50 protein-coding genes and 7 pseudogenes (1 of these 57 only partly in view) are annotated in these 57671 nt (G+C 55.8%); 30 read left to right on the top strand and 27 right to left on the bottom strand.

The window, feature by feature from the left end; translation table 11 throughout:
* Nucleotides 1-115: 115 nt before the first annotated feature.
* The 4 genes from ACP7E6_RS24100 to ACP7E6_RS24085 all read right to left on the bottom strand — a co-directional run bounded on the left by ACP7E6_RS24100 (nt 116) and on the right by ACP7E6_RS24085 (nt 4386).
* Nucleotides 116-1423, bottom strand: a complete 1308-nt coding sequence (locus ACP7E6_RS24100; RefSeq protein WP_426232218.1) for a GGDEF domain-containing protein — start codon at nt 1421-1423, stop codon at nt 116-118.
* 910 nt (nt 1424-2333) lie between these two features.
* Nucleotides 2334-2603, bottom strand: a complete 270-nt coding sequence (locus tag ACP7E6_RS24095) for a DUF6894 family protein (protein ID WP_426232217.1) — start codon at nt 2601-2603, stop codon at nt 2334-2336.
* Nucleotides 2604-2849: 246 nt separating this feature from the next.
* On the bottom strand, nt 2850-3149 hold the full coding sequence (locus ACP7E6_RS24090) for a hypothetical protein (RefSeq protein ID WP_426232216.1): 300 nt from the start codon (nt 3147-3149) through the stop codon (nt 2850-2852).
* 985 nt (nt 3150-4134) lie between these two features.
* The gene (locus tag ACP7E6_RS24085) at nt 4135-4386 is read right to left on the bottom strand and encodes a hypothetical protein (protein WP_426232215.1); all 252 of its coding nucleotides are present in this window, start codon (nt 4384-4386) and stop codon (nt 4135-4137) included.
* 311 nt (nt 4387-4697) lie between these two features.
* On the opposite strand from ACP7E6_RS24085, the gene ACP7E6_RS24080 reads away from it, so the two are divergent.
* The 4 genes from ACP7E6_RS24080 to ACP7E6_RS24065 all read left to right on the top strand — a co-directional run bounded on the left by ACP7E6_RS24080 (nt 4698) and on the right by ACP7E6_RS24065 (nt 6879).
* The gene (locus ACP7E6_RS24080) at nt 4698-4877 is read left to right on the top strand and encodes a hypothetical protein (RefSeq protein WP_426232214.1); all 180 of its coding nucleotides are present in this window, start codon (nt 4698-4700) and stop codon (nt 4875-4877) included.
* A gap of 198 nt (nt 4878-5075) precedes the next feature.
* On the top strand, nt 5076-5303 hold the full coding sequence (locus ACP7E6_RS24075) for a hypothetical protein (protein ID WP_426232213.1): 228 nt from the start codon (nt 5076-5078) through the stop codon (nt 5301-5303).
* A gap of 33 nt (nt 5304-5336) precedes the next feature.
* The gene (locus ACP7E6_RS24070) at nt 5337-6002 is read left to right on the top strand and encodes an HAD family hydrolase (protein WP_426232212.1); all 666 of its coding nucleotides are present in this window, start codon (nt 5337-5339) and stop codon (nt 6000-6002) included.
* Nucleotides 6003-6030: 28 nt separating this feature from the next.
* Nucleotides 6031-6879: a formate/nitrite transporter family protein gene (locus ACP7E6_RS24065; RefSeq protein ID WP_426232211.1), complete on the top strand. Its 849-nt coding sequence runs from the start codon at nt 6031-6033 to the stop codon at nt 6877-6879.
* 91 nt (nt 6880-6970) lie between these two features.
* On the opposite strand, the pseudogene ACP7E6_RS24060 reads toward ACP7E6_RS24065, so the two are convergent.
* Nucleotides 6971-7093 (bottom strand): annotated as a pseudogene (locus ACP7E6_RS24060) (BA14K family protein); the annotation flags it as partial.
* A gap of 307 nt (nt 7094-7400) precedes the next feature.
* Here ACP7E6_RS24060 and ACP7E6_RS24055 point away from each other — a divergent pair.
* Nucleotides 7401-8096 carry a hypothetical protein gene (locus ACP7E6_RS24055; protein ID WP_426232210.1) on the top strand — a complete coding sequence of 232 codons (696 nt, stop codon included), beginning with the start codon at nt 7401-7403 and terminating at the stop codon, nt 8094-8096.
* A gap of 120 nt (nt 8097-8216) precedes the next feature.
* Here the strand turns inward: ACP7E6_RS24055 and ACP7E6_RS24050 are convergent, their stop codons facing one another.
* Nucleotides 8217-8678: an NUDIX hydrolase gene (locus tag ACP7E6_RS24050; RefSeq protein ID WP_426232209.1), complete on the bottom strand. Its 462-nt coding sequence runs from the start codon at nt 8676-8678 to the stop codon at nt 8217-8219.
* 798 nt (nt 8679-9476) lie between these two features.
* Between ACP7E6_RS24050 and ACP7E6_RS24045 the strand changes: the two genes are divergently transcribed.
* The 3 genes from ACP7E6_RS24045 to ACP7E6_RS24035 all read left to right on the top strand — a co-directional run bounded on the left by ACP7E6_RS24045 (nt 9477) and on the right by ACP7E6_RS24035 (nt 12851).
* A complete protein-coding gene (locus tag ACP7E6_RS24045; protein ID WP_426232208.1) occupies nt 9477-11846 on the top strand; it encodes a sensor domain-containing phosphodiesterase in 2370 nt (789 codons plus the stop codon).
* 12 nt (nt 11847-11858) lie between these two features.
* On the top strand, nt 11859-12023 hold the full coding sequence (locus tag ACP7E6_RS24040) for a hypothetical protein (protein WP_426232207.1): 165 nt from the start codon (nt 11859-11861) through the stop codon (nt 12021-12023).
* A 135-nt stretch (nt 12024-12158) separates the two neighbouring features.
* A complete protein-coding gene (locus ACP7E6_RS24035; protein ID WP_426232206.1) occupies nt 12159-12851 on the top strand; it encodes a response regulator in 693 nt (230 codons plus the stop codon).
* A gap of 8 nt (nt 12852-12859) precedes the next feature.
* Here ACP7E6_RS24035 and ACP7E6_RS24030 read toward each other — a convergent pair whose 3' ends face one another.
* Entirely contained in the window at nt 12860-15286 is a 2427-nt protein-coding gene (locus ACP7E6_RS24030; protein ID WP_426232205.1) for an ATP-binding protein, read from the bottom strand.
* A 1084-nt stretch (nt 15287-16370) separates the two neighbouring features.
* Here ACP7E6_RS24030 and ACP7E6_RS24025 point away from each other — a divergent pair.
* The 5 genes and pseudogenes from ACP7E6_RS24025 (at nt 16371) to ACP7E6_RS24005 (ending at nt 19804) form a co-directional block, all read left to right on the top strand.
* On the top strand, nt 16371-16652 hold the full coding sequence (locus ACP7E6_RS24025; RefSeq protein WP_426232204.1) for a DUF982 domain-containing protein: 282 nt from the start codon (nt 16371-16373) through the stop codon (nt 16650-16652).
* Nucleotides 16653-17187: 535 nt separating this feature from the next.
* Complete coding sequence (locus tag ACP7E6_RS24020) at nt 17188-17712, top strand: hypothetical protein (RefSeq protein ID WP_426232203.1); 525 nt, start codon at nt 17188-17190, stop codon at nt 17710-17712.
* On the top strand, nt 17709-17978 hold the full coding sequence (locus ACP7E6_RS24015) for a hypothetical protein (protein ID WP_426232202.1): 270 nt from the start codon (nt 17709-17711) through the stop codon (nt 17976-17978). Before ACP7E6_RS24020 ends, ACP7E6_RS24015 begins: the two co-directional genes overlap by 4 nt.
* Nucleotides 17979-18117: 139 nt before the next feature.
* Nucleotides 18118-18319: pseudogene (locus ACP7E6_RS24010) on the top strand (L,D-transpeptidase); the annotation flags it as partial.
* Between the two features lie 210 nt (nt 18320-18529).
* A complete protein-coding gene (locus ACP7E6_RS24005) occupies nt 18530-19804 on the top strand; it encodes a cation:proton antiporter (RefSeq protein WP_426232201.1) in 1275 nt (424 codons plus the stop codon).
* Between the two features lie 418 nt (nt 19805-20222).
* On the opposite strand, the gene ACP7E6_RS24000 is transcribed toward ACP7E6_RS24005, so the two are convergent.
* On the bottom strand, nt 20223-21233 hold the full coding sequence (locus tag ACP7E6_RS24000; RefSeq protein WP_426232200.1) for a sensor histidine kinase: 1011 nt from the start codon (nt 21231-21233) through the stop codon (nt 20223-20225).
* A gap of 477 nt (nt 21234-21710) precedes the next feature.
* Between ACP7E6_RS24000 and ACP7E6_RS23995 the strand changes: the two genes are divergently transcribed.
* From ACP7E6_RS23995 to ACP7E6_RS23985, 3 genes are all read left to right on the top strand, one after another.
* Nucleotides 21711-22088 carry a response regulator gene (locus tag ACP7E6_RS23995; protein ID WP_426232199.1) on the top strand — a complete coding sequence of 126 codons (378 nt, stop codon included), beginning with the start codon at nt 21711-21713 and terminating at the stop codon, nt 22086-22088.
* 543 nt (nt 22089-22631) lie between these two features.
* Nucleotides 22632-23372, top strand: a complete 741-nt coding sequence (locus tag ACP7E6_RS23990) for a chemotaxis protein CheB (protein WP_426232266.1) — start codon at nt 22632-22634, stop codon at nt 23370-23372.
* A gap of 250 nt (nt 23373-23622) precedes the next feature.
* A complete protein-coding gene (locus ACP7E6_RS23985; protein ID WP_426232198.1) occupies nt 23623-24300 on the top strand; it encodes a sensor histidine kinase in 678 nt (225 codons plus the stop codon).
* 638 nt (nt 24301-24938) lie between these two features.
* Here ACP7E6_RS23985 and ACP7E6_RS23980 read toward each other — a convergent pair.
* Nucleotides 24939-25121, bottom strand: coding sequence for a chemotaxis protein CheB (locus ACP7E6_RS23980; RefSeq protein WP_426232197.1), 183 nt, complete (start codon nt 25119-25121; stop codon nt 24939-24941).
* Nucleotides 25122-25885: 764 nt separating this feature from the next.
* On the opposite strand from ACP7E6_RS23980, the gene ACP7E6_RS23975 reads away from it, so the two are divergent.
* Together ACP7E6_RS23975 and ACP7E6_RS23970 are read left to right on the top strand one after the other, a co-directional pair.
* Nucleotides 25886-26197, top strand: coding sequence for a DUF982 domain-containing protein (locus ACP7E6_RS23975; RefSeq protein ID WP_426232196.1), 312 nt, complete (start codon nt 25886-25888; stop codon nt 26195-26197).
* Nucleotides 26198-26689: 492 nt separating this feature from the next.
* A pseudogene (locus ACP7E6_RS23970) lies at nt 26690-27177 on the top strand (FdhF/YdeP family oxidoreductase); the annotation flags it as partial.
* Nucleotides 27178-27188: 11 nt separating this feature from the next.
* Here ACP7E6_RS23970 and ACP7E6_RS23965 read toward each other — a convergent pair.
* The 5 genes and pseudogenes from ACP7E6_RS23965 to ACP7E6_RS23945 all read right to left on the bottom strand — a co-directional run bounded on the left by ACP7E6_RS23965 (nt 27189) and on the right by ACP7E6_RS23945 (nt 30197).
* On the bottom strand, nt 27189-27479 hold the full coding sequence (locus ACP7E6_RS23965; protein ID WP_426232195.1) for a hypothetical protein: 291 nt from the start codon (nt 27477-27479) through the stop codon (nt 27189-27191).
* A gap of 29 nt (nt 27480-27508) precedes the next feature.
* Nucleotides 27509-28120: a plasmid pRiA4b ORF-3 family protein gene (locus tag ACP7E6_RS23960; protein ID WP_426232194.1), complete on the bottom strand. Its 612-nt coding sequence runs from the start codon at nt 28118-28120 to the stop codon at nt 27509-27511.
* Between the two features lie 28 nt (nt 28121-28148).
* Nucleotides 28149-28545: pseudogene (locus ACP7E6_RS23955) on the bottom strand (transposase domain-containing protein); the annotation flags it as partial.
* A gap of 5 nt (nt 28546-28550) precedes the next feature.
* Entirely contained in the window at nt 28551-28760 is a 210-nt protein-coding gene (locus ACP7E6_RS23950; RefSeq protein ID WP_426232265.1) for a hypothetical protein, read from the bottom strand.
* A 1296-nt stretch (nt 28761-30056) separates the two neighbouring features.
* Nucleotides 30057-30197 carry a transposase gene (locus tag ACP7E6_RS23945; protein WP_426232264.1) on the bottom strand — a complete coding sequence of 47 codons (141 nt, stop codon included), beginning with the start codon at nt 30195-30197 and terminating at the stop codon, nt 30057-30059.
* A 169-nt stretch (nt 30198-30366) separates the two neighbouring features.
* Between ACP7E6_RS23945 and ACP7E6_RS23940 the strand changes: the two are divergent.
* From ACP7E6_RS23940 to ACP7E6_RS23925, 4 genes and pseudogenes are all read left to right on the top strand, one after another.
* A pseudogene (locus tag ACP7E6_RS23940) lies at nt 30367-30486 on the top strand (IS630 family transposase); the annotation flags it as partial.
* Nucleotides 30487-31289: 803 nt separating this feature from the next.
* Nucleotides 31290-32093 (top strand): glycosyl hydrolase 53 family protein, encoded by an 804-nt coding sequence (locus ACP7E6_RS23935; RefSeq protein WP_426232193.1) that lies wholly within the window; start codon nt 31290-31292, stop codon nt 32091-32093.
* A gap of 515 nt (nt 32094-32608) precedes the next feature.
* Entirely contained in the window at nt 32609-34414 is a 1806-nt protein-coding gene (locus ACP7E6_RS23930) for a YbhB/YbcL family Raf kinase inhibitor-like protein (protein WP_426232192.1), read from the top strand.
* Nucleotides 34415-34979: 565 nt separating this feature from the next.
* Nucleotides 34980-36557 (top strand): GMC oxidoreductase, encoded by a 1578-nt coding sequence (locus ACP7E6_RS23925; RefSeq protein WP_426232191.1) that lies wholly within the window; start codon nt 34980-34982, stop codon nt 36555-36557.
* Nucleotides 36558-37179: 622 nt separating this feature from the next.
* On the opposite strand, the gene ACP7E6_RS23920 is transcribed toward ACP7E6_RS23925, so the two are convergent.
* The 4 genes from ACP7E6_RS23920 to ACP7E6_RS23905 all read right to left on the bottom strand — a co-directional run bounded on the left by ACP7E6_RS23920 (nt 37180) and on the right by ACP7E6_RS23905 (nt 38911).
* Complete coding sequence (locus tag ACP7E6_RS23920) at nt 37180-37353, bottom strand: helix-turn-helix domain-containing protein (RefSeq protein ID WP_426232263.1); 174 nt, start codon at nt 37351-37353, stop codon at nt 37180-37182.
* A complete protein-coding gene (locus tag ACP7E6_RS23915; RefSeq protein WP_426232271.1) occupies nt 37305-37463 on the bottom strand; it encodes a hypothetical protein in 159 nt (52 codons plus the stop codon). The genes ACP7E6_RS23920 and ACP7E6_RS23915 overlap by 49 nt, the downstream gene beginning before the upstream one ends.
* A gap of 392 nt (nt 37464-37855) precedes the next feature.
* Nucleotides 37856-38041, bottom strand: a complete 186-nt coding sequence (locus tag ACP7E6_RS23910; protein ID WP_426232190.1) for a hypothetical protein — start codon at nt 38039-38041, stop codon at nt 37856-37858.
* 312 nt (nt 38042-38353) lie between these two features.
* Nucleotides 38354-38911 carry a DUF4142 domain-containing protein gene (locus ACP7E6_RS23905; protein WP_426232189.1) on the bottom strand — a complete coding sequence of 186 codons (558 nt, stop codon included), beginning with the start codon at nt 38909-38911 and terminating at the stop codon, nt 38354-38356.
* Nucleotides 38912-39328: 417 nt separating this feature from the next.
* Here ACP7E6_RS23905 and ACP7E6_RS23900 point away from each other — a divergent pair, with 417 nt between their 5' ends.
* The 4 genes and pseudogenes from ACP7E6_RS23900 to ACP7E6_RS23885 all read left to right on the top strand — a co-directional run bounded on the left by ACP7E6_RS23900 (nt 39329) and on the right by ACP7E6_RS23885 (nt 42953).
* Nucleotides 39329-39772, top strand: coding sequence for a CBS domain-containing protein (locus ACP7E6_RS23900; protein ID WP_426232188.1), 444 nt, complete (start codon nt 39329-39331; stop codon nt 39770-39772).
* Complete coding sequence (locus ACP7E6_RS23895; protein ID WP_426232187.1) at nt 39765-40646, top strand: DUF72 domain-containing protein; 882 nt, start codon at nt 39765-39767, stop codon at nt 40644-40646. The genes ACP7E6_RS23900 and ACP7E6_RS23895 overlap by 8 nt, the downstream gene beginning before the upstream one ends.
* Before the next feature lie 275 nt (nt 40647-40921).
* Nucleotides 40922-41782, top strand: coding sequence for a site-specific integrase (locus ACP7E6_RS23890; RefSeq protein ID WP_426232186.1), 861 nt, complete (start codon nt 40922-40924; stop codon nt 41780-41782).
* A 13-nt stretch (nt 41783-41795) separates the two neighbouring features.
* Nucleotides 41796-42953, top strand: a pseudogene (locus ACP7E6_RS23885) (IS91 family transposase).
* 306 nt (nt 42954-43259) lie between these two features.
* Here ACP7E6_RS23885 and ACP7E6_RS23880 read toward each other — a convergent pair.
* The 8 genes and pseudogenes from ACP7E6_RS23880 to ACP7E6_RS23845 form a co-directional block, all read right to left on the bottom strand.
* A pseudogene (locus ACP7E6_RS23880) lies at nt 43260-43785 on the bottom strand (exodeoxyribonuclease III); the annotation flags it as partial.
* Nucleotides 43785-43961, bottom strand: a complete 177-nt coding sequence (locus ACP7E6_RS23875; RefSeq protein ID WP_426232185.1) for a hypothetical protein — start codon at nt 43959-43961, stop codon at nt 43785-43787. The pseudogene ACP7E6_RS23880 and the gene ACP7E6_RS23875, both read right to left, overlap by 1 nt.
* A gap of 66 nt (nt 43962-44027) precedes the next feature.
* Nucleotides 44028-44207 (bottom strand): hypothetical protein, encoded by a 180-nt coding sequence (locus tag ACP7E6_RS23870; protein WP_426232184.1) that lies wholly within the window; start codon nt 44205-44207, stop codon nt 44028-44030.
* A 347-nt stretch (nt 44208-44554) separates the two neighbouring features.
* Nucleotides 44555-47323, bottom strand: coding sequence for a glycoside hydrolase family 2 protein (locus ACP7E6_RS23865; protein ID WP_426232183.1), 2769 nt, complete (start codon nt 47321-47323; stop codon nt 44555-44557).
* Between the two features lie 98 nt (nt 47324-47421).
* Nucleotides 47422-48750 carry an extracellular solute-binding protein gene (locus ACP7E6_RS23860; RefSeq protein WP_426232182.1) on the bottom strand — a complete coding sequence of 443 codons (1329 nt, stop codon included), beginning with the start codon at nt 48748-48750 and terminating at the stop codon, nt 47422-47424.
* A 64-nt stretch (nt 48751-48814) separates the two neighbouring features.
* On the bottom strand, nt 48815-49660 hold the full coding sequence (locus ACP7E6_RS23855; RefSeq protein WP_426232181.1) for a carbohydrate ABC transporter permease: 846 nt from the start codon (nt 49658-49660) through the stop codon (nt 48815-48817).
* Entirely contained in the window at nt 49660-50550 is an 891-nt protein-coding gene (locus ACP7E6_RS23850; RefSeq protein ID WP_426232180.1) for a carbohydrate ABC transporter permease, read from the bottom strand. Before ACP7E6_RS23850 ends, ACP7E6_RS23855 begins: the two co-directional genes overlap by 1 nt.
* Nucleotides 50547-51659 carry an ABC transporter ATP-binding protein gene (locus ACP7E6_RS23845; protein WP_426232179.1) on the bottom strand — a complete coding sequence of 371 codons (1113 nt, stop codon included), beginning with the start codon at nt 51657-51659 and terminating at the stop codon, nt 50547-50549. Before ACP7E6_RS23845 ends, ACP7E6_RS23850 begins: the two co-directional genes overlap by 4 nt.
* A 149-nt stretch (nt 51660-51808) precedes the next feature.
* On the opposite strand from ACP7E6_RS23845, the gene ACP7E6_RS23840 reads away from it, so the two are divergent.
* Nucleotides 51809-52870, top strand: a complete 1062-nt coding sequence (locus ACP7E6_RS23840) for a LacI family DNA-binding transcriptional regulator (protein WP_426232178.1) — start codon at nt 51809-51811, stop codon at nt 52868-52870.
* Between the two features lie 171 nt (nt 52871-53041).
* Nucleotides 53042-54211 (top strand): zinc-dependent alcohol dehydrogenase, encoded by a 1170-nt coding sequence (locus ACP7E6_RS23835; protein WP_426232262.1) that lies wholly within the window; start codon nt 53042-53044, stop codon nt 54209-54211.
* Nucleotides 54212-55195: 984 nt separating this feature from the next.
* Here ACP7E6_RS23835 and ACP7E6_RS23830 read toward each other — a convergent pair.
* Complete coding sequence (locus ACP7E6_RS23830; RefSeq protein WP_426232177.1) at nt 55196-55699, bottom strand: ferritin-like domain-containing protein; 504 nt, start codon at nt 55697-55699, stop codon at nt 55196-55198.
* Between the two features lie 753 nt (nt 55700-56452).
* Between ACP7E6_RS23830 and ACP7E6_RS23825 the strand changes: the two genes are divergently transcribed.
* Both ACP7E6_RS23825 and ACP7E6_RS23820 read left to right on the top strand, forming a co-directional pair.
* Nucleotides 56453-57256, top strand: coding sequence for a DUF4142 domain-containing protein (locus ACP7E6_RS23825; RefSeq protein WP_426232176.1), 804 nt, complete (start codon nt 56453-56455; stop codon nt 57254-57256).
* Between the two features lie 188 nt (nt 57257-57444).
* Nucleotides 57445-57671 carry the 5' end (the start) of a hypothetical protein gene (locus ACP7E6_RS23820; RefSeq protein ID WP_426232175.1) on the top strand. 241 nt of this gene lie beyond the right edge of the window, so the window shows 227 of its 468 coding nt (coding positions 1-227); its start codon is at nt 57445-57447; its stop codon lies beyond the right edge, outside the window.

Here is a 57671-nt window from a genome sequence, read left to right as displayed (position 1 = left end):
GTTTTCTTAATGGACACATATCGCGCGAATTTGTTGAGTGGGCGGTCGTATAAGGATACTTATCGGGCCATTACAGTCAGCGCCTCGGACTGTTAGTCGACCACCTCGTCGCTGGTCATTCGGTCTCTGCAGTGGCAACGACCTGGTTCCGCCCCTGACTCTTGGCAAAGTACAGTGCGTGATCTGCTTGGCTCTGGAGGCGTTCAGCGGAAATGCGTCCACACTGTATAGTCATCGCCACGCCGATGCTGACCGTCACAATTGGCATCACGCGAGACAGAGGGTTGGGGAGGGACGCGGCCTCGACCCGTTTACGGATGGTTTCAGCTACCGCACAAGCAGCATGTTTGTCAGCGCCCGGGAGCAGGACCAGAAACTCTTCGCCTCCATAGCGGGCCACCTGATCATGATCATCTCTCAGGCTGCTCTGGATTATTCCGGCAACCTTCACCAGGCTGCGGTCGCCCTCCGCATGCCCAAGGCTATCATTCAGGCACTTGAAATCGTCAATGTCGCACATCAAAATCGCAGCGCCCCCTGAATTTTCTGCTGCTTTCCAACATTTTTTAAGCCGCTCCATCATCGAGCGTCTGTTAGCGACCCCCGTCAACGGATCCGTTCGCGCAAGCAGTTCGAGCCGGGCATTAGCATCAGAAAGATCGGCGAGGCGACTGCGGTCGCGCAACTCCAGCAGGAATGTTTTGTGCGCGAAAATCGTTGCTGTTCGGCGCGCCACCAAGGTTGCACCAATGCCGCTCGCGAAGAACAGGGTTCCTGCCACTGCACTTCCGGGCTGGATGTCCGGGTTTCCGAGCTGAAACACGAGGTAAAGACCGACAGCATACGCGCCGATCACCATAGCCCAGCGGAGCGGAATCGGAAAAATGACGATAGCGGTCACAGCGACGAAAAGCATGATCGTCAAATGCCGCTCGTAAAACTCACCACCCGTAGCAATCCCCACCAAAGCAACGGACAACAGAATAAAGAAAACGCCAACTAGCAGGACTGTTGCCTGCAGCCGCACAGCCCTTCGCTCGCGAAAAAAAATCGCGACCGTTACGGCGGCGGGTGGGAGGATCGCGGCCGGCAGAAGCATCGACACGACAATCTCGGCAGGTAGCAAGAATGCGTTGAGACATAGCGTGAGGACGTCGAGAACAATAACCCAGATCATCCATGCCCTTATGATCTTAGACGTCTGAGGCCAGGAGCGCTCTTGGAAAAAACGCGAGAGCTCGCTGTTTAGATGGATGTCTCGGGTTCGGCCGCCAAGTTGGCGCGCCACCTCGTCTCCGATGACCGCAGTGGGCCGTTCGAGAGCGTCGTACGGCGGTGCGCCCTTGGGTTCTCCAGAAGCTCTGATCGGTTGCTCTTCCATCTCAACACGGTTTGCTAAACCTAAACGAAAAATTGGATGCATCGGTTAGCCTCGCACAGCCCGACATTCAATGCATGATCTCACCGGCACCGCGCATTTGACGGTCAGATTTCCTTAGGGCGCTGTGTGTCAGGGCGAGGCTCACGCCCACTCCGCCGGTGGGCGACGGGCCCTCATTAAACCACAGATGCTTGCGCACTCTCCAGCCAAAAGAAAGATGCCAAATTATCAATCTGAATCTCCCCCCGCTTGCTGACGAGACTTACGCGGCAAATCTCCCATCACAGCATAGTTTTCGCCTGAGTGTCGCCAGTGGAGCCGGCCGGGACAATCGTTGACCCGAATCACCCGAAGGGAAGCTCATCGATGGTTCTGATGAAGTCTGATAACTATGCTCCCATGTTCTCGATGAGACGCCAAGAAGCTATTGATCTCCGTTCTCACTACGCCTAACCGATTGATATGTCGGGCTTGTTGAACACTAAAACCGGGTTTTCTTGCGAGTGCCTCAAGCGAGTAGATATTCGAATCATTCAACATCCCAGACATTTGCGGCTCCTTTCACAGCGTGAACTCGCAAGAGCGACGGTATGTTCCGAATTTTCACCAAGCTGCGGGCTGCGTGGCAGCGGGTTTTCTCGGCTTGGATGCGGCGAGGTCGTTCTCAAGCGCACGTTTAATGGGCGCGCACTTTCGGTGAAGTGGTTGGGGTGTTCGTACGCAGGGATGCGGTTGATCTGTCCAACCTCCATTCGATCAGCCGCTTATGGATGCCATTGGCCGCATGGGCAGGTACACATATGCCTGCACCCGCGATGAGTTTGAATCGAGACGTTTAAACCGCAGGAATGGGAGCCGGAAGACCTCGAAGGCTGCCACGGAATGACCGGTGCCAGACATTTTACTGACATCAGCGGCCAGCCGTTCCAGAAGCTCTTAGGCAAGGCTTGAGCTAGTGCATCCGTGTCAACGAACTGTCCGAGGACAGATTGTTCGTAGGGGTGCCGAGGCTAATCGAAAAGTGGTCTCGGCTGTGCAAAAGGTCTCGGAAAGCCAGTCTGAAGAAGATGAAGCCTTCTTCGTCGGTGGCTTCAAAAGCTTGGTCGCCGACCTGCACGCCGAAGGAAATCTGTTCAGCTACAATTTCTCGGGCGGCAATGATTGCTTCACTTCGTGCAATTTCCACATTTCGCCTGTTGCAACCATGTTTTGGCACCCGCATTCCCGTTCTTTGGTTCCGTCCATGAAACCTTTGACCCGTCGGCGAAATGTTGCATGGCTAATGAACCAATCACACCAGAAGTGGTAAACAACGGATACGCAATCATTGATTAGACGCGAATGATTCGCTGATCGTTTTCGTAAGTAATGAAGCGCGGCTTCACTTGAGCCATTTGTTCCTTCCCACGGCAGACTGGTCACATCCCCTACCAGTCTGCCGGTTCTTTTTTCCGTGCGGCTTTATGGCTTAGGGTTTGTTCGCGAAATTTGCTTTGGCGTCTTCAGCAAGCTTAATCTGCAGTTCACACTGCCGGATGGCTTCTAAGCCTTCCCGCTCTAATTCCTGCCCTTCGTCTGTATTGCCCGTTGCGATTGCATCGGAGAGTAGTTGTATCGCTATATCCGCTTCCTCAATGGCTTGTTCTGCTAACATTTTTTCTTCAGCGCCAACTGCATTAGCCGAGGTTTCTTTTGCGATGTCCAAGAATTTCTTGGCATAGTTCAAGTTGAATTCGCTTCTTTCTTTGAACCAGTCAAATGCAGGCATGTCAAAAACCTTCCTTTTAATTCGATTGATAAATTAATAACAAAATTACTGTCCACTAAATTACTGTCTACTAATATGTCGCTTCAGATGTGAGTGTGCAACGAAGCTTAGCGAAATCTCTTTGCATCACCCGCTTTTGCATTTTCCGAATGGGCAAGGCTTTGTCTGTAAATTGCTGCACCATCATCACAACTCATCAACAGCTGGTCTGGAAACACTTGAACCCACTTCACACCATCAGGCGAGCGCTAAGGCACGTTAAGCTTGGCGGTCTACGCGATAAGACAATAAAGCGGAAGGATGCAGCCAAAACCACGGTAGCCGTCGATCCGGTCATCAACGGCACGCCGCAATACCTGGCCTATCCCTCCCAGCTTTATGCTCGCCCGGCAGACGACCTCAACAAGCGGGGTCTTCGGCGGCGATAATTCCGGCGGCGAATCGAAGTCCAGCAACGAGAACCTCGGCGGCTCTTGCCCCGTGTCGACCAAGCGTTTCCGCTCGGCACTTAATGCTCCCTGTAATGCTCCGGCACGGGGCGTGCGCGTCGACGTCGATCTGACCAACGGCCAGACCGCGTGCTATGCCGGTTTCGCGACGGTTGCCTCCAACAAGGCGGGGGCTCTCCCTGGCGGTCCGGATCAACGACGATGACGTGGGATGTTGTATCAACAGATCCGACTGGTGAATGCTGTTCACGTCAATGAGTTCAGCAGAGCCACCACAGTTGGTCCTGGCGATGCGTGTCCGTCGCTGCTTGAGCAGAGGTTAAAGTTATTGTTGTGTCGGGGTTGGGATCGGAGGCGCCTGCATCCGAGGCCGATCGGCGAGAGCCCAACGTTGATGTCGCCCTGGTCTCGGCGGTCGATTTCTCAGCTTCGACCGATACCGCCACCGCTGACCTGCAGCGGACTGGTCATGCCGCCTCGCTCTGATCCATGCCGTGCGGTTCGGTATACCCCCCTGGGAGCAAGGCTCGCCCTGGTCACAATTCTCTGCGGTCCTTGTTTGGTTCTGGCGGTCTCCGGCTGTTGAACGACGAGAGCCGGGAGGCGTTCGAAGCTCTGCTTGCTGCGATCGATAGGCACTGGCCGGGAAGGCCATAGAGACGCAATTCGATGTTGCCAAGTTTTTCCGGTTCGGCGTCAGCCACAAAATTGGGGATTGCCATGACGCTTCCAGCAATGAATGTGAGAGAAAGCGTGACGCCCAGGAAAGGCAGGATGGGGTATGTCATCGTTGGCTCCTGCGTTTTCAAAACCCAGACCGCACAAACCCCACGGCGGGCATATGGAACGGTTTCTCATTGGGCTTTAGCGAGAATTCCTGACCAGAACCGCTTCCCCATCCGGGAGATGGTGGCTGCAGCGTAGGCGTGCCACGAACTGCCAGTCCTGACGCGTTTTAAAAGCTCGCTCGCTTCGGACACGATCTTTGGCGGGTAAATCGCTTCCGCTCCATGGGGCTTACGGACATGATGGCATTGGTGGCAAAACTGTACGGGAACTTTGTTCAATACTGCGGGTTTGTCGGGCTAAGGAGATCGCAATGACCGAAGAAAATGAACGTCCGGAACAAGACCCAGCAGAGGGGTCGCGCGAAACGATCGAGAAAGATCTGAAGCGGCAGGAGAAGTCCAGCCAGCCCAATGAGGAAACAAATGGCAACGGAAAGGCAACGCCCGTTCCTTCTCCGGGGGCAGAGGCAGCCGAACCATCGCCCGAATGACGGAAGTAAGGGGCATAGAACGGGCCGGCTCGTGTTGCCTCTTTTAAATGCGGGCGCCCCATTCTTCGCGTTTGCCAAGTCCGTCGTGCCAGCCGGTGATCCTGCATTAAATGCGATGGGCTGTGAACATTTGAGCCCGACAGTGGTTGATTGGGTAAAACAGCTCCCCGGTGACCCTGGGTTCAAAGGAGACTTGCGATGCAGACCATCGATGATTGGCTTGATGACAGAGTGCAAGACGTCATCGGCGTTCCCGGACTTCACTACGAAAAGGCAGATTTCCAGCCCCAGGCGAAGCAGCTTTGGATCCAGGCGCAAGCAGCTGGATACAGCGCGACGCAACTGAAGGACGCTTGCGGGGGAGACGTCGAGCAATACCTGGTCGAACAGCAAAACGCCATGACTGACGTGGCTCGACAACGATAATGCACTGGATAATCGTCACTTTAGGACCCCATTATGCAGATCAAAGCAATCCTTTTTGATATCGACGGCACCCTGGTTGATAGCAACGACATGCACGTCGATGCTTGGAAAGAAGCTTTTTCCCGCATCGGAGTAACGATTGAGCAAAATGTAATCCACGACCAGATCGGCAAAGGGGCCGATATGCTTCTTCCCGCGCTCCTCCCGGACCTGGATGACTTGGGACGAGAAAAGCTTGGCGAGGCGCACAATGATATATTCAAGGCCAAGTATCGGAGCGACGTGCAGCCCTTTCCTCAGGCACATGACCTTTTAGCTCATGTGGACAGACTCGGACAGAAGGTCGTGCTGGCTTCTTCCGCCTCGCAGGACGATCTCGATTACTACCTAGACCTTCTTGGAGTTCGCGATCTTATCGCAGCGACGACAAGCAGCCGTGACGTGAAAAACACCAAGCCGGCACCTGATATTTTTTCGACAGCCCTCTCTAAAGTGAAGGGGATTTCTGCTTCAGAGGCAATCGTCGTGGGGGACACGCCATACGACATCGAAGCCGCCCGAAAATGTGGAATTGCCACAGTCGCGGTTAGATCCGGCCGCTTCACCGACGAAGTGCTGGTGGAAGCTGGTGCGGTTGCCATTTACGATGACGTGGCTGCTCTACTGGGCGATTATGAGCGCTCTCCGCTTGGCGAATGACCCGGCGCGCAATCGCGGAGAGATGTAGATGTTAGATAGCAGCGTTCCAGCACCCGATCTTGAGGCCCAGCCTTCCGGCAATATGTCTGAGGAGGATAAACGGGAAGTCAGTGACAGGGGCGCCGGATCGGCCAGGGTGGTTCACGAGGTCGTTCGGCTGCAGGGCGACGAAGAGCTCGACCGTCCCGCCCGGTCTTTATTGTTTTCCGGGTTCGCGGCCGGCGTGGCAATCTGCGCTTCGATGTTGGCAGAGGCATTCCTTTATATGCGGCTGCCCGAAGCCCCATGGCGGGAGCTGATTGTGTCGCTCGGGTATACCGTCGGCTTTGTCGTCGTTATCCTTGGTAACCTGCAACTGTTCACTGAAACCACTGTGACCGCAGTTCTTCCACTCGCAACTCATTCAACCGGCCGCAACTTTGGCAGGCTTCTGCGCTTGTGGGCCTTCGTGTTCCTCGCAAACATGGTAGGCACCCTCCTTGTCGCCGCGTTGATCGGCAATCAAATCATCGTCGGACCCGATGAGCTTGGCGCGGCACTGGAAGTGTCCAGAGCAATTCTAAAGCATGATTTCCTGAAAACCTTGCTGTTGGCAACACCGGCAGGTTTTTTGATTGCCTCCATTGCATGGATAGTGCCCAATGCCCGCGGCAACGAGTTCTGGGTCATTGTCTTGATCACTTACGTGATCTCACTTGGCGGTTTTAGTCATGTCGTTGCCGGCTCCGGTGAAGCCTGGTTGCTGATGTTGGCGGGCGAAACGACGCTATTCGGGGCTGTCGGCGGCCTTATTCTCCCCGCCCTCCTTGGCAACATCATCGGTGGCACTGGCCTCTTTGCCGTGGTTGCTCATGGCCAAGTACGGGACGAGATTTAAAGGGCCGCGAGCGGGTTGCAGCGGCCAAAAGGACGTTGATAAGCCCGGTTTTGCCCCGCATGCTCGGCTACGGCGACCGCTCCAAGAGGCAAGTTATAGCGCCGCCGATAATAGCGCCTGCACCGAATGCTGGGGTACAGCCGTCGTTGTTCCGCCGATATTCAGGACGGCGATCCCTGTAACCGCGGTGACCATTGTAATAGCCTCGTCTGTTGCGGTCCCCGGCGATATTGAACCTGCTCGCCGCAGAGGCCTGAGATGCCTAAGAGGTTGTAGATGTAATCATCGGAAAAGCCGCAGCACTCGACGAGCCGATGGATGTTAGCGTCGAAGAATTTCAACGGCGCACACGGACAGTTTTCTGGTCAATGTCATACTCCTTCGTTTTGATCGCATTGAACTATTTTGCAAACGGATTGGTTCCGCTAATGAGTAAAATCTATGCAGTAAATACCGCCCGATCGGTCTTGCGCCCAGCGCGGTGCTAATGGCCGTAGCTAGTAGGCCTCGTGGAGATACCTGTGCGCAACATTGATTTCAGTTCTTGGCAAAGTTTACTGGTCACGCTAGCCGGCTTGATGCTGGTTACCCTAATCAGCCTCGGCATTCGCCTGATAATGATGTTTACGATCCAGCAGCGCCGCGAAAGGATGAACCGACAGATCAACGAGCGGCTGCGCACTCTTATCGCGGCGTATAAGACACTCGGTGGTTCGTTTACCGGCAATCTTTCCGTGGATCCGGCACACCTGCGAGATCTGATCCGACGAGAGCCGCCGGTGGATGAAGATGACGCAGATTTGGACAGCGTAACCGTCAGCTCTTTTGCAGGCTCGGACAGAAAGCGGCGTACGCGGGACGCCGTCGAGGCAGCGTTATCGGACGTCATATTGCTGGGGACCGAAGAGCACGTCCGCCTGGCCGTCCGCGCAGCGGGCGACATGGTTGCAGGGAATTCTGTTCATACACATGATCTGGTCGTTTCACTTCGTAGTTTTATTCGGGATGCGCTTGACCTTGATCCAATCCCTGCCGACCTCGTCGTTCACATGCAAGGGCCGGCTCGCCTCTCTGGCTCCTCGACCAAGAGCAAAGGCGATCGTGAGAAAGACGAACGCGGTGGTGGCGCCGAAACGGGAGGTGGAGGAGGTGGTGGCGCCAATATCGGGGAAGTACCCACAGACGAAACTCCAGTAGGCCAAAACCCCAAAGTTTGAGCTGGTGCAAAGCGATGACCACCGGCACAGTCAGTTATGGAAATCAGTTTTAACTATCAGTTTCTGCGGAGTAGAGCTTTTAGTAACAGGGGAAGTGTGCATCAGGATGCGCCTGATGCATCAGGTGGCGCACTCCGATAGGCGGGCAAACTTTAGGAGCAACTTCTTTAAGTCGGATTCTGTCACGCGCCCAGCCGCAGCCGCAGGCGCCAACCACACCGCTTCGCGCTCGGCCATTTCCGGGAACCGTTTACGCATTCGCCGGACCTTAATGAGAAACACGCCAACGTTTGGCCGTACTTCACTCCCGTCATTTAAGACCTTCGCGTAGATGAAGCTACCGAAGCATTTTTTCTTCACCCGGCCGATCACTCCCGCTTCTTCCCAGGCTTCAAGCTTAGCGACCCTACGCGGCTTCAACCCAGAAATAGGCCAGCCCTTTGGAATCATCCAGCGCTTCGTTCTACGCGTCGTAATTAGTAACACTTCAGGCCCCGCAGACGTGGCGCGGAAACAGAGCGCTCCATATTGCTGAATTTTTTGAAGGACGACCTCAACATCAGTGTTGTGTTCAATTATCATATGCGTCTAACTATTTGGCGGGCTCGAAGTTCCTGTGGAGCCGGGGCAGGACGGCGTTATATTGGTCTGCCCCAATGTTTATGAAGACGAATACCGTCAGGCTTGCTGGGAGTAGGTTTCAACCGTGCAGTCTTTTCGCCTCCAAAAGCCTTGGAGAGGACCCTTTAACCTGCTCCCGGTTGGGATGTGTGCGTCGCGCGAAGTGCAACCATTTTCCTGTAGGACCAGCCGCCCGGAACGATTTGGCCATCTCTGAGGTAACGCGCATAGGACAGCATAACGCAAATCGGGCTACCAGCTGCTTGGGTGATTTCTCGACAAAGGAAATTATGATGGACCAAGGAACGCCATGAAACCTCTTATATTATTCGTATACGTAGATGCAATCGTGCAATTGGCCTGATCATCACAGACGGTACACTCACGCTCGCGAAAATCGGACCGGAACCCCAGTCTCCAGTTCAGAGACCAGCTCGGAGACGGCGAATGACGGACCCACGTGAGGTCCGGTGCTCAGGTTCGAGGGCAGATTCAGTCTGGCGCGACAGGCGATATTCGGCCGGGTATTCGATCCAGCTGCAGCACCCGTGGAAACTTATGGCGAGGCGGGAGGGCAGCCGATGACAGCCCAACAGACATACATGGCCGTTAACGACCACACGGGCGTAACACCTGACGTCCAGAAGAACTTCGCAGATGCAACGCGAGGCCCCGGCTGCGAGATAATTCAAAGTACGATCCGTAAGCTTCACCCTGTCGTCGTCGTGATTGTTTCGCTTATAACGATCGGAGTTGGTCTTGTCCTTTTCGGGCTTTTTGGGGGCAAGTGGTTCGGCAATGGAGCTGCCGCTTTTACCGTTTTATACTTTTGCTAAATCGCTGGTTAAGTCGCGGATGCGATTGATCGGGTGTTTCCAAACAGGCAATGCCATGCTCAAGCAATTCCCGCGTCCTCTAAATTACCCGATCGGTCCGGCTGAATTTGAACGTTGTGAAGCACTGAGGAATCTGGGCATCCTTGACACGCTGCCAGACAAAAATTTCGATGCGGCAGTAAAACTGGCCCGCTCTTCGTTTGACGTGCCGGTTGCTCTGGTTGCGTTGCTCGATGAGCAACGCGAGTGGTTTAAGGCGGTCACCGGGTGGGATGTCATAGAAGCTCCGCGCGAGTTGGCACTTTGCAATTACACCATCAACCAGGATGACGTGTTCGTCGTCGAGGACGCAGAACTTGATGCTCGCTTTGCGAGCAACCCGCTCGTGACCGGCGAACCGCGCGTAAGGTTTTACGCCGGGGTACCCATCGGACTGAACGACGAGCATCACTTGGGCACGCTGTGCATAATCGATACAAAGCCGCGTGCGATGACCGAAAAAGACGTTGATCTTTTACGTACCCTCGGAGACTTCGTTTCCAATCTGCTGCGTCAGTTTCATCAGGATAAGGTCGAACAACGGCTCACGGAACAACTGGGCGTGGAGCGCGAAGAGCACGCCGTACGGGTGATGCAGTTGCGCGACAAGCAGGTCCTTCTCGAGTGCGCGTCGGAACTGGCTGCGATCGGATCCTGGGACTACAATCACGCGACCGGTCAGATTGTTTGGGGTCCTGAAACGCGCCAAATCTTGGATCTCGCTCCCAACGAAGACGTGACCATCGACGGTATTCGCGGTTTATTCATCGGCGAATTTGACGCAAAATGGAGACGCGAAATCCTAGGATACGCCGCCTCGGGTAACTCGTTGCTTTTCGAAGGTAAGATTCGAACGCGGAACGGCGAGGAAAAATGGGTCCGTGTGCTCGGGAAAACCGAAAACAACGGCGACACGGTGAACAAATTCGGGTTGCTGCAGGACATTACGAGAGAACGGAAAACACAGGAACGCATGAATGCGATGGTTGAGAGAGACAGCCTCACCGACATTCCCAACCGGTTCAGTCTTCTAAAGCAGCTTCGAAAACACCAGCGTGATACGGTGCCATTCGCTTTTGCGATGCTCGACATCGATAACTTCAAAGCGATTAACGACACCTTCGGACATTCAGCTGGAGATAAATGTCTCAAGCGCATAGCGCGGAAGCTGACGGCGCTCGAAGCTTCCGGCGCGTTTGTGGCGCGCATCGCAGGCGACGAATTTGCAATCATCTTGCCGACCGGCGTTGATCGTCGCCAGCTCGATCGCCGGGTAGCAAAGATCGTTGAATCGCTCTCATTTCCCATGCGCTTTCAAGAGCAGACGCTAAACCTGACCATTTCCATGGGGATTACGACCCATAGTGCCGGGACAACATTTGATCCCGACGCGCTGATTGCCGAGGCTGACCTGGCGCTTTACGAAGCGAAAATTCAAGGCCGCAACCGCCACGCCTTCTTCCGTGCGCAGATGAAATTTCTTGCCGAGGAAAAGGCGCAGACCATTGTGGACATCCGCAACGCGTTGCGATCGGGCGAACTGGAATTGTTCTACCAGATGAAGCTATTTCTGAGCGATGGCAGCCGGGCAGGGTTCGAGGCCTTGCTTCGCTGGCGCAAAAAAGATGGCAGCGTTGCAACGCCTGAGTCTTTCCGACCCGCGCTGGAAGATCCGGTGCTTGCGGGTGAGATTACGCGTTTTGTTGTGCGATCTGCTCTCGATCAGGCACGGGAATGGATCGATAGAGGGGACAGGGACGTCTCCATATCCATTAATGTCGGTCCGCATCAATTTCGCGACATGGGGTTTTCTGCCTTCCTGCTGGCAGAGATCAAACAGCGCTGCTTGCCCGCATCCGCCATAGAAATAGAAGTGACGGAAGACGTCTTTATAGGACGGGACGCAGGCGAGGTTCTAAAAGCGTGCCAGAAATTTACCGAGCAGGGCCTTCGGATATCGTTCGACGACTTTGGGACAGGATTTGCGTCGCTAACGCATCTTCTGGATTTCCCTGTGCGCGCCATCAAAATCGATCGCTCATTCGTAAGCCGGCTCGGCGCAGAGGAAAGGGCCGGCGCGTTCCTCAAAGCTGTCTGCGATCTCGCACATTCCTTATCGATCGAGGTGGTGGCTGAAGGCATCGAAACGATGGAACAAAGTGAGCTCCTCAGGTCTATCGGCTGCGACTACGGACAAGGGTACCTTTTCCATCGTCCGAGTCCCGCGCGCGATATAACGCCTGACAATAAATAGGACGACATTTGCATGCAGTATATCTTCGACCCGATAAGCAAGGCTGTAACGATTATCTCGGGTTCGGACCTCGTAGTTCTCAACGGACCTTTCAAAAATCAACGGGAAGCCATCGCGGCAGCACAGAAGTATACATCCGATGCCAAGCAAAAAAACGATCAAGCCGGTGAGAAATAACAATAAAAAATAACAGAAGATGCTGGATATCTGCTATCGTCAGCCTTGAAACGGGGCCACGCTGAAACTGATCGCGTGAGTTTTGCAAGCAAGCAGGTTGCTTCCAGATGAAGGAGGAAATCGGAGCGAAATCCAATGAAATTTTTGTTGGTTGAAGATGACCCACTTGTGGCGAAGTCAATTCGGCGCGACTGGCCCACTCCGTCAGACCACATTGATGTCATTACAACTTTTGCTCAATGCGCTAGAATAATTGCAAGCGAGCAGATCGATGAGTACGACGCTCTGATTGTCGACATGAACCTCCCCGACGGGAACGCTGTGCAAGTGCTGAGCCAGTTGCGTCTCCGTTCCGAGTTGCCCGCAATTATCATTTCAGGAAGTGGAAGTCCCGAGGTGCGGGCCAGCACATTGGATATCGGGGCCGACGATTACGTGATGAAGCCTTTTTCGATGCGGGAACTTCAGGCACGGGTATCGCGAGCTGTCATCCGTATGCGGGGGCAAGAGACAACCGACCGAATCTTCGATTTCGGCAATTTTCAATATTTCCCAAAGACAAAATCGCTGAAAACGCCCAACGGCCATCTCGCCTTGACTAACATGGAAGGTCGGCTGATGTTTCAGCTGGTGACGAGCACTGGAAAGGTCTGCAGCCGCCGGCAGCTTTCGGAAACGGTCTGTTTTCGCCCGTTTCGGTCCGACGACAAAACAATAGATATTTATATCGGCCGCCTGAGGACCGCATTTTCCAAATTCATGGATGAGGAGGTGATCGAAACGGTGCGTGGTGCCGGCTATCGATTTCTGCTGAAGCCGGTCGTTTGAAAAATTCTTCAGCCCTGCCAGCGTTTGGTCTTCAGCAGGTTCCGTTCAATCGCAGCCACAAGGTCTTCGCGTGAAAACGGCTTTGCCAGGGTCTCGCCAGCTCGCAACAAGGCTGAGGCCCAACGCTGATCGGAAGCCAAACCTGACATTACGATTACCGGTATGTGGGGGACCGCCTGCCGACAGGCCTCAACAACATCGGCTCCAGTTCGCTCTCCAGGCATTGCAAGGTCCGTCAGGACGAGTTGTGGTCGCGCATTTAGAAGATCGATAGCTTCTGCGCCCGTGCCAGCTTCTCTGCAGGTCAAACCGATTGATTTCAAGATGAGCGCAACCTGCCGGCGGATAAGGGGGTCATCGTCGACAATCAAGACGTCCTTGCCGCTGACCGCTTCAACCACATGGTTGGCCGGCTCAATTACTTTGGCCTTGGGACGAGAAGTGCCAGCTGGGATATAGAGCGTTGCGGTTGTTCCGGCCCCTGGGGCAGATTCCACAACGATATCTCCACCAGACTGCCGGGCAAACCCTTGAACCATGGAAAGGCCAAGACCCGACCCTCCGAGATTTGATTTCGTGGTGAAAAATGGATCGAAGATTCTCGGCAAGACCTTCGGCGGGATGCCGACGCCATTATCTCGTACGGCAATGGTGACGTATTTCCCTGGCCGTAGTGACAGCCCGCTAAGCATGGTTTTGCTTTGATCGAGACGCGTCGAAATCGCAACAAGGCCCTGCCCATCTATGGCGTCACTCGCGTTTTTAATGAGATTGATTAGAGCAGACGTCAGTTGGGCAACATCGATCTCGGCGACAAGGTTTCGGCGACTGTAGTCAAATTGAAACTGCACCTCTTTCCCACCCACCGTTCGAACTAGCCGCTCGATTTGTTGGATTGAAAAGTTGATATCGACGGCCGCAGGCTGAAGGTTTTGCCGTCTTGAGTAGGCCAGAAGCTGGGACGTCAGTTTTGCCGCACGACTGGACGCCGTTAGGATGTCCCCAACGACATCTTTCTGATCAGGATCGGTTATACTTCCGTCCAGGTGTTCCGCGGCGCTAAGGATTACAGTGAGCAGGTTGTTGAAATCATGAGAGATACCCCCCGTCATTTGAGCGATGCTTTCAAGCCGGGATCGCTCCGCGCGTTCGCGTTCGACGTTGAATTCCTGCTCCCAGTCGCGCAAGATCGACATCGCCCGGGTCTGGCCGGACTGCAAGTTGGAAATGATCGAGGTTATTTCCAACTTGATGGGGCGCCCTGACTTGTGACGGAATATCAGCTCGCCTGTGAACACCTGTTGCTGCGCGCGCTCGGCCACAGCCAACTCAAGTTCATCGTCTTCGGGAAAAAAGAAATCGTCCCGGTGCATGCCAACTATCTCGTCGGGGTCGTAGCCCAACATATCGCAGGCGGCCTTGTTTGCTGCGATTATTCTTTGGGCTCCTTGCCCGCGAAGATCCGGCGATGTGAACATTACTCCGTCAAGTGTATTCTCGAACAGGAATCGGTAGACAAGGTCGCTTTGGGCTAGTTCATCTTTAATAGAGCCAATGCTGACCAATTGCTGCGTCACCACCTGCAACCTTTTTTCCAGCTTCGTCAGAAGATCGAGGAGGCTTTTTTCCGTTACCAGCGCAGACGGCCGGAGCACAAGTACCTTTTGTGATTTCCCATCGGCAGCAGTGAACCGCACAAACCCCAAAAAATCGGCATGGTCAGAGTTACGATGAGCTTTTTCCATTGCGACAATGTCATAAGGTTTCCGTGTCGATGTTAACGCGTAAATTGATGCGATTTCACCGGCGAGCCCGCCTTGACACCGCAACGCCCATTCCACGGAATCTTCAGGGGAGTTTTCCTTCAAAACGAGTGCCGATTTCGCATCCAGCTCGTTGTGCTCCAGCAATTCGCAGAGCTTTTTGCTGATTGGATGAGGTTCACTGGAGGATACCTCCACGATTAAATTGATCAGCGGCTGACGGCGCTTCTCGATGGAATCCTGCGTTGTCTCCAGGGCGATCGCCATCACGCCTTCCACACCCCCGTCAGCAGAAAAAACCGGGCTGTAGCAAAATGAAAAATAGCACTCTTCGATGCGGTCTTTCTTTTTCAGGGGGAGAAGATGGTCGGAAAACTGGTAGGGTTGCCTTTCCAGTTTAACCCTATCCAAGGCAGGTTTGAGAAACTCCCAAATCTCTGGCCAGCTCTCGATAGCGGGAGCCCCAAACGCTTTAGGGTGCTTGTCGCCGTAAATCCGATTGTACCCATCATTGTAAATCTGGGTGAGATCCTTCCCCAGCGCGAGCCAAATCGGAAAGGTCGATCCCAGAGCGGTTTTCACGAGCGAGCGACGCTCCGCTGGCCATTGTTCGAATGCCCCAAGAGCGGTCTTTGACCAGTCGAACTGTTCTAGCAACGTTAGAGTGTTCATATTCCCTCTACAGTTATTTGCGTCGTCACACGCAGTGTTTACGTCGTACACGGGTGGGGGGTGCTCGCGCGGCCGACCAGATTCTTAGTACAATGAGAGGGTAATCGATTGAATTTACACCAATCTCTCATTTGCCGAGTTTAACAACTCCGTCACTTTTTGTTTCCGCATGGAGTTCAACAATCGTGCACGCGATGTGTTGATACTAAACATGAAAAAAACTATGTCTCGAAGGTCGCTGCCGCTTCCGATCAAAGGGCGAAAAAGAGATTTATGTGCAAAGCCGTAGTGCGACTTGTCTATTATCTCTATCCAAAGCTACCGATGGTGACGTGCCGTGCAGTTATCGTCAATATCACAGAGGGGTGCGCTTAACTGCGGGACTTTCACCGACGTTCCTAACCACTTTTACGTTGTCATAGGGACATTTATCTACGCGATCGGCTGCGAAGGGTGGTAGCGCACCTATTAGCAAGAAAAATGTCGTCGATAGCTGCACTGCCATCTCCTCCATCTAGCTGGCGCGGAACACGTTTGTGCCAGCTTCTCTTGATGTCGTGAACGAGGGCAGTTTCTGCGTCTCACCACTTTCAATGGCTCTCTAACTGCCGATAGCTACAAAAGTTCATCTTTTGTTTTCAAAAAATGAAACCACGTCACATTAGTCGGCTTGGTCAAATGCTGACACCTTACAAGCGTTGAACGTGTGAAACGGCCGTCCGGATTTGACATAACCGGACTCAACTTAACGATTAGCGTGAGGGGCTGTTACCTGCCGACACATATCGAATCTGGCCAAAACACTGTTTCCCGACACTGTTGTAGACCGGTGCCAGTCAACCTGCGTGTATCGTCGACCTCGAAATGCTTTCAAACAAAACATTAGTATTTCGCAGGGGAACTATCCGACAGCGTCGTTGTTCGTACGCAATATATATAGAGCGTGGCGATCTGCAGCGGACGCCGTTCAGAGGCCAAACTCTCGAACCAGCCTTTAGACCGAGCGGAAAAGAGAGGCAACCTCGCAAGACGGCATGGGTCCTCGAGCGGATGCCGCCCGCCGGAGACGGTTGAGGTGTAACGTATGACTTGGAAGCCGATAATTGTTCAATTGCCAATGGCGGGTCCGCAGACCATCCATGGACCATACGCCGCGCTCATTGCGCTCCTGATCGACTGGCCCGAGCGACGATCAGCACATCATCGGGCAGCGAAGATGTGCTCTGCGGCACTAGACAGCAAATGCCTGGAGTCGGAGGCGCGTGAAGCGTTTCAGGCCGCGGTCATGCAAGCCGGAATAGGTGTACCACTGAAATCTCGAGTCGGCGCAAAGAGGGCAAGACATTCGAAATTGGTGAGCGGTTGATTAGGCGGCCCCAGATTGACGGCGGCCGCTGGGGCCTACGATCGATATTGCCGACGGCATCGTGGAAACGCTCTGATAACCTTGAGACCAGACTTCGATCCGCTCCAATGGCTCAACGCCACGTAAGGTGGTAGTCAAGGTGAGAGAAGCAGGTGCGAACCAGCGCGGCAGGATCGCTCGGGCTTCACTCATCGCGGTCGCAGCAAAGCTTTCAGGTGGCTCCTAAGAATGCCGGGATAAGTCCCCATCCACGAGCAATACGCTTAGTAGAAGAAATTCCGATATCAAGCAGAAATGGTCTGCTCTGCCGTAGCCGCCAGCAGTGCCGAGCGGTGTGCCATGTACCATGTCTTTGACCCGGTGCGATCATTTCGCGTCCCGCCATGTGTATTCTATAAAATTTTGCGGCAGGTGGAACAAATCGAAACATGACGCGTTTGATGGTATGATCGAAGCGTCACGCGGTACGCTCTTTCCGGATTGACGTGCTTCACACCACGACGTCGAAGCACCATCCGCCGATCGGAGCATTTTCATGGCTTTAATCACAACAGCGGCAACCGCTGCTGCACTTGCCTGTGCCCTGTTCGGTACCCCTTTGCTTGCTGCATGCAACATATCAGATGCCAAGCTCGAGGAAGCGATCTTACAAAAACCAGAGCTGCGTGATCCGAATAATCGATACCTTGTGCTTGACCTTCGGACCATGCGGGATGCGGCCTTTCTACTTTGGACCTATGGCCTAGAGGATGATTGCGAGCGCCTCCTCGGCAATATCCGCGAGTTGATCGCTGCCCCATCGCTGGGCGAGCGTGGTACAACCGACGAAGACGCCGTTGATCAGCAACAGGCCGCAGGTGAACCCCTGCAGCAACGACTTGGTAAAATAAGGGGTAGCCGCGGCACTCTCAATGAAGGCCCGCTTGTCCCAATCAGCGCGTTGGATCCCGGCCTGCTTGTCAACGAAATTGTCGGGGCAGAAGTCCGGACCTCAGACGACCGCATCGTCGGTGAAGCCGCAACGTCGTCATCGGGACGAAAGACCAAAAGGACTATGTGATTGTCGCCTCTGGCGGGTTTTTCGTGCCAGGTAAAGACAGTCTCGTTGTTCCGCTTTTGTCATTGGTCATCGACCGCGCAAGGACGAGCTTCTTCCTACCAATCTCCAGCGCCCAGGTGAAATCCGTGCCGCTCATGCCCGACCAGGATTACCTCTGGCTTGACGATAGGGCATGGCGCACTAAGAACGATGCCATCTTTCAGAGCCTGATATCGAAGACATCGCCGCTCGAACAAAATACCACCCCCAATCCGGATAAGAAATGAGCGCCCCAGTCAGCATAGCGCTGGTGGTAGAGGACGAGCCCGTGATTGCCATGCTGGGTAGCGATTTTGCTTCACGACATAGGGCATATCGTTCTTGAAGCGCGGACCTGTACGGATGCGATGGCGCTGCTGGCAACGGGGGAAGGCTCCAGGCGTTGATAACCCGCTTGGCGCCCGCGCCCTGTATATTTTCCCGAATGGGGAGGACATGCATTATCGCCTGCATGGAAATCCCGACTGGCGATCGATTGGGAAGGCGCAATCATCGGGTTGCGTCCGGTGATGTCATCGACCTCTACAATCGTGTCCCTGAAGGCGCTCGCATTGTTGTCAGGCAGTGACAGCATCCTAATTAAGAAATCGGGGGAATACTCTTTCACAAATACGATCTTTCTACACATCCCATTGCGCACTCGCCCTTTCGCCACTATCGGCAGGGGGTCGCTATTCGGCCGGTTTTGACTGAGTAAGACAGGTTGGCGAAGGCCAATCGTCCAGCCGTGCCTTCGATGTGCACGCGTAGGCGGATTAGAACATTCGACGGAGCGGCCATGGACCCCTACATCGTAACGCTCACCATCCTGGGGATCGTCATTCTTCTGACGGCATGGCTGCCGATGGTATTGCGGCGCATGCCAGTGTCGCTTCCCATTTTGTGTATCGCCATCGGCATGTTTCTGGCCTGGTCTCCTTATCGACTGCTGCCGTCGTTCAATCCGCTGGAGAACAGGGAATTCACGGAAAGGATGACCGAGATTGTCGTCATTGTTGCTTTGATGGGCGCCGGTCTCAAAATTGACCGACCCATCGGGTGGCGACGCTGGAGGACGACCTGGCGCCTGCTGGGCATCGCGATGCCGCTTACGATTGGCGCCATCGCGTTTCTCGGGTTCTCGATACTTGGCCTGGGGCTCGCGTCTGCCCTGTTGCTGGGTGCCGCACTTGCTCCGACAGACCCGGTTCTTGCCAGCGATATCCAGGTTGGACCACCAGGGAGCGGGATCGAAGATGAAGTTCGGTTTGCACTGACATCCGAGGCTGGCCTCAATGACGGATTGAGCTTTCCATTCGTCCATCTCGCCATCGCCATAGCGCTCGCCGACAAGGACGGCTCGGCGGTTTTCCAGCACTGGGCTGCCGTTGATATCGTTTGGCGTCTGGCAATTGGCGTGGCATTGGGATGGGCCGCTGGCAAACTGTTCGGTTGGCTGGCGTTCAAGATCAGCGTGAGAAGTCTATCGCGGACGAAAGACGGGTTTGTTGCGCTTGGGATGACCTTCACGGCCTATGGGATTACGCAGCTCCTGGGCGGCTACGGGTTCCTCGCCGTCTTTCTGGCAGCAGTGGCTTTCCGTCAAGCCGAAAGGGAACACGACTTCCACCAGCAGCTGCACGACTTCGCAGAGCAAATCGAGCGTTTGTTGATGATGATTCTTCTCGTCTGTCTTGGAGCCATTGCGGCCAGCGGATCTCTGTTCGCCAACATCGACTGGAAGATCGTGACCGTTGCCGCCCTAACGCTCGTGATCGTGCGCCCTGTCCTCGGGCGGCTAAGCCTAACCGGAACGGGTCATGCGCCCGGCGAGAGTATCATCATTGCAATATTCGGGATCAGAGGCTTGGGATCGATCTATTATCTTGCCTATGCGACCGGCCAGGCCAACTTCGACAAGGTTGAGATTGTCTGGGCCACCGTGCTCTTGATTATTCTTGCTTCCATTGTCGCTCACGGTGTGGCGGTCACACCGACGATGCGATGGATAGACAGGAAGATGGCGCATGTCCGTCGAAGGAATGCCTTGCCGGCAGCCCCTCTGAGAGACTGACGAACGTCAGGCCTGGCGGGCTTTGTGGTTTGCGAGCCGGCGATCGAGTTCAGCTTTGCGGGCTGCTTCATCCTCAAGAACACGTGCGATACGGCATTTGTCAGCCAGCTCGCGCGCATCGGTTTCAGCTCTAGCGGACGCTGCAACGGGGGCGTCGCGTTCCGCTGCTTCCGGGCGATGCGGGTCTGCTCGTCGAATTTTATCTGCTCGCGCCCAGTGCAGGGGTTCTCGAGCTTCGGCGACTGGCACGCGCGGATCAAGGCAACCTTCACAACTCTGTTCAAACGGGGGGAGATCGGATTTCTGACGACATAGCCCGAGCATTTTTACCAAAGTGACTGACGTGCGAGCACTGGCCCCCTTTTTGGATGAGGCGAACACGGCTGCGGCGCAGCTCAGGCTTTTTGACCAAAAGTCTTTACGCTGCCAAACGCGTCGGGTCGACCAGCAGGGTCACGACAAGGCCGTCTTCTGCCCAATTGTAGTTGATCGTACCGCGCAGATGCCCGGTAACACTACGCGCCACAAGCTTGCTTCCATAGCCCCCCATCCCCTCAGGCGTCTTGATCCTTGGACCGCCACTCTCCGTCCAGACAATGGTGACGGCTTCGTTATGCGCTGAACAGGAAACATCGAGCGTGCCCGTATCAACAGACAGTGCGCCATATTTCAGGGAGTTTGTTGCCAGCTCGTGAACGATCAGCGCGACGATGGTCGTCGCGGCTTCTCCGACACTCATTCGAGGCACCGACACGCGAATACGACCGCTAAAGGCCCCCAGATCGTCGTAAGGGGCAAGGAGCACGGTCAGCAAATCGCCGAGCAGCGCCGAGGGGGCTTCCGTCTGACCGGGGACAGGCCGGACGAGATCGTGAGCGCGCCCCAAAGCGGTTAGCCGAAGCGTCAATTCGCGGGCCATGTCGCCGACAGTCGACGTCGATCGCGAGGTGATCGCCGTTAGGCCGGAAGCTATAGTCAGAAGGTTTTTGACCCGATGGCTCATTTCGCCGGCGAGCAATTCCCGGCCTTCCTCGGCTTGCTTGCGACCTGTGACATCAATGAAAATGCCAAACATGATCCGCCGGACCATTCCGACATCATCACCTTGACCCCGCGCGGAAATCCACTTGAGTTCGTCCCCGATCATAATCCGGAAATCGATCTCATACGCCCCGATGATAGCACGCGTGGCCGTGAAGGCGGCCCGCACCCTGTCGCGATCGGCTGGATGTATGTGTGCGGAAAGATCTTCGAAGGTAACGTCGACGCCGCGTGGAATTCCCCAGAGGTCATAGGAATGGTCGTCCATCGCAAAGGCGTCGGTATCGACATTCCAGGACCAGAGAGTGACCCCGGCCGCCTCGATAGCGCGGATGAGGTTTTTCGGTTCCCAAAGAAGGGGTTTAAGGGTCTCAGGCGTCGTCGTCATTAAAGCTCCAGAATTTCGGTCATCGGCTTGCGAGATCGAAGACCGTCAGCACACCTTTTCACGCTGGCGAACTGTATAATCAAAACTGGCTTCGTATGTCGAGACATACACTACATCAGGGTGGTGCCAACGCACGCTAGCGGACTGTGACGCTGCGCTCTTCAGCCAGCTGGTCTATTCCAGGTGCTGAAAACACTTAGCTACGAGTAGACAACAAAACGTCCTTCAAGGCATATCGTAGTAGTTGACAGTCCAATGGAACAAGCTGACCCCACGCTTCACCGACTTGAAAAAAATAAGTGACCGCGATATTGGCTGAAGAGTTGTTTGTTTTCGTTGCGCAAATTGGCATTAGGTCGGCAGGATGCGTCAGACTGTCCGCGTCGGGATACGTTGGAACAAATCAGCACTTTGAGAGTTCCATAGTGTCAACGGCAGGCGAATACCAGCCCAGACCCTCTCTAGGCAGGAATTAATATGGCGCAATCAGTCGCGTTAAGAAAGAAGGTCGTCCTTGTGGTGGAGGATGAGCCGCTTTTGATGATGATGGCAATCGATCTTGTCGAAGAAGCCGGGTTTGAAGCGGTAGAGGCGACAAACGCTTTTGAAGCTGTTCAGATCCTTGAGGCAAGAGCTGATATCCGCATCGTTTTTACAGATATCGATATGCCAGGAGGCATGGATGGCATGATGCTCGCGGCTGCGGTGCGGGATCGTTGGCCGCCCATCGAAATCGTCATCGTATCGGGCCACAGACGTCCAAAAGAGGCTGACTTACCGCTCCGAAGCCACTTTTTCAGCAAGCCGTATGAGGCGCGAGACATCGTCGATACGCTTAGAAAGTTGGGCTCATAGCCGGAATACCTCGTGGCTGAGCCCAATTTTCATTTGTTACGGATCGCACCAATCGCCCTACCGGGTATCGACGCTGGAGGCGATGGCAGATGAGACCTGCTTGATGATCTAGCCTGGCATTTCTCCTAAAGTGTTTTGCGTCAGACGTGTTATAAACCTTTCGTTGATCATGGCCGCTGGCCGGTTGGCAGGTGCTGCCCTCGCAAGTCTCCGGCCCCTGAGGGCCTATCCATGCGAAAACCACGAATTGTAGCATTTAAGGCCGCAACAGCGTTTAACGGTGTGGCTAGCGAATGGGAGATTTCGAGCATCCGACTACATAACAGCCACATCAAGCAGTCGAAGCAAACGAAACAACACCTAGTCGCCAACGCGCCAATTTTTGACGAGCTAAGTGGGAGTGAGCCATCGGCTTTCGGATCGGCAGTTCGGAATGGATAGAGAACCATCGGCAAACAGGCCGATAACCAATCGCGTCCAAAGGGCGCCGGCCGTACAAGCGCAACCAAAATCGCGCATATACCCCCTTCCGAAATTTTGAAGGTGCCCCTTATCGGGATCGGTGCGTCGGCTGGCGGCATCAAAGCGCTTTGCCAGTTCTTTGACGCTACGCCTGCCGACAATGGCTGCGCCTTCATTGTGGTGCTGCATCTCGATCCCAAGCAAAGCGAACTTGCCCACGTTTTGAGCGCACATACGGCTATGCCGGTCTTCCAAGTAACCGACGGGGTGGCTCTCGCTTGCGATCACGTCTACGTCATCGCTCCGAATACCGATCTGATCGTTCGCGAGGGAAGGCTTCACATCGCCAAACCTTCGGCTTCGCATGGTCATCCGGTCGATGTGCTCTTCAGCTCCCTTGCTCTGGATCAAGGTGAGAAGGCGATTGCGATCGTGCTTTCCGGAACCGGAAGCAACGGAACGGAAGGTCTCCGGGCCATACGGGCCGAAGGCGGAATGAGCCTGGTACAGTCTCCGGAGACCGCTGAGTTTGACGGGATGCGAAGGAGTGCGATTTCTGCTGGCATGGCCGATCACGTCCTCCCCCCAGAAAAAATGCTGGCTGCCCTGCTTACGTTTGTAAAGCATAACTACGTCGCCCACCCCGCTGAAACAGATACCGCCTTGCCGCGCAGCCGGGCCACGCTTGGCAATGTCCTGGAACTCCTTCGCGCGTGCGGCGGATACGATTTTCGTGGTTACAAGCATGCCGACACTCGGCCGGCGGGTCCATCGACGCCTCGGTCTGAAAAATATCGACACGCTGGACAGCTATGTCGATGAGCTCTGAAACGGAATCGAAGAAATGGCGTATCTACCATAAGCGCGGTTCTACTCGGCAAACCGCCATCGAATATCCCTCGACGCGACCCCCCACAGGACCACTGACAATCATGAATAAATCGTCACCGTTAGCTCATGAGCCGGGTCTCCCAGCCGGAGAACTTGCGCGCCGTATGCTTCTTTATCTCTACGCGCCAGCATCGGTGTTGATCGACGAGAAAGCCAATTGCGCTTGAGCGGGCAGCGCATAATGTTGCTCACCGCATGCCGATTACCACAGGAAGGGGGCCGGGATGAATTGATACTGGTGGCGATCGAAGACATCACCGAGCGCAGGCGCGCAGACGAACATCGGGAAATTCTTGTCGGCGAGCTCAATCATCGAGTCAAAAACACCTTGGCCGTCATCCAGTCGATCGCCAGCCAGACCCTTGGTCACGCCTCCACGATCGAGGTAGCGCGCACAGCCTTTAGCGCGCGTCTGATCAACCTTGCCAAGGCACACGATGTGCTGACCCGTGAAAACTGGGGTGGGGCAGACCTCGTCAACGTCGTCACGGACACCGTCGGACCCCATGCGGAAGGGAATCGATTCCAGATGGAGGGTGAACGTGTTCGCCTCGGACCAAGCGCATCGCTGGCAATTTCCATGGCGGTACACGAGCTATGCACCAACGCGGCCAAATACGGAGCTTTGTCCACGGAAGCAGGAAAGGTGTCCATCATTTGGCGGCTGGTCGGCACTGGAGTAGACCGTCGTTTGAATCTGACCTGGTCGGAGAGCGGCGGGCCGCAGGTTGAGACTCCAAAGCGCAAGGGTTTCGGCTCTCGTCTAATTGAGCGTGCGCTGGCACAGGAACTTGGCGGTGTGGACGTTATGTACGAGCCGTCCGGTGTCGTTTGTACAATCGACGCGCCGATGCCTTGAGGGGGAAATTTAACACAGTGAGCGGATCGAAAGTGACGAGCATCTCGTCGTCGAGGACGAGGTCTTGCTCGCCTTGCACCTAGAGCTTGCCCTATCTAGCGCTTGCCTGATTGCCTCCCCACCGTGAGGACAAGGCAGGGTCCGATCGATGGGAATGCTCGGCCATTTGCAAGCAAAATTCGGCGCGGTCGTTCAAGAATCTTAAGGCGGCGCGCATGACTTTCTCCATTTCTTCGAACTGAGCAGATGCCGTGATCTCCGCGCCGAATAAGAATGTCCAATATAGCAGCCAAATTTAATGATCGATCCGTGTTCGACTTTTTGAGCGCCCCGCCGCAGCCCGGGCAGGTCACAGTGAGTGGGCGATCAAATATTCCGTTGACAACATGTCCGGCTCGTGTTCGGTCTCTGCTGGAGCAAATTCATTTATCACCGCAGGCTCCCTTGCTGTTTTCCCTTCTTCCAATTTCAGGCAATCCTGCTAACTCCGCCAGCGGGAGGCAGTAGTTTAACGCAACACGGGCAGCTGCGCTTGTCGGCATAGGCCGCACCATACGCAGCCTGGGCGATGGCAATCCCCCCGCGGCGTTTGATTTCATATAGACGAGCCATCCCATCATTTGAATTACCGGTCAAGATCAGCCGATCGCGGCGGGGCCGTAGCTCTCAGCCACGCTCCGGAACAACGGGTCCACAGCGGGTCGAACGCAGTTTTCCTTCGGACCACGAAGGAGAAGGGCCGATCCTTCATCAACAATCATATGCCTGTCCGGTGGTGCTACATAGATTTGACCAGGTACGCGTGGCTCCTCTGGTTTCAAGGTCGAAGGCGATCAGAGTCTCGTTTTCCAAGTTGTGTAGAATACATAACCACGGGGGAAGCATTTCCCCCAAGTAGAATTCATGAGCAACTCTTCGCGTTCATGACCAAGCTACGGTCATTGAAGCGGACCGGCTGGCAACCCTTAGCGCCAAGCGTAAGCTCTTAGGACCTCAGATTTGTGACGATCAGCATTAAGCTTCGCGGCGATGACCGTCTTGGCTACTCGCTTCGATTCCTCGAAATTGCCACGGCACGCCAACCAAGCGGGATCTTGCCCAGGGCATCTGTACCCATCCTTTATTTACGATCCTTACCTTGGGACACTCCAACGAAGCCACGAACAGTTGCTTGCCGCAACCTGAAGGTGTTTACTTGCACGATCGTTGTGGAGGAACATTATCATGGGCGGCAAACAACCAACTGGGTCGGACATTCGATTGTGGACAGCACGCGTTAAGGCTGAGCAAGAGAAGGGAACGCCTGTCGAAGACATACATGCCGTTCTTACCCAGATGATCGAGGCATGGCAGGCAGTTCAATACGGTTGTAGTGCTGGTTCAGCGATCAGATCTAATGAGGCGGAATAGATGCAAAGTGCTTTAATATTCTGGCCCTTACAATGGATAAAGGAGGAAAATTATCACGGAGCTCGGAATTCGGCATAGTGGCGTACGGAAGCGGACAGGAACAAATGGCTCGCCAATTAGTATCTACCTTGAAGCGCCATCGCACCAAACGTCCATTCGGAGGTTGGAGGACTACATGACTTGGAAGCCAATCATTATTAATCTGGAAACATCGGGCAGACAAACAATCCACGGTCCATACGCCGCCCTAATGGCGCTTATGATAGACTGGCCTTGCGACACAATTGTTTCCCGGTTAGCGATGACCGCATGTCTCGAGGCAATTGATGCGCCCGGGGGCGCCCGAGCCGCCGCGGCTTGGAAGGCGTTTAGTTCTGCGGTTTCGGATGCAAGTGTTGATGCACAGCGTCGCCACCCGTTGCCTTTCGTAAAGCGCGATGCATTTTCCCAGTCGGCGCGGGAGATTTCGCGCCCAACAGCGCCCTGACGGGGTGGGTTCTTTTGCATGAATCCCGCGACGGCACCTCGGTAGTTAGCAGCGGTTTTCTCCTCCACCGGGGACTTGCCAGTGTATGGGTCCGATGGAGAATAAACTGATAAACCATGCCGTCGAATATTAGGGCAATCAACAAGGCGATAAGTAGGGTATTTTTTCTTCACTCAAAATAGTTTTTCGCTAACTCTTGAAAGCTTCTCACTGGCCTGCAGAGGAGAGTTCCTTCAAGCCGGGGGTGGGTCTAGTCCATCTGAGAAGAGCGAGCTTTACCGTGGCCATTTGGCCAATTTTGCTACAGATTCGCTGCGTCAACGCTCCGACCGTACAGGCCAGGGCAGTTGGAGCATGGACAGCTCGGATACGACATTCTAAATCACCGTATCATATTGATAAATCGGGGAGGTCGATCTCTTCAGGAAACTTCCAGTCACGAGCATCCGCGTACCGAACATCGACGTAATGACCATCCTGTCGAGGCCCCAAATGCCAGCGAACCCGACAGGACCGCCGACAGTCAAAAAATATGCTGGACCCGCCGAGGGGTGGGGCTCGGTCATCCGTTCGCAGATAGCGATGCGGGAGCATCTGCCGTTAGGGGTGTTTCTCTGTTGGCGCATCAGAACAAGCCCGAGGGCTACATGTGCGTCAGCTGTGCGTGGGCTAAACCTGCCAAGACCCATCCCTTCGAATTCTGCGAAAACGGAGAGAAAGCCACCGCTTGGGAAGTAACATCGCGTCGCGCAGATAGAGCATTCTTCAAGCAGCATATCATTGAAGATCCTTGAGGAGCGGAGGGATCAAGACCTCGAAGGGCAAGGCCGCCTGACCCATCCCATGCGATGGACGACATCTCTGACAAGTATGTACCTGTCCAGTGGGAGGCTGCATTCGATGAAATCAGACGGGAATTAAGAGCTCTGTCACCTGACCAGGTCGACTTCTACACGTCCGGCCGGGCCTCGCTTGAGACGTAACCATCCGGTCAGGACCGCAGTAGCCGAGGCTTTTTGCGATTTCTTTCTGCCAATGGTTTCGATGGCGGGTCGCCAATTCCGCGAAGATTGCGGATAATCTGTTGAAGGTTTTCGATCCCCACTTGGGTGAACAAGATGATGTGCTCGCTGAGCTCCCAGGCCGGATAGTCATCATATGCACACAAGCAGCCATCTTCAGAGAACATCTCAATCGAACATTCTCGCAAGAAGTCTTCGTCCTCACCAAGCATCGCGGCGACATATTTCAGGGTGTAGAGGGCAGAGTTGCGGTAGCCCATGATGCCTCGTTCTGTGTTTTCAGATTTGGTCAGTGCTGCTGGTTTTGGCTCTTCACAAATCCAGCTTTTCCGAGTGTCCGACGGCGGGCAATTTTAGCGACACGGTCTTGAATGATATCAACGCTTAAATCTTCTGGGTAAAAGCGGCCACCATACCAACGCACGAACTCTCGATGCTGCGCATGACGTGGCTTCGCCATGACGTTCAGGAACTCCTCGAACCCCGAGGTGCTGCCAACATCTTCCGGCGGCGCTCTGCGCTCACCATCGATGAAGCGCGGATATTCGATGCTGGGGTTTCCATCCTCCACTGCCTCGACCGTGATAGTGTGCCGCCAGTTATCACCAAAGTCATAGGTGTAGCTAAAGGTCGCGATCCCACGCTCGATGAGTGCCGTTATGCGGACGTTGCGAGCAGCAAAGGTTTTGCGTTCGTAGAGGTTTTCTGGATCCGGCACATCGTAACACCGCCCGCCAGCCTCGAACTCGAACAGATGATAATCCTCGAACAGCATCACGGCCTGAATGACATCGTGGAGCCCCTTCAAGCTCATCGTGAGTGGAACCTCGACCCTGCGCCAGATCAAAGGCTCGAGATCGTCGAGTTGGATATGTAGCCTGGCGATGCGATCGACGGTCATGATGCCAACGCCATCATAGGACGCGGAAGCATGGGCAGCTTGTTGGCGGGGCAATGACGACGCGTTCGCGCGGCAGGTGCTCCGGAAACGGCTTCCTTGAAGGGCGCTTGCGCTCGAAGGCTCGGACCGTAGAGGACTTTGCCGCTATCTCGGCCGCCAGTTCGTCCTGGCTGGCGTCGGCTTCCAGCTCCTCGAGCTTGCAATTCCATCTGTTCGAGAAGCCGCGCCTTGCGCTCCGAGCGGCTGCCATGAATGTCGCGCTTGAGCTTCTCGATATCCATCCTCAACCTGGCAATCAGCGCATCCGAATGCGAGTTCACTGCCTGGGCTCGGGCAGCAACGGCCTCGGCTTCACGACGTGCCGCGCGCTCGGCGAGGATCATCGCATGCGCGCGGGCAAGGTCATCGGGAAGCTGATCGGCCATATCGGTCATAGGGAGATGGAATCATATTCGCTCCTACCTTTCCAGCCATTTCCACTATCCAGCGGAGCTCGGACGCCAGGTTTTTTGCGGCATCCGCCAGTCGATCCCTTTGTAACCACCGTCCCGTCGGCCGCTGATGGCCAGATAAAGCGGCCGCGCTCAAGCTTCTTCGTGAACAGGCAGGCACCCTGGCCGTCAGCCCTCCTGCCGCGCAAGCAGAACAAATGGCCGCTATGCGGATCACTTTCTCTTCGCGAGACCAATGCCGGCGACGCTCGACCGACGTGATCACCTCGATATGCTGGTTCGTCATAGGACTACTCCCAGTGCTACCACCAGGACTTCCAATGTTCGGCATCACATCACAAGACGGCCGTCACCGTGGGGATACCTTGAGACCAGCTATAGATACCAGCTGTTCGCGCGGATGTTTGGGAGCACCAATCTTCCCAACAGCTCTAATACGTGCCGGAAAGCCCCGAGGCATCGGTTGTAACCGCTTTCGGAATTCGGAAACACGGATTGCATCTTCTACATCGGTTAGAACGTAGTAAATCCTGTCCGAGGATGCGAGACGCCGGATTATCACCCTTGCCGAAATCAAAGTGCGGTTGGCTCAGAAGGGCATACGGTTCGGGATCGGCCACTTTGGCGGTTCTTCGACCGGCACCGGATCACGCGAAAAAAAGACGGCGCAGCGACCGGCTTTGATGCAAAAGCGCCAGGAGTGGTTCGAAAGCCAACCAGGCCTCGATCCCGAGCGTCTGGTGTTCATCGACGAAACCTCTGCTTCAACGAAGATTTCGCGCCTGTATGGCCGAGCACCGAAAGGTCAGCGGCGCCGGGCATCCGTTCCGCATGGGCATTGGAACGACGTTCGCCGCCGGCCTTCGACTGGGCGGCACGGCATCTCCCATGGTGCTGGACGGCCCCGACGGCGACGCGTTCCTTGCAGGTGTCAGCCAGGTTCGTTCCCAAACTGACACCTGGCGTTATCGTCATCATGGACATGTGTGGACGCCCCCGTTTGTGCAAGAACAATCTTTTGAAGAGCCAGGAGCGTGGTCGGGTGCTGACATGTGTCCGGCCTCTAAGTTGCGGCCATCAGATGCCGCGGGCCCGTATGGGAGTTCGCGGAGCGGGTCCAATTCAATCTGGCGCGCTCGTGGCGCGTATCCATGATCTGGTTCTCCCGACCCCGTCTCGGTGACCGTCGCGCCATACTCTCCTTTTGACCTTCTCACACTTCGCCAGCTCGCTCCGAGAAGCGAACTAACACTGCAGGACCGTGTCCGATAGGTTCCTCCCTTGCTCAGCAACGCCCACACGATGCGTGCTGCCTTGTTAGCAAGGGCGACGATCACCAGCATGGGCGGTTTACGTTCCAGCATTTGCGAGAGCCGAGGATCCCGTGATCCCTTCCGCATTGCCCAGCGTACGGCCGCGCTGGCCCCGATGATCAGCAATCGACGTAAGGTCCGTTCACCCATGCCTGAGGTCTCGCCGAGCTTTTACTTCCCTCCTGAGGACCGTTGCAGTGGGGTTAGGCCGAGCCACGCCGCAAAGTCGCGCCCTTTCTTGAACGTTGGCGCTGATGGGGGCCAGTGCTGCAAGTGCGGTCGCGTGATCGGTCCTATCCCATGAATCGTCATCAAACGCTTGGCTTCAGCATCCTCCCTAGCACGTCGTGCAATCTCGCGATCAGTGGGCTACTCTCTCATCCAGCGACTGTAACTGCACAACAAGCAGCGATAAGATCGGGCGCGCAGCTTCAGGAATGGCAGCATCCTTTTCCTCAATTGCTGCGACAAGCTTGGCCGCATGCCGCCGTATTCACCCGACTTCAACTCGATTGAAATGGCATTCACCAAACTGAAGGCCTTGCTTCGGGCCGCAGCCGCCAGAACCGTCCCTGACTTGTGGCAGGCCATCGCCGACGCCATCCTTTTCGTGATTTCCGTTAAAGCGACGCAAAGCAATGGTAAAGACTTTGAGGGCATAGAGCCGAGACGGCGTGGGGCTTTAAAAGCCAAAATTAGATCTCGCTATGGAGCTTACGATCTTGCTTGGTGTTCCGTCTTTAATTGGACTCTCCGTTTCACCCAGATCGTGAAGAACAAGGCGCCAGCTGGGCAACGCGCTCCCCTCGCACTGCCGATCGGGCTTAGCGACGTTCCGGCCGAGCAGGACCGGGCCAAGTCGTTAGGAAAATCTGATCTACCAGGGCGCAAACCACTCAACGTGACAATACCAAGTAATTGCGGAACTTCTTTATCTTTCCGATGGCACCGGCCTTCTCCGATATTTCGCGCGCCCAGTTCGCGCGTCGTGACGCGCAGAATTATAGGTCCTGCCGCGTTGTACCGGAAGCAGAGAGCTTGGCGTATTGTGTCTATCTCCTTGCAATCCTCTGGTGGGTCTCCATATAGAGACGATCGCCCCGTACGAAAAAAGACTGTCCGTCCCGCGTCGCTGTTGGGCGCAGACGGCCGCGCGCGGGGTGGGAGGGCGCTCCCTGCGATAGGGTTGAGCGCCCTCCGATCCCCCGGTGGCCTTTAGGTACGACCTGAACAATGCAAAGACGTGGCGGGGACAATTCGATAAACATGTCTCGACAGCCGCTTCTTCCGCTACAGTCCAAACGGCATTTTCGCAGCTCGATCATGGCTGGCTTCGAGTGCGGCCTAGTTCATCGCGGGCGGCACGACCTCTTGGTCACTACGAGACACACCGTCGATGCACGAATGGCAGATCACTACCGGATTGTGCGGGATCATGGGGTTTTGACCGTCCGCGACGGCTTGGTCCCTGGCTATCGCGCCGTTGACCGTCTGGTCGCGGCGAGAGATGCTGGCATTCAGGCGATCTGGGATCTCTCTCACTACCACCGCAATCAGGATCCCGCTCGTTGCGCTCGTATCGCAGCCGAGGCGGGCCTTATGGCGAACGGCCCGGAGAAACTCTGGTTATGTCCTGTCAACGAGCCCTCGCTCTACCCCATGATCGCCAGGATGCCGCGCCATGACGCAATTGAGATGGCGATCACCATGGCGAAGGTCGCGCGCGACTATCATCCCGACGTCGGCATTCTGACCAACGATCCTATTACAGGAATTGGCGAGCGGCAGTTTGAGGCTACAGATGCGATCGTCGGGGCCATTGACGTCGATGTGATCGGCGTCAACTACTACCCGCACACGGCGCGCACCTCGCTATCGAAAGTGCTTCTGCGAACGTGGCGCCGGTATCGGAAGCCGATCATCGTGTCGGAGACGAGCTGGCACGACGGCCATCCTGTCCATCACCACCGATATCCCGGACTGCACAAAGGAGGCTGGCTGCGGCACGTCCTCCATCAAGTCAACGTAGCACGGTTTCACGGTGCGGCGGTCGAGGGTGTGTGCTGGTACCCAATTGTCGATTGCCCGCCGTGGCATGCGCCATACTCGCCCAGCCGTTGGAGCCACGGGCTCATTCGGCGAGATCTGTCCGTTGACCCGTCGCTTTCCGCCGAGCTCACGATGACCCGCGTGACCTCCAAACTGTAATGGCCCCATAAATCGCGTTCGACGGGATGGATTACGTGACCACGGCGCGAGAAGAAAAGACACTCCGCCACGCGAGTTACGGCATTGCCAAGAGTAATAGGATCGCCTGATCGCTCACGGCCAAAACTCGTGAGAGGGGCTGACCATGACAAAGGACCACAGCTGCAATCATTCCGACTGGTTGCGCACGAACTGCGTGGCGCGCTCGGGCCGGCAGGGTTGCGGTTCTGGTACGGGCACGCGTATGGCGCTGATCTTCTTATGAACAGCCATGGACAGTTATGGTGGTGACTGGTCGAAAGAGGGTCAGCTCGTGACCTTGCATATTTACGTTATAGTCGAGCATGCTTCATTTGACCCGGATTTTTCTGATGGAACAATGAACAATCACTTCGGTTAGGGCACCAGATGCAACCAAGGTCGTCATGCATCCCATCGCGGCCTAATAATCCTCGTATACAAAGCCGGTCACCCGACCGACTTTTGCTTTGGTCCTGTTAGTCCAGGAGATCCCTATGAACATCCGCTTGTCCACGCTTTTGTCATGTGTCTCCGCTGTAACCCTGTCCTCACCTTCGATCTCATCCGCGCAGGTGAAAGGGGCGGTTGGCCTGGCGTCCGATGTCGTTGTCCAGGGCTCCATCCTCGAACCGGAAAAGCTTCGGGTCGAGAATGACGCCAAGCTCACCGCTCTTATCAAGGCTCCTGAAGGATTCAAGGTTGAGGTTTTTGCCCGCGACCTGATCAATCCGCGTATGTTGGCGGTGTCCGACAAGGGTATTGTCTACGCCACACGCCGCTCTATCGGGGACGTCGTCATGCTCAAGGGTAACAACGCTGTCGGTAGAGCGGATAGCGCGGTGACCGTCGCGAGCCGTCCTGGATTGCATGGCATCGCCTTTGATGGCAACACGGTGTTTTTAGTCACGATCCATGACGTTTACACTGCCGATGTCATGGAAGACGGGACATTTGGTCCACTGACGCGCATCATTAACGATCTTCCGGATGCCGGGCAGCATGCCAACCGCACGCTTGGCATTGGTCCCGATGGGATGCTGTACGTCACGGTGGGCAGCACTTGTAACGAGTGCCAAGACGATAATCCGGAAAATGCCACGATCCTTCGGGCAAGCAAGGACGGCAGGACCCGTTCGATCTTTGCCAGTGGTCTGCGCAACACGATTGGCTTCGATTGGGAACCAACCACCGGTGCGCTCTATGGCATGGATCATGGCATCGATTGGCTTGGCGACGAAGTACAGGTCGAGGAATTGAACCTGATCGGAAAGGGCAAGAAGTATGGCTGGCCTTATGTCTACGGCATGAGCGGATTGAACCCCCGCATGGATCCGCCTGAGGGCATCACGCTCGAAGACTGGGCCAAGCAATCGACAGAGCCCGTCCTCGGTTACACTGCACACAGTGCTCCGATGCAGATGGCGTTCTACGACGGCAACGCCTTTCCGGCGGATTATCGGGGTGACGCTTTCGTTGCCATGCGCGGGTCGTGGAACCGCCGTCCACCGAGCGGCTACGAGATCGTCCGCGTCAATTTTGAAAATGGCAAACCTGTTGCATTTGAAAAGTTTCTGGAAGGCTTTTTGCTTGATCAGGGAAGCGGCAAATACGGCTATCTCGGACGTCTGACGGGCGTGGCGGTCGGCACGGATGGTTCGCTATACGTGGCCGATGACAGCAACGGCACGGTCTACAAGGTATCTTACGAGGGTGGTTCGACACAGACGGCGGGAGCAGCCCCCGTTCCCAATATCGTGACTGATATGCCAGCATCGAAGATCGCGATCGATCTTGTCAATTCAAAGAACGCTGACGCCATTGCGGTTGGAGCCGCGTTCGAAAAGGACGGACCAATCCCGTTGCAATACGCTGCCGATGGCGACGATGCATCGCCGGCGCTGGAATGGAGCGAGCCGCCGACGGGCACCAGGTCCTTTGTTATCGTTTGTGACGATCCCGATGCGGCTGATCCAAAGCCATTCACGCACTGGATAACCTACGACGTACCGGCTACAACTATAAAGTTGCGCGAGGGAATTCCCAGCGTCCCAGTGCTGCAGGAGCCCGAGGGCATGAAGCAGGGTGCCAACAGCAGGGGTTCAATTGGTTACACAGGCCCGAAGCCGCCCGTCGGCGATCCCGCTCATCATTATCATTTCCAGGTCTTTGCACTGGACGTCGACACGCTTGGGCTTGAACCGGGCGCACAGCGCGACGCGGTGCTGAGTGCCATGGAGGGCCATGTGCTTTCAAAAGGTGAGATCGTCGGAACATTTGAACGCAAGATGGCATCGAAATAGGAGTACTGCGAGGTAAGGGCTGTGACTTTGCACTGTTAGCGTGACATCCATTGGCGAAAACAATCCCTATGGAAGGACGCTGGGTGACCTTCATACAGAACTGATCTGGTTGCCATCAATCTATGCGCGCCCCAGCGTGGCCCGCACCTCCATGATTCGACGTCCTCAACGTCGCCCGGGGGCGGACAATAGCCAATTGCCCCGTCAAGCGACCAAAGTCCTCCGCTTCCGCTTTTAACAATTTTAATATGCGATAACTCTAGGCGTTATAAGCCCCGGGTGCTCACCATTACCTCCCTCTGCCGCCCGTCTAGAAAATGCTAAACCGCGGGAATGTAACTATATGCCTACACTCGCTCTGGGGGCCGGACGCAAGGTGGATATTCAACAATTGGTGCATAATAAATGGTGGATGTTGATAATTCGACTGGAGTAATTGGGCACAGGTCACCGAGAGGACGTTATGTCACGCGGGTACGATAGCTGCGCTAACGTACGACCATAGAGCGCGGGCTTAAACAGTTGTTTGACTTTACATTGCGTGAAACCGCCGCATTCTTCTCGCATGGCTTTTAGAGATCTCACATCCACAACTAATGCAACGCTCATTGTGACGGGAGACCTCTGTGTCGTCGGAGGGGGCATCGCAGGATTGCTCCTTGCAATTCGCGTTGCCCGGGCTGGTCGGAAGGTAATTGTATTAGAGAGTGGTAAAAAGGAATTTGATTCCGAGATCCAAAACCTGAACTTCGTGGATGACGAGTCTGGACGATACGGCCGCGAGCTATCCGGTCGTTACCGTGGGTTGGGAGGAACGTCGAGCCGTTGGGGCGGGAGGATGATACCCCTCAGCGATCGAGATACTGACGAGCGGCCGCATGTCGATCTGCCCGCTTGGCCGATCAACATCGCGGGCCTGGATAGCTATTCGGATGAGATAGAACGCTTTTTCGGGGTAGCTAACGGCCCGTTTGATCAGACAGCGATGCAAGGCATCGGGGAAGACCTTTTGTCGGATGATAGTATGGAAGTCCGATGGGCGAAATGTCCAGCGTTCACTAAATGCAACGTTGCAACACTGTTAAAACGGGAACTGCAAATCACTCCAAATCTTGAAATTTGGCTCGACGCAACTGCTTGCAATTTTACCGTTAACCGTGAAACTGGGCGATTGGCCGAGTTGGCAGCTCGGAATTCCGCTGGCAAGACGATACACGTCGTCGCAAAGCACTATGTGCTTGCCGCAGGGACAATCGAAAGTACGAGGCTGCTACTTCTGATGGACCGATGCGCCGATGGGCAGGTGTTCGGAAAGGCCAGCGTGCTGGGTCATTACTTTCAAGATCACCTCAAAATTGAGGTCGCTGAAATAGCGCGTGCCTACGCGAACTTGACCAATCGCTTTTTTGCATACCGTTTTTTAAACGCCACCCGACGCGATCTTCATTTGGAGTTACCACATCACGCGCAAGAAGAGGCGGGGACTGGTAGCGCTTTTGCCTACATCGCAATGGACTTTGCCAACGGCCCACTTGCGGGCCTCAAGAAACTTATGCAGGGTCTGCAGCGCCGACAGTTCAACTGGAAGGAGCTTTCTCTTTTGCCGCAGAGCGCGGGCATATTGAGTAAGGCCGCCTATTGGCGGCTGATGAGAAGTCAGCTCTATGTTCCACCCGATGTCAAATTCAAGGTGATGCTTTGCGCGGAACAGCTACCAAATTGGCAGAACACGATTTCGCTATCATCTGCCACAGACATATTGGGAATCCCGAAAGCGAAACTAGATTGGCGGCCGATGGAAAGTGAAGAACGCACCTTTCGGGCCACAATCGCGCGACTCAGACTATATTGGGAAGCAGCCGGCCTCAATCTCGTTTGCCCGCTTATCTGGTCTTGGACGGCTCTGGATAACGATGCAGCCATCATTCCGTACGCCGAGGCATGTGCGCACCCGTCAGGAACCACCCGCATGGGAACTGACCCAAAAAAGTCGATTGTCGACGCTGATCTGCGTTGTCATGCGGTTCCCAACCTTTCAGTGGTAAGTGCATCGGTTTTCCCCACGGCGGGAAGTGCCAATCCGACGTTCACAATAATGAAGCTGGCCTTCTTTTTTGCCGACACTTACTTAGCTAAGAGCTAGGGGTGCTACCGGGGACCCCATGAAGGCGCTACTTCAAATATCTGAGCATTTAATTTGGGTCGAAGAAATCCAACCGTAGGTGGTCCTAGCTTCCGCTTCAGTCTGAAAAAACCTTGTGCTCGCTGAAGCTGCAATGCAAAATTGTGACCTGCCCTGAAGAAACTGATGTTATGTCGGACGTCAAACTTTCGCGAAATCATGTCACATCCCCCGCGCTGCGGGTTTGGCCGAATTGGAAGATACAATAACACGCTCGGCTCTCGGGATAATTCCCGCTTTGATAGCATTGATTGACACTTCGGTCGCGGCCAGCAATCAGATCGAGATTGATCCGCCGGCCATCGGCATCGCCGCCAAAAGCCTTTGCGAACTCTAGCAATATTTGTCCCAGACACTGACCTTGCGCCTGTGGCTAGGATGAAGTGGCTGCGTAGGGCTGGAGACAGAGCTTTAAAAACGACGGTTGAGCAGACTCTGATGCGCGGGTTGAATACCGCATTTCCGTGTGTTCGTCCTGGGGCTACCTCGATCTGCCAGCGGGCGTCGAGACGGTGCAATCACGATGCACTCATATCCAAGATCCATGATCTGACGATGTAGGCCATATCCGGTCGGACCAGCCTCATAACAAAACGAGAGCTGGCGCTGATCGTCGTTGAGTTTCGAACGCTGGAGCCTTCACATTCAACAGCCCCTCGGGGCCATGCGCGTTAAAGCGCTCAACCCAGTCCCGCACAATCTGCATGGTCACGCCGCCGATTCTGGCGGCCTCGCCGCGCGTTGCTCCATCATAAATCTGCGCGAGAGCCAGAAGCCGCGCGTCTGGACGGCATCTTTCGACACCCGCGCCGCCTTGCGCAGGTCGTCGCTGACAAAGTCCGTTCGAAGGTGAGGTGCTGAGCCCATGACAAACCTCCTGTTTGCAATATGGATTCAGATTCATCGCGCTTTGTGAACCATCAAGAGTCAAAGACTGTGCCGGTTGGTATTACTGCGACCGTTTTGCAAATAAAATAAGAAACTAAGAACGGAGAGCCCACCCGCAGCATATAAGCGGGAACAAATAGATCTTGGAGCGGTTAGGGTAACGTTGCGAGGCCCCCCACGTCGCAACAACTGACCGCTTCGATTCGGTCGTTGGCCCGGCCGCCTAGCGACCGGGCCTTTTAACGCCGACCACGAAAGGCTGTCGGGTTTCTGGTATAGGCGATTACCTGCGCGCCCACGCTCCAAGCGTTTGAGTCCAGTTCAACGACATACGCCGTCGTCCTCCAGCTTTCTTAAGGCTTCGTCAAGCGTTAGGGTTTGCTGCCGGGAAGAGCGCTCTTGTCGAGTGGACCTGCTGGCTGTGTGTTTTTCTGCTCCTTGCCCTCAACCGCCGCAGTCGGCGCTGGTTCGGCGAAAACAATTGAGTAAACCACGAGGGCACCGAGTGTCAGCGACAACACAATTCCCAGTGCTGGAAGGGTGACTTCGCGATCCATAGTCCTACCTTCAATCTAGCCAGTTTGGCTGTTCCAAAATGCCGCCAGCAGGAGGTTGCTAGCTGCCAAAGAATTCCGGGCCCTTTGGACCCCGTTAACTCGACCTCCTCGCTCTGAAGGCTTGAAACTTGCAAGGGCTTGATCACAGGGGCGATATTGTTGGACGTCATCACCGCCCCGGAGCCCGCAAACTCCCGGCCTTGCCATGGGTGAGAAGTTCGGACGGTGAAACTGCCCATGGGAAGGGTGGTAGCTAACGATCATCTCACGACCTCAGGGCGTGTAGCGGCCAGAGTGACCCGCCGTCTGTCATCAGCCGGTTTTTGACTTCAGCATGTCGAGGTGGTCGAGATGCTCCTTGATCTGTCCTCGGGCGAGCTTGGTCACGCCGAGATGCTCGCGGTTCTGGCCCACCTTCAGGTAGTCCTCCTGGATCCTCAGCAGCTTCGTGTGGCCGTCGAGCTGGCCGGTGACGTACGCCTTGTCGAAGTCCTTTCCGGACGCTGACTTCAGCTTGTCGAGCGATGCCTTGCCTTCTGCGTCGAGCATTGCTTGCACTTCCGATTCCGACGGTGGTTTCAGTGCGCCTTCGGCCTTATCTCCCATCTCCATGGACTTTAGGACGTCGGCAATCGTCTCCTGCTCGGCGACCTCCCACTTAGCGAATGCCTTCACCATCGGGTCCGACGCCTGCTCGACTGCTACGCGGCTGCTCGCAAGCGACAGCGAGCCGACCTTCTTCGTGTCATCGGCATGCTTCTTTTCAGTGTCGCCGGCAGAGGAGGCGGTTTGGGCTAAAGCTGGTCCTGAAAGCAGTGTCGGGACGGCGGCAGCGAAGGCTGCGGATGTTAGCAAAGTGCGGCGATTCATGACTATCTCCTTGTGTGAACGCAACAGCGAACCACCATCTCGCGTAAAAGTTCCGTTGAAAAAACAAGATGGGGTAGTCCGAGAAAATCGCGTCCGATGGCGCGGACATTGAAAGTACGAGCGAGCGTCAGCACGCCTTCACATCCTTTAGGGCGCTGCGGCTGTTGGGCTGATCGCAGCCACTTCTGAAGCTTTGATTCTGGACATATTTCCGATCCGCAAAGCTCGTGGAAGTGGGCGCCTTTTAGGATCAGCCCGACGATTTCACATTGTGACCATCGGCCTTTTCTGTCTCGCCATTTTTCAACGTTGATATTCTGTGGAACAGAGTTCCCCCGCACTGGTTGAGCTTCCCGAGGGAACAGGTCCTGCAACTCCCATTGCACAGAGGAAAAAACAGTGAGAGGTCGAGAATTTATGACGGTCCAGGTTGTCACCGCGAAGCCAACCGGCACCGTTGAGGATGTTGCCCGCATCATGCCCGAAATTGATAGCGGTGCTATTCCGGTTATCAACGATAACGTGGTCGTTGCGATAATTACAGACGGCGATATTGTCATCCGTGTGGTTACGGAACAAAAGGATGGGCTTACTCCGGTGTCCGATGTCATGACAACCGGTGTGGAAAGGTGCCTAGAAAATGATGAGATTTCTGAAGCCACTTGGCGGATAAACGAGATCAAAATGCGTCGGCTCGTCGTTTTTGATGGCGACCGCACCGGGTTCGTCTCGCTCGGAGATATTGCTATCGAGCATCAAGGTGACTTGATCAGCCGCGCTGGCGGAAACATTGCAGGACAACTGATGGATGGACGAACCTCCAGCGCACATAGGCGCAGATGGACGCAGTGTTATGGTTGACCGATCACCTAAAGCAGTAGCCGAGCGACGGGCACGTCGCGCCGAACGGCGGCAGGAGCAGCGCGACGCAAATGTCGGGCGCGCCGAGAAAATGCATCATGCCAGGGTCGGCGCTCAGGACGGCCAAAAGGAGGTCGACAACGGACCGACATTAATGGGCCGAACCTTTATTGGCTGCTCGGGTTGGTACTATTGGCACTGGAAAGGAAATTTTTATCCGGCCGATGCTCCATCGAATGAAATGTTCAATATATACCAGTCGAACTTCGAGACGGTCGAACTCAATGCACCATTCTATTCCTGGCCGACCATTGCTGTTGTACGAACGTGGCTTCGACAAGCGAAGCCTAACTTCGTCTATACGGTCAAGGTTAGTGAACTCATCACGCACGTCAAGCGCTTCGAGGACACTGAAACCTTGGTGGAAGACTTCGCATATATTGCCGACCTGCTCGGTCAACAAATGGGGTGCTTCCTGTTTCAGTTGCCACCAAGCGTCCGCTATAGTGAAGAGACGTTGCATCTGATCCTATCGCAATTAAGTCGTTCACGTCGTAACGTGGTCGAATTCCGGCACAAGAGTTGGTGGAATGAGACTGTGTTCAGTGCCTTTAAAGAGGCTGGGGCAATCTTCTGCTCATGCAGCGGCCCTCGGTTGCCGGACGAGTTGGTACGCACGGCCGACGATGTCTACGTCCGTTTCCACGGAACCAAAACTTGGTATCGCCATGACTACAGCGACAACGAGCTAATAATTTGGGCAGAGCGGATCCGTGCGAGTGGAGCTGAGACGACATGGGTCTATTTCAACAATGATCGCGACGGCTACTCGATAAAAAACGCAAAGCGACTGGCGGAGCTCTTGAGGGCGTGACCCGTCGAAAATTTACATGGGTTGGATCAACACGGCAGCGAAGTGTCGCGCCCATGACGTCCTCACTGATGCAGCCGGGCACCTTTGTAAATGTAAGAGCATTCGTCTCGTGGTGATAAACACGTTCGGTGGTCCCGTGACTAAAGCAGGTTGCGGTTTACCTGATTCAGGATTGAACGAAGCCGCTCGCGCGGCATTTGGAGCGCGGATTTGCATAATGAGCTTCTGATTTGAACGATTGGGCTGTTTCAGCCCAACCTTTGAACAGGATGACGATGACAGAGATGAGCCCGCTACGCCGGCGCATGACCGATGACATGACGATCCGCAATCTTTCGCCAGCGACGCAACGATCGTATTTGCGTGCGGTGACGAAGTTCTCGCGTTATTTCGGGCGATCGCCGGACCGTCTTGGACTGGAAGACGTGCGGGCGCTTCAGGTGCGTCTGGTGTGGTCGGGCCTATCGTGGCCGGCCTTGAACCAAACGGTCTGCGCCCTGCGGTTCTTCTTTGGCATCACCCTTGGTCATGCCGAGATACCTGAGCGCATTGCCTATGCCCGGACACCTGGCAAGCTGCCAACGATCCTAAACGGCGACGATATCGTGCGGTTTCTGGAAGCGGTTCCGAGCCTGAGGACCCGCACCGCACTGACAACAGCGTATGCGGCGGGGCTGCGTGCCTCGGTAGCTGTCCATCTCAAGGTCCGCGACATTGATGGCGAACGCGGCATCATCCGCGTCGAGCATGGCAAGGGCGGCAAGGATCGCAACGTCATGCTGTCAGCGCAGTTGCTCGCGATCCTGCGGGTCTATGGGCGGCTGGCGAGACCCGAGGTCTGGCGGTTTCTCGGCCGCGACGAGACCAAGCCCATCGACGTCCAGGTTCTGTATTCTGCCTGCCGTTCGGCGTGCAATGCTGCCGGCATCCACAAAAGGGTGACGGTGCATACGCTGCGCCATAGCTTTGCTACCCGTCTTCCGGAAAGCGGAACCGACATCCGCATCATCCAAGTATTGCTCGGCCACAACAATCTGTCCACCACGGCACGTTACGCGAAGGTTTCCAATACTCTGATCCGCGGCACGACCAGCCCGCTCGACCGGCTGATGCTGGAGGTGGTGCCGCCAAGCTGAGCAAGCTCCGCCCATGGCGGCGGGGCTGGAGGTGGCGGATATTTTTTGGCCGCCACGGGGAAAGATATCGTCAAAAACACGACGCTCATCTCGGGCGTGTCGAACGCCGGGTCATGAGTGCGATTGAGATGTGCCGGACCGCTCGTCTGGGCGGCCATGTCCAGCAATGTCAGGACTGCGCGGCGTTCCGCATCGCCTGTAATTCCTGCCGCAACCGGCATTGCCCGAAGTGCAAGGGACACGCGAGCCGTGACTGGCTTGCTGCACGGCAGGCCCACCTTCTGCCTGTCGGCTATTTCCACGTCGTGTTCACCGTGCCGCAGGAGATTGCGGCGATCACCTTCCAGAACAAAGCGGCGCTCTATGCGATCCTATTCCGCGCTGTCGCCGAGACGTTGCGCAAGCTTGCCGCCGACCCAAGACATCTGGGTGCCGAGATCGGCTTCATTGCGGTGCTGCACTCCTGGGGCCAGAACCTCCATTACCACCCGCATATCCATTGCATCGTGCCGGGCGGCGGATTGTCGGCAGACCAGTCCCGTTGGGGCGCCTTCCGACCAAACTTCTTCCTGCCTGTGCGGATCCTATCGCGACTGTTCCGGCGGCTGTTACTTGAAGGGCCTGCGCCAACTTCAATTCTTCGGCGATATTGCCGGTCTGGCCGATCCGGTCGCCTTCAGTCGAACCATCAAAGCAGCGCGTCGCATCGACTGGGTGGTCTATGCCAAGCCGCCATTTGCCGGACCCGAACAGGTGCTGGCCTATCTTGGCCGCTACCCATCGCATTGCCATCTCCAATTCCCGACTTGTCAGGATCAATGGCCATCAGGTCACTTTCCGTTGGAAGGATTATCGAACGGGCGGGCCCCAAAAGGTGACGACACTCGATGCCCACGAGGTCGTCCGCCGTTTCTTACTGCATACGGTTCCGGACGGCTTTCACCGCATTCGTCATTACGGCCTGCTTGCCAATGGCCATCGACAACTGAAGCTGGATCTGTGCCGAAGCCTGCTCGACGTCCCACTGCCGGAGCAGCCGGTGGAAGAACCGGACGCAAAGCCACCACCTCTGACGCATCTCTGCCCCTGTTGCGGCGGAGCCATGACGATCATCGGCGCGTGGACCCCGATCCAGCCGGGCTGCCGACCAGCATGGGAAGACAGTTCATGATCATACCTCGCGCGCCATCAGTCGAACGATCAGCGTCGGTGTGCCGAGCAGCCGCGAGGCTGGTGCTTTGGCCGATCGCGCCTGAGCGCGGCAAAGCGCAACAGCACCAACGGTTCGGTCGAGGCAAACCAGCCGACAGGGGTGTCAGAGCCACCGCAACTACCGGCAGCTATCTCCTTTCCAGCCCTGTCCGTGCTCCGCCAAGGCTCGAACCTGCAAAAACGCCATCCGCCGCTTCGGATAAATCCACATAGCGCCAAACAACCCGCGCCTTCGCTCAATCCGGCTTCAATGAGGTCCGATCAGTGAATGCCTCTGGCGCACTTCCGGCCTAAACAGGACGTCATCGACCCAACGCTCGTAAACGTCGAGTTCTGTTGGCATGAGGTTAAAGTCGCCTGCGAGGAAGACGGGCACGTCCAGTTCCAACAATTCCGTAGCGTAATCTTGGGCCTCTTAAACCACCGAAGCTTGTATTGGAGCTTCGTCCCTGGCGCGGGGTTGCCGTTGGGCAAGTAAAGGCAGCCGATGATGACGCCATCTATCGCTGCTTCGATGTAACGGCTTTGGAGGTCGTCTGGCTCACCTGGTAGGCCGCGCCGCGTCTGATGCGGGTCGTGCCCTTGGCCAGGATGGCAACACCGTTCCAGGATTTCTGTCCATTCCAAATCGCGCCATATCCCGCGTCCTCGATTGCCTTAACTGGGAAGCTCTCTTGTGGCGCTTTCAATTCTTGCAGGCACACCACGTCTGGTTGGGATTCTTCCAGCCAACGCAAAAGAACGGGCAAGCGCCCATTCACATCGTTGACGTTGTAGGTGGCGATCTTCATCAGCGTTTATGATCGCCTTTGTCGCCCTCACCAGATTTCGCAGTCGTCTTTGCCTTGGTGCCCCGGTCGGCGGCAAGTGATTTGCCGACGTCGACGGACTCCTTGAACTTCCCGTCCTCGTCGCGCCGCACGTAACGTTTATCAGTGCCTGTATCGATAAGTTCTCGCTTTGACATATTGCTCTCCTTAATCGTGAGTTGAGTTGCGGAAATTGCGAGCGAACCGTCTTGCGGTTAGCTCGTTCAGCTAAAAGAGCCCACTGCCGGAAGCTCTGAATTCTTTTCAGTCGTAGGATCATCGGGAAAGGCTTGTGCTTCGAACCACAGGTTAACTGCCTCGTGGATGGCGAGGAACGAAGGTTCCAATGTTTCCTGGCGTTCAAGATCATCGTCTTTCAGATTTTCTTTCGGCCCTTTGATCATTGGATTTCCTCCGGTTCCGCAAAAACTCAGAACGAGCCGCTTGGTTCCGGTGGCTCCTCATGCCAATCATCATGATAGCGCGTTTCGATATTTTTAGTCGGACGCCGCTCGCTTTGGTCTGCGCTGGTCGCCTCCTCAGGGCTGGAAGTTCAACACCCCTGGGTCACGCCGCTCGATATTTTGACCTACGCGGCGGAGCGTCGATCTCAAGCACATGTCAGGTAGCAAGTCGCCCGAGCATCTGTGCACCATCCCCAACAAAAACGTAAAACCAATCTCGATGTTCCCAGAAGCCAGCACTCCATCGATTTTTCTACCGGGAAGGGCTGCCTCTGCACGCGGTTACCTCACCGCTTCGTCGTGAGCGCCAGAAGCCCATCATAAAGCGCGGTTGCGAGGGGATCGACATCGGGCGTTTCCTCGTGGAGCCTGAATGTGCTCGCAACAAGCTTGCCGCGGCCAAGACGCTTTTCAATGATGAAGGCTGCAGGCTTATGGACCCAGCCGATGACGACGCCTGAATGAACGCGGCCGTGAAACTCCCAGGGGCGAAAACCGGCCATTACCTGGTGCGGCACGACGCCAGTGAAGGACAGATCGAACAGGGGGGCGCCGGGAATGTGGGCGAAAACCCCGTCGCGCCGCAGCCAGGAGAAGTTGCCGACCCAGTCGCCGCGCCAGATCGACTTGTGGCGGTTGACGAGATTGTATCCCGGGAAGCTGAAGTAGGGTCCTGAAATCATGCCCCCGGAACCCGGATCGATTGCGACCGACATCGGACCATCACGTGGGGCAAGATCATCACGCAGGCGGCCGGGCTCTTTGGCTACGATCTGCAGCACGCGCTGTCCAGAATGGATGGACTCAACGCGTTCGCCGTCGATATCGTGGGTGACGAAGACATCTGCCTGATCCGGCGAAACACTGACATGGCCGAGGGCTGTCAGCCGCTCGGATATCGTGTCATCGTCTGATGCAAATCGTATTGACGGCCGGGCGTCGCGCCTACCGTAGAGCGATATCGTCTCGGAATTTTCCGACAGAACACGTCCATCCGGCCCTACAATGCGGAAGCCCGCCGTTGATATCTTGCATGCCGACGCCGAATTTGTCGTCACGGAAACCGGGATATCATGAACCTGCATCGGCCCAATTGCCGGCAACCTTATTTCGCCCTTTTCCATACCGAGTTCCCAGACGAGATGGCTGCCCTCAGGCAGCGTCGCGCCGCCGGTTGAAAGTTTGGCATCGAACGCGACCGTCTGGCCGCCGTAGACCGCATGGCGGACAGCGCCCGGCGCGATGACGATATCGGAATTGACGGCCGGCAGCGCCTGCGCGAATACGCGCGGATTGCGCGCCATGTCCATTAGGCCGTTACCTTCCCAATGGACGTCGGTGAATTCGGTGATCACGTAGCCGCCGATCGGAGCGTGCGTCCGGATGATCTCGATCTCGTATTTGAGGTTCATGTACTGGTACCACTGAACCTGCTCGATGAAGCCGCTGACGTCGCCGAAGACCTGGCCGAGGCCGAGTTCACGGAAGCGGGCCTCCATGCCCTGGGGCAGCGCCGTGCCGTCCGCCCAGGTCGCGCCGTAAGCCATCCACCACGGGTCGCGGCCGCTTTCGTCGCGCAGACGGGCAGGGTCGGGCAAGCCCCACACGCCGAATTCTGAGAGGATCAGCGGTTCGTTCCGGGTGCGCACCGCTTCCTTCTCGGTCGAAAAGGTCCAGTCTGCATTGCCGGCAAATTCGCGGCAGAGGGCGTGCCATTCCTCTCGACGATCAACGGCGGTTCGATAGAAATGGTAGTCGTTGATGTCGGTCTTGACGTGGACGTTGGGGAAGCAGGCGGAGTTGTCGACGACGAGGCGCAACGGGTCTTCGGCGCGCAGCCAGTCGACCATGCCGGAAATCCACTGCCGCTGCTCGGCGGCTTCGCGAAGCCGCGTGCCCCAGTCTTCGTTGATCAGCGTCCAGATGACAATCGAGGGGTGATTGCGGTCGCGGGCAAGAATGCCTTCCATTGTCTTGCGCAGGCGCTCGGCGGAGGCGGGCGTGAAGGTCTCGATATTGGGAATCTCGGTCCAGACCAACATGCCGAGCCGGTCGGCGACCTCGTAATAGCGGGGGTCCGGCACCTTGATATGGCAGCGCAGGCAATTGAGTCCCATGGCTTTCGCCTTGCGCAACTGGTCTTCGAGAAGGTCGAGGGAGGGCGGCGCGCCAAAACCGTCGGGGTAATAATCCTGGTCGAGCGCTGCGCGCAAATAGAGCGGCGCACCATTCAGAAGCAGGAAGCCGTCCTTGGCTTCAAAGCAGCGGAAGCCGAAGTTTTCTCGCCGGCTATCGATCTCGATGCCATCGGCAACGAGGGTCGTCCTGATCGAATAGACGTTGGGACGTTCCGGCGACCAGGGCTGCGTCGTGTCGAGCTGGATTGAAAGGCTGAGTGTGTCTGCCGCAACTGGAAGCGTGCCGGAAAAGACAGCTGTGCCCTCTGGGTCGGTGACTTCGAGCTTCAGCGAACCTGAGATCGCGCCTGCGAAACTCGCTTTGAGATCGAGCCTGCCTTCAGGCCAGATGGGGTCGAGGCGCAAGGATGAAATATGAAGCTTGTGACGTGCCTCAAGCCGCACGGGCTGCCAGATGCCGCCCTGCGGGCCGTACCAGCTCTGCTTGCCATGAGGGATTTCGGCAAAATCAGTATCGTGCTCGTTGCGATGCCCGTCGGGCAGGGAGGCGATAACCTCGATGGTATTGTCGGCCTTTAGGAGACCCGCGGGAATGACAAATTCAAAGGGAAGATAGCCGCCCTCATGACGGCCGATTTCGGTGCCGTTGACGGAGACGATTGCAAAATCGCTGACGGCGCCGAAGCAAATGGCGATTTCCCGACCGTTCCACTCCGCTAGCAACGTGAAATCCTTGCGATAGGTTGCCGTTCCGAAACTGACGGCCAGATCCTCGAAGCAAGCTTGCCAGTGCGCAGGTACCTTTGCCTGCCGCCATGCGCCATCGGTTTCGTGGCGGAACTGCCAGGTACCGTCAAGAGAAAGCATGGCGCGGAGAGGCGTATTCGCTGGTGGTAGCGACTGGGAATGCGCATTCATCGGATTGTCCTTGGAAGGTCGGCGATTGATAACGGGATACGCGCGTTGCAGCGCGTATCCCGCGGGAGACCAACCCCTCGGAAGGGATTGGGAGGAACTTAGCGGTTACGCCGCAGCACGCGTTCGACCCCGCCCTGCATGGCTTCAACTGCGGCCTGTGGTTCTGTGCCCGTCAGCCACATAGCGTTAAGGTCTGTGACCATCGCGTTGTAAACGGCTCGCTGGTTCTGAACCTGCGGCAGCGCGGTTGCATTCGTGGCCGTGTCGGCAAACTCGGCGCGATGCGGCAGAGCCTTGAATTCCTCGGAATTGAGGACCGATTGGCGAACCGACAGATGGCCGGTGCGAGACCATTCGAAGTTGTTGTCGTTCAGGAATTTGACGAAAGCCAGGGCGGCTTGCGTCTTTTCCTCGCTGCGGCTTTCATCCTTAGGAATAACCCACATGTGGCTATCGGCCCAGACCGAGGACTTAGAGTAGATCTGCGCGACGTTGGTCACCGCATAGTTCTTCAGGCCTACCTTACCCGCCGCTGCCTGCGCATTGTAGTTGTCGACGGCCCAGGTGCCGTTGATCATGATGCCGGTTTCGCCGTTGAGAAAAGCCTGTTCGGCACCGGGATAATCGAGTGCGGCGTTGGCGAGACCTTCGGAATAGATCGACGAGATCAGCTTGGCGGCTTTTAGACCTTCCGGCGTGTTGATGCTGGCTGTCTTGCCATCGGCAGAAATGACATCGACGCCCTGCTGCCACAGCAGCGTGTCAAAGAACCGAACCATCATACCTTCGGCGCTCTGGGACTCGGTTCCCATGTAATACTTGCCGGTGGCTTCCTTGAATTTCTTACCCTGTTCAAGAAGCTCTTCGGGTGACTTCGGCAAGGTCGGCGTGCCATCGGCGTTGATAAGCCCGGCTTGTTTCATCAGGTCCATGTTGACGTGGAACAGCAAAGCGTGAAGGTCGTAGGGAAGTGCGTAGACCTCATCCTTTGCGGATGCGTTCTTCAAAGCCGCCGGTACAAAGTCCTTGGTATCGATGCCGAGATCGGCCATCGGCTTGGTGAGCGGTGTCAGAAGATCGCGGTCAGAAAAGTTCGGCATGACCGAGGCGTGCATGACGGCGACGTCGGGGATGTTGCCGGTGGAATAGGTCGCGGTCAGCAGGTCGTAGTAGGCACCCCAATCGACCGTTTGGGTGACGACCTTGGCGCCGATGGTGTTTTCGGCGTTGAACTTGTTGGTCAGCGCCGTGATGATGCCGCACTCGCCATTCGCCTTGGCAACATCAGTCACTTCGCCATATTCAGTCTTGCAGTCGCCGAAGAAACGGAAAAACGAGATATCGACCGCGTGGGCTGCTCCTCCCCAGAGCGTGGTCAGCAAAGTCGTGGCCAGCGCCAGATGTTGCAACGTTTTGGTCTTTTGCATCATATCCTCCTTGTCGATGCGGTTATGAAATGGCCGTCCCGGCATGGCCGGGGCAGACCGGCGTCTATTTTCCGGCGCTCATGGCGACACCCGCCACAATGAAGCGCTGGAAGATCAGGAAAAGAAGAACGATGGGCAGGCTAGCGAAGACCGCCGAAGCCATGACCGCGCCCAGCCCTTCCGAGAAAGCGAAGTTGCTCTGGATCGAGGCAAGCCCCACCGTGACCGTGTACATGTTGGCCTTGGTTGCCGAGACGAGCGGCCAGAGAAAGTCGTTCCATGCGAAGATGAAGGTGAACAGGCCAAGCGTAGTGAGCGCCGGGATGGAGAGCGGCAGCATGATCTTCAGGAAGATCGTCAGCCGCGAGGCGTGGTCAATGGCCGCCGCTTCCTCCAGTTCCTTCGGAACGCTGCGGAAGAACTGCATCATCAGAAACACACCGATCGGCACGGCGACACGCGGCATGACCAGTGCGAAATGGGTGTTGTGCAGCCCCCAGCCGGACACCATCGTGTGCAGCGGAATAAACACGGCCTGCTCAGGGACCATCAGGCCGGCGATCATAAGCATGAACAGCGTTTTCTTGAGGGGAAACTCCAGCCGCGCGAAGGCGTAACCGGCCATGGACGAGACGACCAGGACGAGGCAGGTCATCGTCACCGAGACGATCAGGCTGTGCATCAGCCAGCGCGGCACCGTGTCTAGCTTAAAAAGCCCGATATAGTTGTCCAGCGTGAAAGGGATCGGCAGGAAACCGGCCGTCGAGCGCATCAGCTCGGCACTCGGTTTCAGCGACATGGCGACAACCCATATGACGGGCAACAGCCATACGATCGCAAAGGCGACAGTTGCCCCGAGAATGAGAAGATCGATGGCGCGGCGAAGGCCGCGGGTGCGTGCGCTTACCATCACTCGTCTCCCTTCCGGCCAAGCCAGAGCTGCAGCACAGTGAAGCCGAGCATCAGGACGGAGAGGCCGAACGACATGGCGGTGGCGTATCCGACCTGCCAGTCGCGGAAACTGGTCTCGTAAATGTATTGAACCAGAGTGCGCGTGCGGTTCGCAGGCCCGCCCTGCGTCATCAAAAACGCCTGACCGAAGATCTGGAACTGGCCGACGATCTGCAGCACGAGAACCAGCAGAACGGTATGACGGATGGAAGGAAGGGTGATGTTCCTCAGCACCGTGAACCGGCCGGCATGATCGAGTTCGGCTGCCTCATAAAGCTCGGGCGGTATTTGGCTGAGGGCCGCCAGAAACAGCGCCATCGGCAGGCCGACACCCCACCAGAGCGTGGTGAGTGCGATGGAGGGCATTGCAAGTGTCGGATGGCCGAGGAAATTGATGGGCTTGACGCCGATCATGTTGAAGAACGGCACCAGTAGGCCGTTGTCAGCCGACAGTACCATCGACCAGATCAGCGTCACGACCGAGACGGAAAACACACTCGACATGAAAAAGACCGAGCGCAACACGCCCTTGAGCCTTCCCTGGCCGAAGACGGCAAGCGCAAGTATCAGCGCCAGCGCCGTCATGGTCGGAACCGTCATGGCGACGAAGCTAAGGGTGTTTCCAACAGCCTTCCAGAAGATCGCGTCGAGCCACAGGTCTTCGTAGTTCAGGAAACCGATATATTCCCGATAATTGCCGGCAAGCTCCCAATCGTGAAGGCTGATCCAGAGCCCCCTAAAGAACGGATAGATCAGGAACGTGGCATAGATCACAGCGAAGGGGGCGAGGAAAATATAGGCGGCAAAGACATCCCGCCTGTGCGCCGTTTTGAGGCTGGTGACGCTCATGCTCCGCCTCCGGAATGCACGGCATCAGAGTGCAGGGTGATCGAGAGCGTGTCGGCATCGAATACATGACGCGTGCTGGGGCCGATTGCGAAACGGGCAACCGAGCCGATGACAGGTGCGGCGCCGCCACGCAGTTCGGAGACGATGGATGTGCCATCGTTAAGCGTCGCATATACAAGCTGCATCGAGCCCAGCTGTTCGACGACGTCGACGGTGCCGGTAAGGGGACCCTCATCGGCGGGCGACAGGATTTCAGGCCGCAAGCCGAGCGTGACCTTGTCTCCCGTTTTTGCAGAACCGGCACGAACTTTGGCGCTCAACCTGGCAGCTCCGGGGCAGGCGAGTTCGACGCTTTCGCCATCGACGGTCGAGACGGTGGCCGGGATCAGATTGATTCGCGGTGCCCCGAGGAAGCCGGCGACGAAGGCGTTGGCCGGACGTTCGTAAAGCTCGATCGGTGCGCCGACCTGTTCGATCTCGCCGGCCCTGAGCACGACGATGCGGTCTGCCATCGTCATGGCTTCGGTTTGGTCGTGGGTGACGTAGATCATGGTTGAGCCCAGCCGATGGTGGAGCTTGGCGATTTCGGTGCGCATCGAGACGCGAAGCGCTGCATCGAGATTAGAAAGCGGCTCGTCGAACAGGAAGACATCCGGCTCGCGCATGATGGCGCGGCCGATGGCGACACGCTGGCGCTGGCCTCCGGAAAGCGCTTTGGGCTTGCGGTCGAGATAGGGTTCGAGCTGCAGGATGGCAGCGGCCCTGCCGACGCGCTCGGTGATTTCCGCCTTTGGCGTGCCGATGTTCTTCAAGCCGAAGGTTATGTTTTCACGGGCGGTCATGTGGGGATAGAGTGCGTAGTTCTGGAAGACCATGGCGACGCCGCGATCGCGCGCAGCGATATCGTTGACCCGGCTGCCGCCGATCAGGACCTCACCACTGGTGATGGCTTCGAAACCGGCGATCATGCGCAGAAGTGTCGATTTACCGCAACCAGAGGGACCGACGAAGACGACGAATTCGCCGTCGTTGATCGCCAGCGAAACGTCACGGATGACGTTCACCGCGCCATAGTTCTTGGATACTCCTGCGAGCTTTACCCCTGCCATGCACTCCTCCCAGAGCGATTAGTTATATATTACCAATTATAACTAAATTTATTAGCACGCAAGTCCCACCTGGCCCTTTTGCGGTCAGCGAACTTCGTGCTAATCGAAAAGTTCGCTTGTCAGGGGTCCGTGTGAAAAAAAAACCGACTATGTCCGATATCGCCGCGGCCTGCGCCGTCTCGCAGGCGACGGTGTCGCTTGTGCTCAACAACGCTCCGGGAACCCGGATATCTGCGTCGACGCGCCAGGCCGTGCTGCGCGCTGCGGCTGATTTGGGATACAGCACGCCAGCCCGCCGCATCGACCGGCGACCGCTTATCGCCATGATCATCAACGAGGTTTCGAGTTCGCCACATGCCGCGGGATTGATTGATGGCGCCGCCGAGGCCGCAAACGAGCTGGGTTATCTGCTGTCGATCATGCCGACGGATGCGGACGAGGAAGCCGAGCAAGCCGCCCTCGATCATCTCGCGACGATGTCGGTCGCCGGTATCATCTACGCGCGGTTGATCACGCAGCAGGTGACCCTTGCACCGCAGTTGGCGGCTTGGCCGACGGTGCTTTTGAACTGCTATGCCGTGGATAAACCCTTGCCGAGCGTGGTTCCCGGAGACCTTGCGGCGGCCATGAAGGCAACACTATCGTTAATCGACGCCGGCCATACACGAGTTGCGTATATCGGCGGGGAAGATATGGTTGAGGCCTCTCGCGACCGAATGAAGGGTTACCGCCGCGCGCTGACAATGCGCGATATTCCGGTCGACAATCATCTGGTCATCAAAGGGCGATGGACGATCCAGGGTGGCTATGCGGCTTTCAAGCGATTGCAGGCGCTCGACGAGCCGCCGACCGCGATCTGCTGTTTCTGCGACCGTATCGCCATGGGGGTATACGAGGCATCGAAGGAAGCCGGTCTCTCGATCCCGCGTGATCTTTCCGTCATCGGCTTTGACAATGAATCCTATACCGCTGACATGCTGCCACCGCTCACGACGATGCAACTGCCTCATGCGGACATGGCGCGCTATGCCGTGGAAAAGCTCGCCGAGATCATCGCCGCGCCTCGGCTGCGGCATGACAATCACAAGGTGAAGCTGGAGTGCGAGATGCTTGTACGACAGTCAGTTGCGCCAGCGCCTGTGGTCGGGGACAGGACAAGGGGGCTTTTGTCTGCTGGCAGTTCTAAACCCGACTCTCCAACCTCCAAATAGGATCGTGTTGGCTGGTGCTGTATTCAATGGGCTCAGTGAGGATGGCCATCCTCCAGGTGATGATGAGCTCTGCTGTGATTATTTGCTTTAGAACAGATGACAAATGCTGCCGGTCCGGGGAACATCTGCGGCATCACTCAGTTGTGCGATTTCATCAACGGAGGATTTGAAATGCGCGCACTTTGCTGGCACGGAAAAGGTGACGTTCGCGTCGATACCGTTCCCGATCCCAAAATCCTACATTCCCGCGACGCCATCATAAAAATAACTTGTTGCGCCATCTGCGGTTCTGACCTGCATCTTCTAGATGGTTATCAGCCAACAATGAAAGCCGGCGATATTCTCGGCCATGAAAACATGGGCGAGGTTATTGAGTTGGGGTCCGATGTCACAAACCTGAAAATCGGCGACCGCGTCGTCGTGCCTTTTACGATAAGCTGCGGTAATTGTTGGTTTTGCAAACAGGGCATGTTTTCCTGCTGCGACACCACCAACCCCAATGCCGAGATCGCACGTAAGGCAATGGGCCATTCTCCAGCAGGGCTGTTTGGGTTTAGTCATATGCTTGGCGGATACAGTGGCGGTCAGGCCGAATACCTACGCGTGCCGATGGCAGATGTAGGTCCGATCAAGGTGCCAGACAATGTTTCCGAAGAGCAGGCACTTTTCCTATCTGACATTTTTCCTACAGGTTACATGGCTGCTGAGAATGCGCAGATCCAACCTGGAGATACGGTGGCGATCTGGGGATGTGGCCCTGTTGGTCAATTCGCAATTCGCTCCGCTCTTATGTTCGGCGCAGGGCGTGTAATCGCCATCGACGAAGTAGCGGAACGTCTCGCCATGGCGGAAGCAGGTGGCGCGGAAACGATCGACTTCTCCAAGACCGATGTCTATGACGAACTCATGTCCCGCACCGCAAACCGGGGGCCTGATAGTTGCATCGATGCTGTCGGAGGCGAGGCATCAGGTCACGGCTCCGCAGACGCTCTCCTCGATAAGGCAAAAGCAGCACTGTACCTTGCCACGGATCGTGTTCATGTGATCCGCGAGGCAATCATGAGTTGCCGAAAAGGCGGCACAATCTCCATTCCGGGCGTCTATGTGGGAATGGGTGATAAAATTCCGATCGGCGCCGCAATGAACAAGGGGCTTACTTTGAAGATGGGACAAACCCATGTCCAGAAATATACAAAACCTCTTCTTGAGAAAATCGAAGCGGGAGAGATCGATCCCAGCTTTGTGGTGACGCACCCGGCGTCACTTGAGGATGCACCGGAAATGTACAAGAAATTCCGCGATAAGGAGGACGGCGTGATCAAGGTCGTACTCAGGCCGTAGACGCCACGCTTTACGCTAGCGAGTAAGAGAGGAGTTGCCATGCAAGATACCGAGGACTGGTTGAAATCCAAAATCCCGCAGCTCGTAAGCTTCAAGAAACGGTCGGAAAGTCCGACTTCCAACTTGTAGCAAAAGCGCTTTTTTTGAAAAAGAGGCCGCGGGTTCTTCCGTGGCTGAGTTAAATGGGGCTTGCGCCGCTGATCGAGAACTACCTGCTGGAGCTTTAATGTCTCCGCCGCCGATCATGGATTAGATGCCGCGAAGTGGCATTGTATCCAAGAGCGAAGCGTAGAGCCTCCACAATTTCGTAGCGAGTTCACCATGCCGACCGAAAACGACCGAGACGATTACATTAAACGGATGTGTGACGACCAACGGAACGCGTACCTTAAACGATCGTCGGTGCATTTTTTGGAATGCGCGGTGCATCTCTGCGTCACCCATATGAGCATCGAGGAAGCAGCGGCTTTACTTGAACAGCAAGCTGCTCTTTTGCGTGAGCACGGTTGACAGTCAAGGGCGAACTTTTCCGACAACGACATTGCCTTGCTACCTGGATAGGAGAGCGGATTTTTCGGGAGAATGAAATCGACCACGTCCCTACAGGCGAAGCGACGGTGCAGATCTTCATTCAGTGGAGTTGGTTCATTCAAATAATTCTCAGAAATTAGTCTACAGACGGCAGTGGTTTAGACGGGAAGGGTTCCAACTCGGCCGGGGGTTGCGGCGACCATTTTGCTCTGCGCCGCTCTTCCCGAACCACTTCGTACAACCGATGCAGCTCCAGATTGTCGATTTCGGTCTATCCAACGTTCCGCCAATGACAGGAACTCGGCATCGTCTTCTGTTGGGAGGCCGGCGGCGCCCCTCCGATGATCAACTTTTTGAATTGTTGCGGCGGCTATCGATATTCATCAGATCCTCAGGTCGCAAAATAGAAGGCCCGCCGAAGCGGGCCTCTTGCATCCACTATGAAAGAACGTCTCAAGCGACTTTCTTCTTCGCACCTTTCGGGTTTGCAGAAGCTTCGCCCAGCTGGGTCAGGAGTTCGTCGGTAGCGATCTCTTCTTGCAAATTCGCATCGATCAGGGCGATGGCTTCCGTGTAGCCAAGCTGTTCCGCCCAAGACTTCAAGGTGCCATAGCGGGCAATCTCGTAGTGCTCCACGGCCTGGGCCGAGGAGATCAGGCCAGCATCGAGAGCGACCGAGCCCTTGTATTCTTCCATGATCTCTTCGCCTTCGGCAATGATACCCTGGATCGCTTCGCAGGTCTTGCCGCGGGCAGTTTTGCCAATAATTTCAAACACCTGCTGCAAGCGTTCGATCTGGCCCTCGGTTTCGTCCTTGTGCTTCAAGAAAGCGGCCTTGCCGTCCGGGGACTGGGCCGCGCGGGCCATTTTAGGCAAGGCTTTGAGAATCTGCTTTTCGGCGAAGTAAATGTCCTTGAGTGTGTCAAGGAACAGATCATCGAGTGTCTTCTCAGTCATTGGTGGTTCTCCTATTGATGGACGGTATGGATCGCGTTACCCAACCATGTCAGCGAAAAATTGTTCCGCCTGAACTGCCCAATGTCGATTTGCATGGAGAGCCGATAAAGTGGATGCCGCTCCCGACGGTATCGCAGTGGTTCAAATTGACGTCCGGCAGAACACCACAGAGAGAGAGAGAGAGAGAGAGAGAGAGAGAGAGAGAGGCGCCCATGGAGGGAATCAGCATTGTTGCCTGGAACAATGAAAGCGGGTGCTTCGGCGTCTTGCGGCTGGAAGCAATGTTGCTGTTTTATTGCGCAATGAAATTTCGCGCGGCCAAAACGTACCTTTTACCGAACTAAACCAAATGGACGGTTGCGTGGAAACCTACACCACCGCGCGACACCGAGCGGGTTGTGACAGGTAAAGCTTCGCAGTGATGTTCGCTTGGCCGTCCAGGCTCACATTAAGCCGTTCGTTAAACGGCAGAAAAATATTAGAGCTCACGCCGAGGCGATCGTTGGAGCCTCTCCAAACTTAAAAGTAGTGCGTACCAAACACAAAGCCAACAAGTCTACTCGCACTCTCCCGGACCCAAGATGTTCGTGCGAGGTCCCAACTCATCAACGCTCTCCGACAGATTTGTCCGAACATGGCATCGTTGCTTCCCAAGGCGACTTGGCATTTGCCCTTAAACCAAGATCAAATTCCCAATGATGGAACATCCTTCCCACTCGATTATAATGCCGCGTTGCACAGAGGGAGGGGGCCGTGAGTGAGCTACTCTGGTCGAAGCCGATTCGCGTAAATGCGGCAGAGGGTCAGGTCGTCGTCGCCGGCCTATTGAATGCCCATTGGAAAGCGGGATATGCCGCGATAACCGTTTTTACGAAAAAACAGTTTAAGAATGCAGCGCTGCGCTCAGCCCGCCTTCTCGTGACGAGAGGCAAGAACGGCATTTGTAACGGCAGGCTTGCATCTAAGCGTACCTTTCGCTTGAAGCCAGGGAACTTGCACGCTCAACCGCAGTTAGCAGTTACCGGAGCCGGAGAATCCCGAATGTTTAAACTAACCTTGAAACAAGCTATTTACTTGCTCATTCTCACCGGAGTAGGGCTAATCCCTATCCAGCTCGTAGCTCAACAGCAGGCGCTTACGCCTCAAGCATTTGCACAAAAGGCGGCCATATCGAACACCTTTGAAATCGAGGCGGCCAAGCTTGTCCTACAACGTGGAAATGATGCTTCGGCAAAGACATTTGCTAAAGACATGATCGCTGACCATGAACGAGCAGGACTCGACCTCGCACAGGCAGCACGCGAAGAAAAGTTTCAGTTGAAAGCTGGCCTTGATGATGAACATCGACAAAAGCTTAATGCTTTGAAGGCCTCCCCTGACGGGGATTTTGATCAGGCATACCTTTCGACCCAAGTTTCCGCTCATGAATCTGTGGTAGAATTGTTTGCCGGGTACGCACAACAGAGCCCTGGCGGTCCTCTGAAGTCCTTTGCTGAAAAGACGCTCGGAACGCTGAGAGCGCATAATATACGTATTCATGGCTTGGCAAAGGAATAACGATCCCGGTCTTCCACACTTAGGCGGGAGCCGATTGCGGCATTCGTGGGCAGGAGATTTCGTTAGCCGCATTGCAACGGGCCTGGCAGATTGGACTTTCGACAGTATCGATCCCTTTAGGTGGAACATCTCTTTACGACGACGGTTGGCTCGACTCTCGCTGGAATCAAAGGACTGTAAAAGTGTGCATGAAGCCCCTCTTTCCACTATTTTTTGCGACACTCGCAGGCTTTGCAGTACCGAGTTTTGCGAGCGAAGCCGAATTTTTAAAATCGATCAGCGGGTTTTATAGCGGTGGTGGTACCGTTCGACTGAGAACAAATTCCCCGCCGATTAAAGTGAAATGCAGTTTTTACTCCGCACACGGTAGCGGAGCCCTCACGCTTACAGGCACGTGCCGCGGATTGTTGGTTGT

The organism is Pararhizobium sp. DWP3-4 (genome assembly GCF_049898205.1).
Classification (GTDB): domain Bacteria; phylum Pseudomonadota; class Alphaproteobacteria; order Rhizobiales; family Rhizobiaceae; genus Pararhizobium.
This window is presented reverse-complemented; position numbering and strand designations above follow the sequence as displayed.

Bases quoted from the DNA above. Each gene is read 5' to 3' on its own strand.
- ACP7E6_RS24025 (WP_426232204.1), top strand. From the start codon at position 16,371: ATGACTTGGAAGCCGATAATTGTTCAATTGCCAATGGCGGGTCCGCAG.
- ACP7E6_RS24095 (WP_426232217.1), bottom strand. From the start codon at position 2,603: ATGCGGGTGCCAAAACATGGTTGCAACAGGCGAAATGTGGAAATTGCA.
- ACP7E6_RS23985 (WP_426232198.1), top strand. From the start codon at position 23,623: ATGTTGCTCACCGCATGCCGATTACCACAGGAAGGGGGCCGGGATGAA.
- ACP7E6_RS23910 (WP_426232190.1), bottom strand. From the start codon at position 38,041: ATGGATCGCGAAGTCACCCTTCCAGCACTGGGAATTGTGTTGTCGCTG.
- ACP7E6_RS23830 (WP_426232177.1), bottom strand. From the start codon at position 55,699: ATGACTGAGAAGACACTCGATGATCTGTTCCTTGACACACTCAAGGAC.
- ACP7E6_RS24090 (WP_426232216.1), bottom strand. From the start codon at position 3,149: ATGCCTGCATTTGACTGGTTCAAAGAAAGAAGCGAATTCAACTTGAAC.
- ACP7E6_RS23860 (WP_426232182.1), bottom strand. From the start codon at position 48,750: ATGCAAAAGACCAAAACGTTGCAACATCTGGCGCTGGCCACGACTTTG.
- ACP7E6_RS24050 (WP_426232209.1), bottom strand. From the start codon at position 8,678: ATGATAATTGAACACAACACTGATGTTGAGGTCGTCCTTCAAAAAATT.
- ACP7E6_RS23915 (WP_426232271.1), bottom strand. From the start codon at position 37,463: ATGGGCTCAGCACCTCACCTTCGAACGGACTTTGTCAGCGACGACCTG.
- ACP7E6_RS24040 (WP_426232207.1), top strand. From the start codon at position 11,859: ATGCAGTATATCTTCGACCCGATAAGCAAGGCTGTAACGATTATCTCG.
- ACP7E6_RS23875 (WP_426232185.1), bottom strand. From the start codon at position 43,961: ATGTCAAAGCGAGAACTTATCGATACAGGCACTGATAAACGTTACGTG.
- ACP7E6_RS23995 (WP_426232199.1), top strand. From the start codon at position 21,711: ATGGCGCAATCAGTCGCGTTAAGAAAGAAGGTCGTCCTTGTGGTGGAG.
- ACP7E6_RS24005 (WP_426232201.1), top strand. From the start codon at position 18,530: ATGGACCCCTACATCGTAACGCTCACCATCCTGGGGATCGTCATTCTT.
- ACP7E6_RS23870 (WP_426232184.1), bottom strand. From the start codon at position 44,207: ATGATCAAAGGGCCGAAAGAAAATCTGAAAGACGATGATCTTGAACGC.
- ACP7E6_RS23865 (WP_426232183.1), bottom strand. From the start codon at position 47,323: ATGAATGCGCATTCCCAGTCGCTACCACCAGCGAATACGCCTCTCCGC.
- ACP7E6_RS24085 (WP_426232215.1), bottom strand. From the start codon at position 4,386: ATGACATACCCCATCCTGCCTTTCCTGGGCGTCACGCTTTCTCTCACA.
- ACP7E6_RS23855 (WP_426232181.1), bottom strand. From the start codon at position 49,660: ATGGTAAGCGCACGCACCCGCGGCCTTCGCCGCGCCATCGATCTTCTC.
- ACP7E6_RS24000 (WP_426232200.1), bottom strand. From the start codon at position 21,233: ATGACGACGACGCCTGAGACCCTTAAACCCCTTCTTTGGGAACCGAAA.
- ACP7E6_RS24020 (WP_426232203.1), top strand. From the start codon at position 17,188: ATGGCTTTAATCACAACAGCGGCAACCGCTGCTGCACTTGCCTGTGCC.
- ACP7E6_RS23900 (WP_426232188.1), top strand. From the start codon at position 39,329: ATGACGGTCCAGGTTGTCACCGCGAAGCCAACCGGCACCGTTGAGGAT.
- ACP7E6_RS24075 (WP_426232213.1), top strand. From the start codon at position 5,076: ATGCAGACCATCGATGATTGGCTTGATGACAGAGTGCAAGACGTCATC.
- ACP7E6_RS23965 (WP_426232195.1), bottom strand. From the start codon at position 27,479: ATGGGCTACCGCAACTCTGCCCTCTACACCCTGAAATATGTCGCCGCG.
- ACP7E6_RS23890 (WP_426232186.1), top strand. From the start codon at position 40,922: ATGACAGAGATGAGCCCGCTACGCCGGCGCATGACCGATGACATGACG.
- ACP7E6_RS23850 (WP_426232180.1), bottom strand. From the start codon at position 50,550: ATGAGCGTCACCAGCCTCAAAACGGCGCACAGGCGGGATGTCTTTGCC.
- ACP7E6_RS24080 (WP_426232214.1), top strand. From the start codon at position 4,698: ATGACCGAAGAAAATGAACGTCCGGAACAAGACCCAGCAGAGGGGTCG.
- ACP7E6_RS24070 (WP_426232212.1), top strand. From the start codon at position 5,337: ATGCAGATCAAAGCAATCCTTTTTGATATCGACGGCACCCTGGTTGAT.
- ACP7E6_RS23845 (WP_426232179.1), bottom strand. From the start codon at position 51,659: ATGGCAGGGGTAAAGCTCGCAGGAGTATCCAAGAACTATGGCGCGGTG.
- ACP7E6_RS23925 (WP_426232191.1), top strand. From the start codon at position 34,980: ATGGCTTTTAGAGATCTCACATCCACAACTAATGCAACGCTCATTGTG.
- ACP7E6_RS23905 (WP_426232189.1), bottom strand. From the start codon at position 38,911: ATGAATCGCCGCACTTTGCTAACATCCGCAGCCTTCGCTGCCGCCGTC.
- ACP7E6_RS23935 (WP_426232193.1), top strand. From the start codon at position 31,290: ATGGCAGATCACTACCGGATTGTGCGGGATCATGGGGTTTTGACCGTC.
- ACP7E6_RS24100 (WP_426232218.1), bottom strand. From the start codon at position 1,423: ATGCATCCAATTTTTCGTTTAGGTTTAGCAAACCGTGTTGAGATGGAA.
- ACP7E6_RS23840 (WP_426232178.1), top strand. From the start codon at position 51,809: ATGTCCGATATCGCCGCGGCCTGCGCCGTCTCGCAGGCGACGGTGTCG.
- ACP7E6_RS24030 (WP_426232205.1), bottom strand. From the start codon at position 15,286: ATGAACACTCTAACGTTGCTAGAACAGTTCGACTGGTCAAAGACCGCT.
- ACP7E6_RS23945 (WP_426232264.1), bottom strand. From the start codon at position 30,197: ATGACGATTCATGGGATAGGACCGATCACGCGACCGCACTTGCAGCAC.
- ACP7E6_RS24065 (WP_426232211.1), top strand. From the start codon at position 6,031: ATGTTAGATAGCAGCGTTCCAGCACCCGATCTTGAGGCCCAGCCTTCC.
- ACP7E6_RS24035 (WP_426232206.1), top strand. From the start codon at position 12,159: ATGAAATTTTTGTTGGTTGAAGATGACCCACTTGTGGCGAAGTCAATT.
- ACP7E6_RS23835 (WP_426232262.1), top strand. From the start codon at position 53,042: ATGCGCGCACTTTGCTGGCACGGAAAAGGTGACGTTCGCGTCGATACC.
- ACP7E6_RS23975 (WP_426232196.1), top strand. From the start codon at position 25,886: ATGACTTGGAAGCCAATCATTATTAATCTGGAAACATCGGGCAGACAA.
- ACP7E6_RS23930 (WP_426232192.1), top strand. From the start codon at position 32,609: ATGAACATCCGCTTGTCCACGCTTTTGTCATGTGTCTCCGCTGTAACC.
- ACP7E6_RS23895 (WP_426232187.1), top strand. From the start codon at position 39,765: ATGGTTGACCGATCACCTAAAGCAGTAGCCGAGCGACGGGCACGTCGC.
- ACP7E6_RS23960 (WP_426232194.1), bottom strand. From the start codon at position 28,120: ATGACCGTCGATCGCATCGCCAGGCTACATATCCAACTCGACGATCTC.